The organism is Maricaulis maris (genome assembly GCF_003634045.1).
In the GTDB taxonomy this organism is placed as follows: Bacteria; Pseudomonadota; Alphaproteobacteria; order Caulobacterales; family Maricaulaceae; genus Maricaulis; species Maricaulis maris.
Genome location: NZ_RBIM01000003.1, coordinates 412,640 through 468,543, shown reverse-complemented (window position 1 = coordinate 468,543; position 55,904 = coordinate 412,640). Strand labels below are relative to the sequence as shown.

General features: G+C 64.3%; 55 protein-coding genes (1 of these 55 cut by a window edge). 28 read left to right on the top strand and 27 right to left on the bottom strand.

Annotated features, from left to right (window positions below; all coding sequences use genetic code 11):
* Together gcvPB and C7435_RS08160 are read left to right on the top strand one after the other, a co-directional pair.
* On the top strand, nt 1-653 hold the final stretch of the coding sequence (gcvPB, locus tag C7435_RS08165) for an aminomethyl-transferring glycine dehydrogenase subunit GcvPB (protein WP_121210758.1). 913 nt of this gene lie to the left of the window's left edge; 653 of the gene's 1,566 nt are visible here — the last part of the coding sequence; its start codon lies beyond the left edge, outside the window; the stop codon is at nt 651-653.
* Nucleotides 654-957: 304 nt separating this feature from the next.
* Nucleotides 958-1,275, top strand: a complete 318-nt coding sequence (locus tag C7435_RS08160) for a hypothetical protein (RefSeq protein ID WP_075189060.1) — start codon at nt 958-960, stop codon at nt 1,273-1,275.
* A gap of 11 nt (nt 1,276-1,286) precedes the next feature.
* Here the strand turns inward: C7435_RS08160 and C7435_RS08155 are convergent, their stop codons facing one another.
* The 11 genes from C7435_RS08155 to C7435_RS08105 all read right to left on the bottom strand — a co-directional run bounded on the left by C7435_RS08155 (nt 1,287) and on the right by C7435_RS08105 (nt 11,583).
* Complete coding sequence (locus C7435_RS08155; RefSeq protein ID WP_121210756.1) at nt 1,287-2,591, bottom strand: type II toxin-antitoxin system HipA family toxin; 1,305 nt, start codon at nt 2,589-2,591, stop codon at nt 1,287-1,289.
* The gene (locus C7435_RS08150) at nt 2,588-2,947 is read right to left on the bottom strand and encodes a helix-turn-helix domain-containing protein (protein WP_121210754.1); all 360 of its coding nucleotides are present in this window, start codon (nt 2,945-2,947) and stop codon (nt 2,588-2,590) included. The genes C7435_RS08155 and C7435_RS08150 overlap by 4 nt, the downstream gene beginning before the upstream one ends.
* Before the next feature lie 198 nt (nt 2,948-3,145).
* Nucleotides 3,146-3,697, bottom strand: coding sequence for a F0F1 ATP synthase subunit B family protein (locus tag C7435_RS08145; protein WP_083634967.1), 552 nt, complete (start codon nt 3,695-3,697; stop codon nt 3,146-3,148).
* A 3-nt stretch (nt 3,698-3,700) separates the two neighbouring features.
* Entirely contained in the window at nt 3,701-4,270 is a 570-nt protein-coding gene (locus C7435_RS08140) for a F0F1 ATP synthase subunit B family protein (protein ID WP_075189058.1), read from the bottom strand.
* 74 nt (nt 4,271-4,344) lie between these two features.
* A complete protein-coding gene (locus C7435_RS08135; protein ID WP_075189057.1) occupies nt 4,345-4,569 on the bottom strand; it encodes a F0F1 ATP synthase subunit C in 225 nt (74 codons plus the stop codon).
* Nucleotides 4,570-4,625: 56 nt separating this feature from the next.
* The gene (locus C7435_RS08130) at nt 4,626-5,420 is read right to left on the bottom strand and encodes a F0F1 ATP synthase subunit A (RefSeq protein ID WP_075189056.1); all 795 of its coding nucleotides are present in this window, start codon (nt 5,418-5,420) and stop codon (nt 4,626-4,628) included.
* 54 nt (nt 5,421-5,474) lie between these two features.
* Entirely contained in the window at nt 5,475-5,801 is a 327-nt protein-coding gene (locus C7435_RS08125; protein ID WP_075189055.1) for an AtpZ/AtpI family protein, read from the bottom strand.
* Nucleotides 5,802-5,924: 123 nt separating this feature from the next.
* Complete coding sequence (smc, locus tag C7435_RS08120; protein WP_121210747.1) at nt 5,925-9,371, bottom strand: chromosome segregation protein SMC; 3,447 nt, start codon at nt 9,369-9,371, stop codon at nt 5,925-5,927.
* Between the two features lie 96 nt (nt 9,372-9,467).
* Nucleotides 9,468-10,229 carry a thioredoxin domain-containing protein gene (locus C7435_RS08115; RefSeq protein ID WP_075189053.1) on the bottom strand — a complete coding sequence of 254 codons (762 nt, stop codon included), beginning with the start codon at nt 10,227-10,229 and terminating at the stop codon, nt 9,468-9,470.
* 6 nt (nt 10,230-10,235) lie between these two features.
* Entirely contained in the window at nt 10,236-11,021 is a 786-nt protein-coding gene (locus C7435_RS08110; protein ID WP_121210745.1) for a thioredoxin domain-containing protein, read from the bottom strand.
* Nucleotides 11,022-11,043: 22 nt separating this feature from the next.
* Entirely contained in the window at nt 11,044-11,583 is a 540-nt protein-coding gene (locus C7435_RS08105) for a DciA family protein (protein ID WP_170150397.1), read from the bottom strand.
* Nucleotides 11,584-11,630: 47 nt separating this feature from the next.
* Between C7435_RS08105 and mutY the strand changes: the two genes are divergently transcribed.
* Complete coding sequence (gene mutY / locus C7435_RS08100; protein ID WP_075189050.1) at nt 11,631-12,698, top strand: A/G-specific adenine glycosylase; 1,068 nt, start codon at nt 11,631-11,633, stop codon at nt 12,696-12,698.
* On the opposite strand, the gene C7435_RS08095 is transcribed toward mutY, so the two are convergent.
* From C7435_RS08095 to rnhB, 3 genes are all read right to left on the bottom strand, one after another.
* On the bottom strand, nt 12,695-13,165 hold the full coding sequence (locus C7435_RS08095) for a response regulator (RefSeq protein ID WP_075189049.1): 471 nt from the start codon (nt 13,163-13,165) through the stop codon (nt 12,695-12,697). The genes mutY and C7435_RS08095 overlap by 4 nt on opposite strands.
* A 10-nt stretch (nt 13,166-13,175) precedes the next feature.
* Entirely contained in the window at nt 13,176-14,255 is a 1,080-nt protein-coding gene (locus C7435_RS08090; protein ID WP_075189048.1) for a site-specific DNA-methyltransferase, read from the bottom strand.
* A gap of 77 nt (nt 14,256-14,332) precedes the next feature.
* Entirely contained in the window at nt 14,333-14,989 is a 657-nt protein-coding gene (gene rnhB, locus C7435_RS08085) for a ribonuclease HII (protein ID WP_121210743.1), read from the bottom strand.
* 22 nt (nt 14,990-15,011) lie between these two features.
* On the opposite strand from rnhB, the gene C7435_RS08080 reads away from it, so the two are divergent.
* On the top strand, nt 15,012-17,444 hold the full coding sequence (locus tag C7435_RS08080; protein WP_170150396.1) for a bifunctional diguanylate cyclase/phosphodiesterase: 2,433 nt from the start codon (nt 15,012-15,014) through the stop codon (nt 17,442-17,444).
* Nucleotides 17,445-17,447: 3 nt separating this feature from the next.
* Here the strand turns inward: C7435_RS08080 and C7435_RS08075 are convergent, their stop codons facing one another.
* Nucleotides 17,448-18,578 carry a PA0069 family radical SAM protein gene (locus tag C7435_RS08075; protein ID WP_075189046.1) on the bottom strand — a complete coding sequence of 377 codons (1,131 nt, stop codon included), beginning with the start codon at nt 18,576-18,578 and terminating at the stop codon, nt 17,448-17,450.
* 128 nt (nt 18,579-18,706) lie between these two features.
* A complete protein-coding gene (locus C7435_RS08070; RefSeq protein WP_121210740.1) occupies nt 18,707-19,573 on the bottom strand; it encodes a uracil-DNA glycosylase in 867 nt (288 codons plus the stop codon).
* Between the two features lie 148 nt (nt 19,574-19,721).
* Here C7435_RS08070 and C7435_RS08065 point away from each other — a divergent pair, with 148 nt between their 5' ends.
* From C7435_RS08065 to C7435_RS08050, 4 genes are read left to right on the top strand one after another with little or no spacing between them, the layout of a single operon-like run.
* Entirely contained in the window at nt 19,722-21,395 is a 1,674-nt protein-coding gene (locus C7435_RS08065; protein ID WP_121210738.1) for an electron transfer flavoprotein-ubiquinone oxidoreductase, read from the top strand.
* A 54-nt stretch (nt 21,396-21,449) separates the two neighbouring features.
* Nucleotides 21,450-23,177: a tetratricopeptide repeat protein gene (locus C7435_RS08060; RefSeq protein WP_121210736.1), complete on the top strand. Its 1,728-nt coding sequence runs from the start codon at nt 21,450-21,452 to the stop codon at nt 23,175-23,177.
* The gene (locus tag C7435_RS08055) at nt 23,174-24,028 is read left to right on the top strand and encodes a 4-(cytidine 5'-diphospho)-2-C-methyl-D-erythritol kinase (protein ID WP_075189042.1); all 855 of its coding nucleotides are present in this window, start codon (nt 23,174-23,176) and stop codon (nt 24,026-24,028) included. Before C7435_RS08060 ends, C7435_RS08055 begins: the two co-directional genes overlap by 4 nt.
* Nucleotides 24,025-25,038, top strand: a complete 1,014-nt coding sequence (locus C7435_RS08050) for a glycosyltransferase family 4 protein (protein WP_121210734.1) — start codon at nt 24,025-24,027, stop codon at nt 25,036-25,038. The genes C7435_RS08055 and C7435_RS08050 overlap by 4 nt, the downstream gene beginning before the upstream one ends.
* A 10-nt stretch (nt 25,039-25,048) precedes the next feature.
* Here C7435_RS08050 and C7435_RS08045 read toward each other — a convergent pair whose 3' ends face one another.
* Entirely contained in the window at nt 25,049-26,071 is a 1,023-nt protein-coding gene (locus C7435_RS08045; RefSeq protein ID WP_121210912.1) for a polyprenyl synthetase family protein, read from the bottom strand.
* A gap of 153 nt (nt 26,072-26,224) precedes the next feature.
* On the opposite strand from C7435_RS08045, the gene C7435_RS08040 reads away from it, so the two are divergent.
* From C7435_RS08040 to C7435_RS08010, 8 genes are all read left to right on the top strand, one after another.
* Nucleotides 26,225-26,440 carry a putative signal transducing protein gene (locus C7435_RS08040; protein ID WP_121210733.1) on the top strand — a complete coding sequence of 72 codons (216 nt, stop codon included), beginning with the start codon at nt 26,225-26,227 and terminating at the stop codon, nt 26,438-26,440.
* Nucleotides 26,437-27,162, top strand: coding sequence for a tRNA1(Val) (adenine(37)-N6)-methyltransferase (locus tag C7435_RS08035; RefSeq protein ID WP_121210731.1), 726 nt, complete (start codon nt 26,437-26,439; stop codon nt 27,160-27,162). Before C7435_RS08040 ends, C7435_RS08035 begins: the two co-directional genes overlap by 4 nt.
* 180 nt (nt 27,163-27,342) lie before the next feature.
* On the top strand, nt 27,343-27,519 hold the full coding sequence (locus tag C7435_RS17140; protein ID WP_170150395.1) for a hypothetical protein: 177 nt from the start codon (nt 27,343-27,345) through the stop codon (nt 27,517-27,519).
* 70 nt (nt 27,520-27,589) lie between these two features.
* Nucleotides 27,590-28,480 (top strand): glycine--tRNA ligase subunit alpha, encoded by an 891-nt coding sequence (locus tag C7435_RS08030; RefSeq protein WP_075189038.1) that lies wholly within the window; start codon nt 27,590-27,592, stop codon nt 28,478-28,480.
* A 226-nt stretch (nt 28,481-28,706) separates the two neighbouring features.
* Nucleotides 28,707-29,168: a GFA family protein gene (locus C7435_RS08025; protein WP_121210729.1), complete on the top strand. Its 462-nt coding sequence runs from the start codon at nt 28,707-28,709 to the stop codon at nt 29,166-29,168.
* A 17-nt stretch (nt 29,169-29,185) separates the two neighbouring features.
* Nucleotides 29,186-31,327 carry a glycine--tRNA ligase subunit beta gene (gene glyS / locus C7435_RS08020; RefSeq protein ID WP_121210728.1) on the top strand — a complete coding sequence of 714 codons (2,142 nt, stop codon included), beginning with the start codon at nt 29,186-29,188 and terminating at the stop codon, nt 31,325-31,327.
* A 222-nt stretch (nt 31,328-31,549) separates the two neighbouring features.
* On the top strand, nt 31,550-34,222 hold the full coding sequence (gene ppdK, locus C7435_RS08015) for a pyruvate, phosphate dikinase (protein ID WP_121210726.1): 2,673 nt from the start codon (nt 31,550-31,552) through the stop codon (nt 34,220-34,222).
* A gap of 225 nt (nt 34,223-34,447) precedes the next feature.
* Nucleotides 34,448-35,215 (top strand): cell wall hydrolase, encoded by a 768-nt coding sequence (locus C7435_RS08010; RefSeq protein ID WP_233350713.1) that lies wholly within the window; start codon nt 34,448-34,450, stop codon nt 35,213-35,215.
* A gap of 12 nt (nt 35,216-35,227) precedes the next feature.
* Here the strand turns inward: C7435_RS08010 and C7435_RS08005 are convergent, their stop codons facing one another.
* The gene (locus C7435_RS08005; protein ID WP_121210722.1) at nt 35,228-35,527 is read right to left on the bottom strand and encodes a YciI family protein; all 300 of its coding nucleotides are present in this window, start codon (nt 35,525-35,527) and stop codon (nt 35,228-35,230) included.
* 13 nt (nt 35,528-35,540) lie between these two features.
* Nucleotides 35,541-36,167 (bottom strand): glutathione S-transferase family protein, encoded by a 627-nt coding sequence (locus C7435_RS08000; protein ID WP_121210720.1) that lies wholly within the window; start codon nt 36,165-36,167, stop codon nt 35,541-35,543.
* 190 nt (nt 36,168-36,357) lie between these two features.
* Here C7435_RS08000 and C7435_RS17135 point away from each other — a divergent pair, with 190 nt between their 5' ends.
* The 6 genes from C7435_RS17135 to C7435_RS07965 all read left to right on the top strand — a co-directional run bounded on the left by C7435_RS17135 (nt 36,358) and on the right by C7435_RS07965 (nt 40,531).
* On the top strand, nt 36,358-37,251 hold the full coding sequence (locus tag C7435_RS17135) for a hypothetical protein (RefSeq protein WP_170150394.1): 894 nt from the start codon (nt 36,358-36,360) through the stop codon (nt 37,249-37,251).
* 103 nt (nt 37,252-37,354) lie between these two features.
* Nucleotides 37,355-37,933, top strand: a complete 579-nt coding sequence (locus tag C7435_RS07985; protein WP_121210715.1) for a hypothetical protein — start codon at nt 37,355-37,357, stop codon at nt 37,931-37,933.
* Between the two features lie 206 nt (nt 37,934-38,139).
* Nucleotides 38,140-38,652: a curlin-associated protein gene (locus C7435_RS07980; RefSeq protein WP_075189029.1), complete on the top strand. Its 513-nt coding sequence runs from the start codon at nt 38,140-38,142 to the stop codon at nt 38,650-38,652.
* Between the two features lie 70 nt (nt 38,653-38,722).
* Nucleotides 38,723-39,112, top strand: a complete 390-nt coding sequence (gene csgH, locus C7435_RS07975) for a curli-like amyloid fiber formation chaperone CsgH (protein ID WP_121210713.1) — start codon at nt 38,723-38,725, stop codon at nt 39,110-39,112.
* A gap of 184 nt (nt 39,113-39,296) precedes the next feature.
* The gene (locus tag C7435_RS07970) at nt 39,297-39,809 is read left to right on the top strand and encodes a DUF1993 domain-containing protein (protein WP_170150393.1); all 513 of its coding nucleotides are present in this window, start codon (nt 39,297-39,299) and stop codon (nt 39,807-39,809) included.
* Between the two features lie 86 nt (nt 39,810-39,895).
* Nucleotides 39,896-40,531, top strand: a complete 636-nt coding sequence (locus C7435_RS07965) for an LON peptidase substrate-binding domain-containing protein (protein ID WP_121210711.1) — start codon at nt 39,896-39,898, stop codon at nt 40,529-40,531.
* 24 nt (nt 40,532-40,555) lie between these two features.
* Here the strand turns inward: C7435_RS07965 and C7435_RS07960 are convergent, their stop codons facing one another.
* The 5 genes from C7435_RS07960 to C7435_RS07940 all read right to left on the bottom strand — a co-directional run bounded on the left by C7435_RS07960 (nt 40,556) and on the right by C7435_RS07940 (nt 43,893).
* The gene (locus tag C7435_RS07960; protein WP_121210709.1) at nt 40,556-40,930 is read right to left on the bottom strand and encodes a hypothetical protein; all 375 of its coding nucleotides are present in this window, start codon (nt 40,928-40,930) and stop codon (nt 40,556-40,558) included.
* 27 nt (nt 40,931-40,957) lie between these two features.
* Entirely contained in the window at nt 40,958-41,359 is a 402-nt protein-coding gene (locus C7435_RS07955) for a hypothetical protein (protein ID WP_075189025.1), read from the bottom strand.
* 178 nt (nt 41,360-41,537) lie between these two features.
* Entirely contained in the window at nt 41,538-42,320 is a 783-nt protein-coding gene (locus tag C7435_RS07950) for a class I SAM-dependent methyltransferase (protein ID WP_121210707.1), read from the bottom strand.
* 57 nt (nt 42,321-42,377) lie between these two features.
* A complete protein-coding gene (locus C7435_RS07945; protein WP_121210705.1) occupies nt 42,378-42,929 on the bottom strand; it encodes a hypothetical protein in 552 nt (183 codons plus the stop codon).
* 22 nt (nt 42,930-42,951) lie between these two features.
* Nucleotides 42,952-43,893 (bottom strand): AAA family ATPase, encoded by a 942-nt coding sequence (locus C7435_RS07940; RefSeq protein ID WP_121210704.1) that lies wholly within the window; start codon nt 43,891-43,893, stop codon nt 42,952-42,954.
* A gap of 162 nt (nt 43,894-44,055) precedes the next feature.
* On the opposite strand from C7435_RS07940, the gene C7435_RS07935 reads away from it, so the two are divergent.
* The 3 genes from C7435_RS07935 to C7435_RS07920 all read left to right on the top strand — a co-directional run bounded on the left by C7435_RS07935 (nt 44,056) and on the right by C7435_RS07920 (nt 46,722).
* Nucleotides 44,056-44,238: a YqaE/Pmp3 family membrane protein gene (locus C7435_RS07935; protein ID WP_121210702.1), complete on the top strand. Its 183-nt coding sequence runs from the start codon at nt 44,056-44,058 to the stop codon at nt 44,236-44,238.
* A gap of 162 nt (nt 44,239-44,400) precedes the next feature.
* On the top strand, nt 44,401-45,360 hold the full coding sequence (locus C7435_RS17130; protein WP_170150392.1) for a hypothetical protein: 960 nt from the start codon (nt 44,401-44,403) through the stop codon (nt 45,358-45,360).
* Nucleotides 45,361-46,176: 816 nt separating this feature from the next.
* Nucleotides 46,177-46,722, top strand: a complete 546-nt coding sequence (locus C7435_RS07920) for a hypothetical protein (RefSeq protein WP_121210699.1) — start codon at nt 46,177-46,179, stop codon at nt 46,720-46,722.
* 1,462 nt (nt 46,723-48,184) lie between these two features.
* On the opposite strand, the gene C7435_RS07915 is transcribed toward C7435_RS07920, so the two are convergent.
* Complete coding sequence (locus C7435_RS07915) at nt 48,185-49,186, bottom strand: MrcB family domain-containing protein (RefSeq protein ID WP_121210698.1); 1,002 nt, start codon at nt 49,184-49,186, stop codon at nt 48,185-48,187.
* Nucleotides 49,187-49,262: 76 nt separating this feature from the next.
* A complete protein-coding gene (gene uvrB, locus C7435_RS07910; protein WP_121210696.1) occupies nt 49,263-51,428 on the bottom strand; it encodes an excinuclease ABC subunit UvrB in 2,166 nt (721 codons plus the stop codon).
* A 151-nt stretch (nt 51,429-51,579) separates the two neighbouring features.
* Here uvrB and C7435_RS07905 point away from each other — a divergent pair, with 151 nt between their 5' ends.
* Nucleotides 51,580-52,038 (top strand): response regulator, encoded by a 459-nt coding sequence (locus tag C7435_RS07905; RefSeq protein WP_170150391.1) that lies wholly within the window; start codon nt 51,580-51,582, stop codon nt 52,036-52,038.
* A 3-nt stretch (nt 52,039-52,041) separates the two neighbouring features.
* Complete coding sequence (locus tag C7435_RS07900) at nt 52,042-52,491, top strand: response regulator (protein WP_075189014.1); 450 nt, start codon at nt 52,042-52,044, stop codon at nt 52,489-52,491.
* 15 nt (nt 52,492-52,506) lie between these two features.
* Here C7435_RS07900 and C7435_RS07895 read toward each other — a convergent pair whose 3' ends face one another.
* The gene (locus C7435_RS07895; protein ID WP_121210692.1) at nt 52,507-52,899 is read right to left on the bottom strand and encodes a DUF3775 domain-containing protein; all 393 of its coding nucleotides are present in this window, start codon (nt 52,897-52,899) and stop codon (nt 52,507-52,509) included.
* A 200-nt stretch (nt 52,900-53,099) separates the two neighbouring features.
* Here C7435_RS07895 and C7435_RS07890 point away from each other — a divergent pair.
* On the top strand, nt 53,100-55,904 hold a 2,805-nt coding region (locus C7435_RS07890), incomplete at its 3' end, for an ankyrin repeat domain-containing protein (protein ID WP_170150390.1).

The window sequence follows — 55,904 nt, the reverse complement described above, 5'->3', positions numbered from 1 at the left end:
GCGGTGGTCCCGGTTCCGGCCCGACCGTGCTGTCCGATGCGCTGGCCCCGTTCGCACCCGTCCCCTACGTCGTCGAGACCGAGAAGGGCGGCTGGGACCTGGTCGAGCACATGGATGACGCCGAAGGCGCGCCTTTCGGTCGCATGGCCGCCTTCCACGGCCAGATGGGCATGTTCACGCGCGCGCTCACCTACATGATGAGCCATGGCTCGGATGGTCTCAAACAGGTGGCCGAGGATGCTGTCCTCAATGCCAATTACATCCAGGCCCGCCTCAGCCATGTCATGACCGTGGCCTTCGAGGGCACCTGCATGCACGAGGCCTTGTTTGATGATCGTTTCCTCAAGGATACCGGCGTCACCACACTCGATTTCGCCAAGGCGATGATCGATGAGGGCTATCATCCGATGACCATGTATTTCCCGCTGGTCGTCCATGGCGCCATGCTGATCGAGCCGACCGAAACCGAGTCGATGAGCGGTCTCGACCGTTTCATCGAAGTCCTCGAAGCGCTCGCCACAGCCGCCAAGGCCGGTGACACCGCCCGCTTCCTGGCGGCCCCGGTCCACGCCCCGACCAAACGCCTCGACGAAACCCGCGCCGCCCGCCAGCCGGTGCTGCGCTGGACGCCGTTGGAACAAGCGGCCGAGTAACGATTCCGGCATCCGGGACTGCGACCTGTGCGGTCCCGGATGACAGGGCGCTGCGAAACCGATTAATTTATGCGCATCGTCTGAGCCGCAGTGGGTTCCGGCGATCAGGGTGGGGTGGACAGTCCTGTCCTGTAAAGCCGGTTCACGAAACCGGTGCGCAGATGCAACATCTTGCCGCCGACTGATGAGCGCGCCTGAATTTCGGCGCTTTTGTCTCGCATTGGGGTGATGTTTACGCGTTTATGGTTGTCTGTTCGTCCGCGCGCCCCATATCGGTGGTGCGCCCCGACGAACGGGGTTGGAGATGGTCGCAGCGATGAATGAGAGCCTCAATGGCTGGGCCAGGAGCCACCCGATCGGTGCGTTTGTCGTGCTGATCATCCGTGGCATCTGCATCGCGATCGGCCTCTTGCTGATGGTGATCTCGGTTCCCGTCGCGATCCTGACACCCTTCCCGCTGGTGCCGATCGGCGCGTTTGTCGGCTTGCTGGGCCTTGTCCTGGTGGCAGGCGCGTCCAAGACGCTGCACACCAAGATCACTGAACTCCTGCGCCGGGTTCCCTGGCTGTGGAAGCGCGTGCGCTGGGCCTTTGGTGAAAAGGAAGCCGATCCGGCCGAATAGCCGGTTCGCACTCAGTTCCAGTCCATCCGGAAGAATGAATGTGCGGTGCGGGCCAATCGCTCCGGCACCTCTGCTGCGGCGACATGGCGCGGCCAGTTTCGCGCGGCCGCCAGGATGTCATCGAGCATGGCTTTCAGGCGCGCCGGCTTGATGTCGCCGAAGCGGCCAAAGCGCAGCAGATCGTCCAGCTCAAATCCGTCCGTCTTGCCCGACAGGGACATCTGGTGCTGTGAGGTCCAGTCGCCGGACGGGTTATAGGCGTAGACCACGTCATAAGCCGGGGCGAGGGACCATTGCCCGGCCCGGTCCATCAGGAAGGCAATGTTTTTCACATGGTCGTCCTGGTTGCGGATGACGATGTTGAGCAAGGCGCGGCGAACCATTTCCTCGCGCGTCTGATGGCCAAGCCCGAGCATGCGAATCGTTTCGATCGCCTGTTCATAGCTGTAGGCGCGCGGCTGGTTGAAATCGAAATGGCGCATCGCGGCGAGTGTCTGCATGTGCAGTTTTCCGCCCGTCTTTGTGCGGTCGAAGCGGCGGGTCATGAAATGGGCGCGGCCACCTTCCTCATGCAAGCGGCAGTCCGACATCGTGATGCCGGCCTCGCGCGCCAGGAGATGGCAGGCATATTCCAGCCGGCCATAGCCGAGTGGATCGGCGATCTCCTTGTCGGCATTTTCGCTGACCCCGTCGAATTTCAGAAGCCAGGGCTCAAAGCCCGCCTGCGCGTCGAGTTGGCCGGAGCGGAACTCCCCGGTGGCCGGCTTCCAAGCGAGCACGGCCTTGGCGCGGGCGCCGCCTGCGGACGTGCCGACGCGCAGGATGTCCTCAAGGACGAGCTGGTCGTCATCGCCGGCGAGGCGCCCCTTGAGCTCCAGCCGGTCCTTGACGATATGATCGGCGAGTTCGACCAACCCGCTTATATCGACGGTCCCGCCTTCGCTGGTCGGTCCGGCGCGCGTCGAGGGTTCGAATTCGAGCGCGCCCATGCCGCGACGCCCGGTATAGCAGAGCCGTTCCACCGGATTGAAACTGCCCGGCGCGCGGCCCTGTTCGGCGAGCCAGCGATTGATGAGAAGATGGCCGAACTTGTCCGGCAGGCTGTCGGCGAGCAATCCTGGCAGGCCCTTGAAGGCCGCACGGGGCAGGTCCGGGAACTCAAACACGCCGGGACGCAACGGCATGGCGAGCGGGGCGGGTTCGATGCCGGAGCGGGTAAACTCCGGCACGTATTCGAAGGCCCCAATATCGCGGCTGTCATCCCACAGGGCCGCGCCGATCCGGCGCCCCCACAGGATGACATCGGCACGGGTCATGCCCCGTCCTCGTCACCCCATTGCCAGGGCTGTTCCGATACGGAGACGCTGTTTCGGACGCGCTGGCGGCGCTGTTTACGGTCGCTGCGCGGATCGAGCGGGCTGACCGTCGCGTCCGGTACGAGAGCGAGCAGGCGATCGTCCATGTCCAACGCGCGGAGAACCCGCGCGACCGTGTCCAGCGTGCCGTTTCCCCCGGCCTCGAGCCGCCGCAGGGTCCGACTGGATATGCCGGCCTGTCGGGCGAGATCTTCCTGCTTGATGCGGCGAGCGATCCGATAGCGCTCGATGCGCGCGCCGACCTGTTCAAGCAGGGAATCGATCGGTATCAGATCATCTGGAATATAATCGGCCATATAAGTCCGTTTAGGCAGAAATTTTACGCTTACCGGACGTATACGTCACATATGGCACGCTGTCAAATAGGTCGTTTGCGTCCTCTTATAGGGGAATGCGGGCGTTAACCGGACGTATTTGTCCATTTATATATAGGCATGCAAGAAAAAGCCCGCGGCAATTACCGCGGGCTTTTGGCTTTCAGGGGTGAGGGGAGCCTAGTTCAGGCGTTCACCCACCGATTTGATGTCGGCATCGACGAGCTTGTTGAGATCGGTCTTCTTCAGCTTCGTCTTGAGGATTTCCTCGGCGGCCTGGACAGCGAGCTCGGCGGCAGCGGCTTTGACTTCCGCGGCAGCCTGGGCTTCGGCCTGGGCGATGCGCTGCTCAGCCATGGCGGTGCGGCGTTCCAGACGCTCCGTCATTTCCTTGCGGGCTTCCGCCTTCAGCGATTTCGCCTCGGTCTTGGCCTGGGCGATGATGGCTTCGGCCTCGGCTTCCGCCTCGCGCTGCTTGCGCTGATAGGAGGCCAGCATTTCGGCAGCGTCCTCACGCAGGCGTTTGGCTTCGTCCAGCTCCGAGGAGATGGCGTCGGCGCGGTCATCCAGCGTCTTGGCGATCGTCTTGTGCACGCCCATGCGCAGCAGCAGGCCGAAAAAGGCGATCAGGGCCAGGAAGGCGTAGAAGGATGGATCCGCAGGCTGTGCCACGATCCAGTCCATCAGGCTCTGGCTTTCGCCATGTCCGGTTTCTTCAGCACGGATCATCATGGCTTACGCCTCCTTCGCCTTGATCAGACCGTCGACGGTCTTGCCGGCATCGGCCTCGGAGACCTCGACGCCGGACAGGGCGGCCACGACGGCAGAGGTCGCGGTGGCGGCAATACCGCGGACTTCGGCAAACGCCTTGTCCTTGGCCTTGCGAATGGCGGCTTCCGAGGCTTCCTGCTTGGCAGAGAGCTCAGCTTCCACGCCAGCGGTTTCCTTGGCGATCTCGGCGTCCAGTGCCTTACGCGTATCGGCCGCGATGCCATGCGCCTTGGCGCGGGCTTCAGCGAGCGATTTTTCATACGCTTCGCCGGCAGCCTCGGCATCAGCCTTGGCTTGGGCGGCAGCGTCCAGATCGTCCGCGATGCGGTCGCGGCGGTCCTCGATCGTCGTCTTGATCTTCGGCAGGATGAAACGATCCAGCGCGACGTACAAAATCACGAAGAAGATCGCCAGCCAGAAGAGCTGCGACGCAAAATATGTCGGGTCGAAGGGCGGGAACACACCCGAGTCTGCATGATCGGCAGCAGCGTCGGCGACGTGTTGGGCCACTTCTGAATGCGGTGCGTGCGTCATGGGACGCCGGCTCCTCTAGTCAGGTGGAGCAAAGGAGTGAGGCCGCGCCGGGTGACGCGGCCACAACTCAATGATCAAGCAACGAAGAGCAGGATCAGAGCGATGAGCAGCGAGAAGATGCCCAGGGCTTCGGTCACGGCAAAGCCGAAGATCAGGTTGCCGAACTGCGACTGGGCAGCCGACGGGTTGCGCATGGCGCCCTGAAGGAAGGAACCGAAGATGTTACCAACGCCGATAGCTGCGCCGAGCATGCCGAGGCAAGCGAGGCCGGCACCGATGTATTTGCCCATTTCTTCCATATCAAAAACTCCTTTGAGGGGGCTGTATCAGTTGTTGTGGTTGTGACGCCTGCGGATCAGTGACCCGGATGCAGGGCGTCGTTGAGATAAATGCAGGTCAGGATCGCGAAGACATAGGCCTGCAGGAAAGCGACCAGGAATTCCAGCGCCGTCAGACCCAGCGTCATCGCGAAGGGGAATACGCCGGCCAGATAGCCCGGCAACTCACCCATGCCCATGGACGCCGAACCGGCGGCCAGCATGACGATGAAACCGGCGAAGACCTTCAGCAGGATGTGGCCGGCCAGCATGTTGGCGAACAGACGTACCGAGTGGCTGATCGGACGCGAGACGAAGGAGATGATTTCGATCAGCGTCACGAAGGGCAAGATGAAGATCGGCACGCCTGATGGCACGAAGATCTTGAGGAATTTCGCACCATTCTTGAACACGCCATAAACAATGACGGTCAGCCAGACCAGCATCGCCAGGGCGACGGTCACGATCAGATGGCTGGTGATGGTGAAGGAGTGGGCACCCGGCGCCGGGAAATAGGGGAACATGCCGAGCATGTTGGCGACCAGGATGAAGATGAAGAGCGTGAAGACAAACGGGAAGAAGCGCAGGCCTTCCTGACCGGCCGTCGATCGGACCATGTCGGCGACGAAGCCGTAAATGATCTCCGCCACCGACTGGGCCCGGTTCGGCACCAGGGCCCGGCTCGACATGGCGACGGCGAAGAGAACGATGGTCAGCCCCGTCGTCAGCATCATGAAGTAGCTGGAGTTCGTGAACGCCAGATTCAGACCAAAGGCCTCGAAGGGGAAGACTTCGTGGACTTCGAACTGCTTGATCGGGTTGGTGTCTGCCACGCCCGGCCTCTTTCATGTCTTGCGGCGATTGCCGCCTTGAACCCTGTGAAACCCTCAGGCCTTGTCGCCGTCGGACTCCGAACTTATCTCGCGAGCGGCGCGCACCACATTAAGAGTGCCTGCCGCAAAACCCAGCATCGTACCGATGATCAGTCCGAAAGGACTGATTCCGGCGAACACGTCGAGCACATAGCCCAGCACGCCGCCGACCAGAACACCGCCGAAGAATTCAGACCCGTAGCGCATCCCCAAGGCCCAGGCGGAGCTGGGTGGTTTTCCGGCCGGTTGCTGGTGCTTGCCGCGCGTCGCGTCAATGCGCAGCTGCAGCTCGTCCAGTTCGGCTCGGGATTGGTTGCGTGGGTTGTCGTCTTCGCCTGACATGTTGGACCGGTCTGCCTACGGAAGAACAGCCCCCCACAGGCGCGCGCACACTATCCACGGCCCCCCGGCAAGTCAAGCAAGGGTGGCCTTGATATAAGTATCTGAAAAATAAGCCGGTATAGGCTATTCTGCGGCGATTAGCTGTTCGGCGCCCACCAGGTCAACCGAGACCAGCTGGGAAACGCCGCGTTCGGCCATCGTCACACCATACAAGCGGTCCATGCGCGACATGGTCAGGGCATTATGGGTGATGACCAGGAAACGGGTCTCGGTCAGGCGGCGCATTTCATTGAGCATGCGGCAATAACGGTCGACATTGGCATCATCGAGCGGCGCATCGACCTCGTCCAGCACACAGACCGGTGCCGGATTGGACAGGAAAACCGCGAAGATCAGGGCCGAGGCGGTCAGTGCCTGCTCGCCGCCGGACATCAGGGCCATATTGTCCAGCTTCTTGCCGGGCGGGCAGGCGAAAATCTCCAGACCGGCTTCCAGCGGATCATCATGTTCGGTCAGGCGCAGTTCGGCATGGCCGCCTTCGAACAGGGTTTCGAACAGGGTCTGGAAGTGGTTGTTGACGATGTCGAAGGCTTCCAGAAGCCGCATCCGCCCCTCGCGCGACAGTTCATCGACCGCCTTGCGCAGCCGGGCGATCGCCTCAACCAGGTCATCGCGCTCGCGGGTCATCTCCTCGATCTTGGCGGCGAGTTCCTCGGCTTCATCATCGGCGCGCAGATTGACCGCACCCAAGCGTTCGCGTGACTGGCGGGCCTCGTCGAGCCGTCGCTCCAGCTCGGCGGGAGTCAGTTCGGACATTTCGTCTTCGTCGAAGCGTGTGCTCAGCGTGCCGGGCGCCTCGCCGGTGGCATCCTGCAGGCGTTCCGTGGTCTCGGCCAAGCGCGCGCGGGCGGCGTTCAGCGTTGCCTCGGCCGCGGCGCGGCCTTCGCGAGCCGCCGAGGCGGCGGCTTCTGCCTGGCGGGCGGCGCTGTCGGCCTGTTTGACCTCACCCTCATTGGCCGATGCGGCCTGGCGTGCCTCTTCAGCCTTGGCTTCGGCGGCGCGCAGCTTGCCGGCGAGTTCGAAGAGTTGGTCCTCGATCACCTCGGGGCGGGCGCGGGCGGTCTCCAGGCGTTCCTCGGCCTCGGTGCGTTGGGCGGCGATTTCTTCCAGTCGCGCTTCGGCGGATTTGCAGCGTTCGGCCCAGGCGTCGTGATCGCGTTTGAAGCCCATGCGGCGCTGTCGGCGTTGTTCGCGCTCGCGCTTGAGGCTTTCCAGTGCCGCGCGGGCATCGGCGGCGGCACTGCGGGCCAGGTCGGCGGCTTCGCGGGCGGTGTCGAGGGCATCGGTATCACCTTCCGCGGTCTCCGCTTCGACAAGGACGGCGCGGGCCTGGTCGATGGCGGCGCGATTGTCGGCCTGCTCCGCGGTCAGCCGGTCAAGACGCTCTTCCAGTGCGGTCGCGCGGGCGGCGTCCTTGGCGGCATTTTCGCGCAGGTCGGAAATGCGCGCCAGGATCTCGCGCGAGCGCCGTTCCGCCGGTCCGACCGCGGTGCGGGCTTCGGCTTCGGCGTCGCGCGTCAGCCGTGCCTGTTCCCGGGCCGCCGCTTCGGCGTCACGGGTCTGATCATGACTGGTCAGCGTTGCGTCGAGTTCGGCGCGGATCGCATCGAGACGGTTTTTCTGTTCCAGGCGGGCCACCGCAGCGGAAGGCGCATCGGCGCGGGCCACCAGCCCGTCCCAGCGCCACAGATCGCCCTCGCGGGTGACCAGGCGTTGGCCGGGCTTCAACTTGGCCGCGGCTTCCAAGGCCTTGTCGGCCTTGATGACACCGACCGCATCGAGCCGTGCCTTGAGCGCCGGCGGTGCCTGGACATGGTCGGACAGGGGGACGCAGCCCCCCGGCAAATTATCGGCATGGCAGGTCGTTTGCGCCCAGTGGCGCGCCGCGGCCGCATCCAGTGAGGCCTCGAGATCATCGCCCAGGGCCGCCGCAAGCGCGTGTTCATAGCCCGGCCGGGCCCGTACCGCTTCGATGGCGGGTGACAGGGTCTCCGCCTGGGAGCCGGCGAGCAAGCGCTCCAGGGCCTTGGCTTCGCGCTCCAGCGTTTCGCGCTGGGCAGCGGCTTCGCGCCAGGCGTCGGCGGCGGCTTCCAGTGCTTGGGCTGCGGCCTGGCGTTCGCGCTCTGCCTTGTCCAATGCCGCGCGGGCGGCGAGCAAGGCGGCTTCGGTGGCGCCGGCTTCGCCTTCGGCGGTTTCCAGTTCGGTGAGCGCAGTGGAATTGCGGACCCGGTCGAATTCGGCGCGGGCCGCGTCGATCTCGCGATCAATCTGGGCCAGACGGGATTCGTGGCGCGCCAGGTCGCGGTGGGCGCTGTCGATCGAGGCGCGTTTGTCGGCGGCTTCGGAGGCGCGGCGGTCGAGGTCTTCCTCAGCCGTCTGACGCGCTGTTTCGGCGTCGCCTGATGCGAGTTCGGCAGCGTCCAGCGCCGCTTGCTCGTCCTGCGTCTCACTGTCGAGCCGGGCGATCTGCGCTTCGGCTTCGACACGGCTGGTGCGGGCGTCCTCGAGAATATCGGTCTCGCGCCTTGCGCCGTTGGCGAGATCATCGAGCCGGCGTTCGAGCCCGTGGATTGACCGCTGGACGTCTTCTGCATCGCGTTGCAGCCGGTCGCGTTCGCGTTCCAGTAGGCGCAGGGCGGCAGCGGCTTCCGCCTCGGCCTGGCGGGCCGGTTCGCGCGACGCGGCCAAGACTTCGGCCTTGGTGCGGGCTTCGGCGGCGGCGAGGCTGGTATCTTCGGTCGCGGTGCGCTTTTCGGTCAGGGCGGCTTCGGCGGTTTCCACGGCGCTGGCCGCGTCGCGCCAGCGATTGAGCCACACGGCGGCTTCCAGCGCGCGGATCGACGATGACAGTTTGCGATAGCGCGAGGCCTGTCGCGCCTGCCGTTGCAGCGATCCGTGACGGGCGGTGATTTCGTCGACGACTTCCTGCAGGCGGTCGAGATTGGTCTCGGCCCCTTTCAGGCGCAGCTCGGCCTCGTGGCGGCGGGCGCGCAGGCCGGACACGCCGGCGGCCTCTTCCAGAACGCGGCGGCGGTTTTGCGGTTTGGACGCAATCAGTTCGGAAATCTGGCCCTGGCGGACGAGGGCCGGCGAATTGGCACCGGTGCCGGCATCCATGAAGAGGAGCTGGACGTCCTTGGCCCGGACTTCCTCGCCATTGATCTTGTAGGCCGAGCCGGCGCCGCGGGTGATGCGGCGGGTGACATCGAGCACGTCTGCATCGTTGAACCGCGCGGGGGCAAGCTTTTCGGCATTGTCGACGGTGAGCACGACTTCGGCGAAATTGCGCGACGGGCGGGCATCGGTGCCGGCGAAGATCACGTCCTCCATGCCGTCGCCGCGCAGGGATTTGGCTGATGTCGCGCCCATCACCCAGCGCAGGGCTTCAAGCAGATTCGACTTGCCGCAACCGTTGGGTCCGATCACGCCTGTAAGGCCCGGATCAATCCGTAATTCCGTCGGATCGACGAATGATTTGAATCCGGCCAGCCTCAGCTGTGTGAACTTCACCCGGTCTCCCTTGCGCCGCAAATACCCCGCCCGGCAGCCAACTGCCTGGCTCGCATCAGTTTGGCATCCAATTGCGGCGCTGGCGTGAAGGTCAGTCTAGTCAGCCGAATCGGACCCTTCGAGGAAGTGAAGAATGATTCGGCGGAAAGAGTCTTCGTCCAAACGGCCTGGCACCGTCTCACCATCGATCAGCAGCGGTTCTCCGCCATGCAGGAATACGGTCGGGCCGGCCGCCGCATGATTGTGCCCCGCTGTGCCGTCGCCCGGATGGCCGATCGCCAGCAGTGCGCCGGCGATGATGAAGCTCGGCGTTGACGTGATCCCGTCTTCCGAGGCCTGCATTGCCACGGCGTTGACATGCTCGTTGGCGACCGGGTCCTGGAAGCAGGCCAGCAGGCCCTCGGGTGAAGTCCCGGTCGCCGAGGCAATGCGGTTATAGACGGCCAGCACATCGCCACCATCGCGGGCGGTCTGGAAAATGGTCGCCTGTTCGTGGAACAGCAGGTCGACGGCATCGAAATAGCGGTCTTCCGGGACGCATTCGCTGAGGATGACACCGGCGCCGGCGATCTGTGGCGGCGAGGTCAGCATCGGCCGCACCGAATAGCGGACCAGGCCCGTATCCACGAATTCCGAGCGGACCATCGGCCAGATATCGGTCTGGAAGCTGGCGCAATGCGGGCAGGCGAAGGAGGCATATTCGATGATCACCAGATCCGCATCCGGCGCCCCGAGCACTCGGTCTGTCGGTCGCAACGCGGCCGCGCCGTCGGCCAGTTGTGCTGATGCGGCGCCGGATGGAAGCGTAATCGCGGCGGCCACAATTGACAGGGTGGTCAGGAAACGCAGGACAGACATGATGGACTACTCGTCTCCGGCTTCGGACGTTTCGGCGGGCATTTCCTCGGCCATGGCCGTCTCACCGGAGTTTTCGGCGACAAGATGGTCGAGAATGCGGCGGAAGGTTTCGGCATCCGAGAAATTCGGCACCGGCTCGCCGTCGATGATGAGTTGGCGATTGCCCAGGAAGTAGGTGTAGGCGCTCTCGCCCGGGGCGCGGCGCGAATCGAGCAATTCGCCGTTGAAGATGAAGCGCGGCGTGCCCGTAATACCTTCGGCGCCAGCGCGATCATTGGCGTCGAGAATGTCCTGGGTGATGGTTTCGTCGGACAGGCATTGGGTGAAATCGGCTTCGCTCATGCCCATGGAGCGGGCAATGGCGAGATACTGGCTGCGCGCGCTGCCTTGGGTCTGGGCGGCCTGGAAGATGGCGTTCTGCTGTTGGAACAACAAATCGACCATGTCGTAATAGCGCTCTTCCGGCACACAATGGGCCAGCGAGAAGCCGGCAATGGCGAATTGCGCCGGGCCGGTAATCATCTCGCGCAGGACGAAACGGACCTTGCCGGTCTCGATATATTCGCTTTCCAGCATCGGCCAGACTTCATTGTGGAAGGTGGCGCAATGGCCGCAGGCGACCGAGGCGTATTCGATCATGGTGACCGGCGCCGTCGCGCTGCCCAATCCGCGATCGCCGGCGCGTTCGAAGCTCGACTGGCCATCAACCGGCGCCTCGCTGTTGCCACAGGCGGACAGGGCCAGAACAGCGGTCATGGCCGCAGCGGAGAAAAGTCGTCGGGTCAGGCTCATTTGGGCTCCCCTTGCCAAGTGGTCACGATCCCTCACGGGTTTTGACCGAATTTTCGAACCGGTTGAGCGCGGACAATAGACGCGCCTCGGGTGTTTGCTCCACCCCCTCGCTCACTTGTGACGCCGAATTCATCGGCTTCACAACCGCTTGATCGCTGGCGCCCGGCGCAGAACGACGGGCCTGGCCCTGCAGGATGCGCAGCCGGGTCGGTGCCCGATCACCGGCAAAGGTACGGACCCGTTCGAGAATCCGGCGGCTTTCGGCCTGCAGGATCGCGGCGGCGGCACCGCGTGCGCGGATCACCAGCGTGCTGACACCGCCGCCGCCGCGCTGGATGGTTTCCGGCTCACTCCATTTGGCGAGGCGTTCGCCGACGATCTCGGTCCAGTGTTCGCGCAATTGCTCGACCCCGACCCCGAACTGGCGGGCGAGGGGGCGCAATACCCGTTCGGCCGCGCGCGCTGCCGAGGGCGGCGGCTTGGCGGCCGGACGGCCGCGGCGACTGCGAATGAAGTCGCTGGCAGCCTGTTCCAGCATTGACGGGGGCGGTTTGCGCATCATGCTCGCAGTGTCGCTTTGATCCGTCCTGCCTGCAACCGGCTCCTGCCTTGTCCAAGACATCTCCCATTGCCCGCCTCCGCCGCGAACTGCTCGCCTGGTACGACCGCGAAGGCCGCAGCCTGCCCTGGCGCATCCGTCCGGAGGACCGGGCCGCCGGTGCTGTGGCCGACCCGTATGCGATCTGGCTGTCGGAAATCATGCTGCAGCAAACCACCGTGCCGCACGCGACGCCCTATTGGCACCGCTTCCTGGCCCTTTGGCCGCGCGTGCAGGACCTGGCTGCCGCACCGCGTGATGATGTGCTGCGCGAGTGGGCCGGGCTGGGCTACTACGCCCGTGCCCGCAACCTGCATGCCTGCGCCATCGAGGTCGCGACCAAGCATGGCGGCAAATTCCCCGACACGATGGAGGGTTTGCGGGCTCTGCCGGGTATTGGAGACTACACGGCCAATGCGATCCTGGCGGCGGCGTTTGGCAAGCCGGCCAGCGTTGTTGACGGCAATGTCGAGCGGGTCATCACCCGCCTGTACCGGGTCGCGACCGCGATGCCGAAAGCCAAGCCGGAAATCCGCAAGCGCGCCGCCGCCATCGCCGATCCGGTGCGATCGGGCGACTATGCCCAGGCGATCATGGATCTCGGGGCGACGGTGTGCACGCCGCGGGCCCCGGATTGTGCCGCCTGTTGCTGGAATTTTGCCTGCGCCGCTGCCACCGCCGGCGATATGGAACGCTATCCGGTCAAGCCGCCGAAAAAGCGCAAACCCGTGCGTCGCGGCACCGCCTGGCTGGTCCGTCGTGGCGGGCGGATCTGGTTGCGTCGGCGGGCCGAGAGCGGGTTGCTGGGCGGGATGACGGAGATTCCCTCGACCGACTGGATCGAGAGCGCCGGACTTGAGACCCGGGTCGGTGCCGAGCCCCCGTTTGATGCCGACTGGATCGCGCGCGGCGAGGTCCGCCACGTCTTCACCCATTTCGAATTGCGGCTCGAAGTGCGTGAGGGCGAGGCAGGCATGGCGTGGGAGCCGGACAGCGGTTACTGGGCCCACGTCGATGCCCTGGATGCGGAAGCCCTGCCGAGTGTGATGCGCAAGGTCCTGATGATGCGGGGCGGTTAGCTGCCGTGCCCGGCGGCTGGATAGGGGCGGCGTTGCCGGGCCTCCAGCAGGGCTGCAAACAGGGCGTCGGGCCGGAAGGGTTTGGCAAGATGCGTGTCCATGCCGGCGTCATGGCATTCGTCGATTTCGGCGGCTGACACATTGCCGGTCATGGCGACGACCGGAATGTCACGCCAGGCGGCTGTGCTGGCACGAATGCGGCGCGTGGCGTCCAGCCCGTCCATCACCGGCATGCGGACATCCATCAGGATGGCGTCGAAGGCACCGGATTGCAGGCATTCGAGAGCCTGAAGACCGGTCTCCGCCTCGCGGATATCCAGCTGCAGCGGCTTGAGGAAGGCGCGGGCGACCTCCCGATTGATCAGATTGTCTTCAACCAGGAGCAGGCGCAGATTGTGCAGGCTGGCAAACCGGCTATCAGCGGCCAGTATGTCTGGGTCGGGAAAGGCGTCGCCTGGATGGGGCATCTGTGACGGCTCAGTTCTCGAGCGTGGCCCGGATTTCTGCCCGCATGATGTCAATCGGGGCCAGGCCCTGCTTGGTGCGGATATGCCAATAGGTCCAGCCATTGCACGATGGCGCGCTCTGGATCTGGGCCCCGACCTGGTGGATCGAGCCAGCGCGGTCGCCGGCGATCAGCGTGCCGTCGGCGCGTACCCGGGCGGTATGCCGGCCCTTGGGGCAATACAGTGTGTCGCCGGGCTTCAGCATGCCGCGCTCGACAAGGGCGCCGAAGGGAATGCGCGGCTGGGCGCGCTTGGACTGGGTGACGTCGAGCGTATCGCCGGTCGCGCGGGTGATGGCGGCAAGGCGATTGCGGGCGACCTCGAGATAGGCCGCGTCGCGTTCAATGCCGATGAAATGGCGTCCCAGACGCTTGGCCGCAGCGCCGGTTGTTCCGGTGCCGAAGAAGGGGTCGAGCACGACATCGCCGGGATTGGTGGTCGACAGCAGGACGCGGTGAAGCAGGGCCTCGGGCTTTTGCGTCGGATGCGCCTTCTTGCCGTCGGCATCCTTCAGGCGCTCGCCGCCGGTGCAGATCGGCAGCGTCCAGTCGGAGCGCATCTGCACGCCGTCATTGAGTGCTTTCATGGCGGCATAGTTGAAGGTCGGGCGCGCATCCTTGGTCTTGGCGGCCCAGATCAGGGTCTCGTGCGCATTGGTAAAGCGCGTGCCCTTGAAGTTCGGCATCGGATTGGACTTGCGCCAGATGATGTCGTTGAGCACCCAGAAGCCGGCATCCTGGAGAATACCGCCGACCCGGAAAATATTGTGATAGCTGCCGATGACCCAGATGCCGCCGTTTGGCTTCAGGACGCGGCGCGCTTCTTCCATCCATTTCCAGGTGAACAGGTCGTACTCGTCAAAGCCGCCGATCTGGTCCCAGTCATTATCGACCGCGGACACCTTGGAATTGTCGGGCCGGTGCAGGTCGCCACCGAGTTGGAGATTGTAGGGCGGGTCGGCGAAAACCAGGTCAACACTTTCGTCGGGAAGTGATTTCATCACTTCCACGCATTCACCCTCAAGGATCTGGTCGATCTTTGTGTTGGCCATCACGCGCCACTCCACTCCCGCTACAGAAGCAAGTTTTTCGGCTCTTAGGGCTAACGGGCCGTTAACCCTGAATCAAGTTATCCACAGCGATTCGCATCGGTGGAAAACCGGGATTCAAGCGCCGCGCGGACCGGTGCATAGGATCGGCGATGGATCGGCGTCGCGCCAAGCTCGTTGAGCGCCGCGCGATGGGCGGGGCTGGGATAGCCCTTGTGGCCGGCAAGTCCGTAGCCGGGAAACCGTTGTGCGGCGTTGGTCATCAACGCGTCGCGGATGGTCTTGGCGATGATTGAGGCGGCCCCGATGCTGGCGTCGGTGGCGTCGCCCTTGATGATCGCCTCGGCGGGGCAGGGAAGTCCGGGCGGGACGCGGTTGCCGTCGACACGAACAAGGGCCGGGCTGACGGCCAGGCGCTCGACGGCCCGCGCCATCGCCGCCATCGTTGCGTGGAGAATGTTGAGCCGGTCGATCTCCGCCGGTTCGGCAATGCCGACCCCAACCCATGCCCGCTCGCGGATCAGCGCGTACAAGGCCAGGCGACGCGGCTCGGACAAGGCTTTGGAATCCCCCAACCCGTTGATCGGTCGCGCCGGATCGAGGATGACGGCGGCCGCCACGACGGGACCTGCGAGCGGGCCACGGCCGGCCTCATCAACGCCGGCAATCCGCGGGCTTGAACGCCGGGCAGCGGCGTTAAGGCTATGATTGCCTTTTTGTGGGACGGTCGCGTTCAAGGCAGTTCCTCTGGGGCATTTGGTGTATCGCGTATACTACTGTTTGACGGTCGAACACGATCTGGGTCTCGTCGCCGTGGCCGCTTTGCTGTGCGCGCTTTCTGCGCTGGCTGCGGTATCGATCGTGCGCCGCGCCAAGGCCGCGGAAGCAGCGCGTCAGCCTGCTTGGCTCCTGTTTGCCGGATTTGTCACCGGGACCGGGATATGGGGCACGCATTTTGTGTCCATGCTCGCCTATGAAAGCGCGATTCCCGTGTCGTTCGGCCTGTTCGAAACAGTCACGTCCTTTTTGCTCGCTGTCATCATCTCCTCTTGCGGCTGGGCCTTCGCGGTCCGTTCGGACTATCGCTACGCGTCGGCGATTGGCGGCGGTCTGGTCGGCGGCGGTGTCGCGGCGATGCATTTCGTGGGCGTTGCCGCCATGCGTGTCGGTGCGAGCGTGGTCTGGGATGCCGGACTGGTGATCGCCGCGCTGGCCCTGGGCGTCCAGTTCGCCGCTGCGGCGGGTGCGGTTGCGACGGGCGGCACCAGCCGCCGTGGCCTGTTTGGCGGCGCTGCCCTGCTGGTCGGCGGCGTGGTCAGCCTGCACTTCCTGTCGATGTCGGCGATGGAATTGGTGCCTGATTTCAGCGTGTCGGCACAGGATGGCGGTCTGTCGCCGAAACTGCTTGCGATCACCATTGCCCTCGGCGCGGTGTTTGTCGTCAGCATCGGCCTCGCCGCGGCTGCGATCGACCAGCATCTCGGCCTGCGCCGGGCTGCGGAAGGTCACCGCATCCGGGCCCTTGCGGAAGCCACGTTTGAGGGTATCGCCGTCGTTCGCGACGGTTTGATGCATGACATGAACGGGCGTTTCTGCGAGATGCTCAAGCTCGAGCGCGGAGACCTTGTCGGCATGCCGGTGGCCAAGCTGGCCCTGGATGCCGAAGCCATCGAAGTCTTGCAGAATGTCCGCGAGACCGACCCGATGACATGCCGCCTGCGCTGCCGGGACGGTGCCCCGATCACGGTACAGGTGCGGGCACGCGAGATGGATTTTGACGGGCTGACCGCCCGCATTTTCGCCTTCCGGGATGTGTCCTCGGAAGAGCGGGCGCGGGCGCGCATGGTCCATCTGGCCCACCATGATACGCTGACCGGCTTGCCGAACCGGTTGAAATTCCGCGAGGCTTTTGAAGCCGAACTTCGCAATGCCTGGGACGATGATACCCAGGTCGCCCTGATGTTCTTCGATCTCGACCGCTTCAAGGAAGTCAATGATGTGCACGGTCACGCCGTCGGTGACCGCTTGCTTGTAGCGGTCTCGGAACGCCTGCTTGACGCCCTGCCACGCAATGCAGTTGCGGCCCGGTTGAGCGGCGATGAATTCGCTGTCGTCCTGCCGGATGTCGAAAATCGCGAGGACGTGCTGCTGACCGCCCAGCGCGTGGTCAACAATGTCGGCTCACCGCTGACCATCGGACAATTGCATCTCAAGGTCTCGGCGTCGGGGGGTGTGACGATGTTCCCGATGGACGGCGAGGACCCCGACAGGCTCATGAACCAGGCCGACCTGGCTCTCTATCGCGCCAAGGGGCAGGGCCGGAACCAGGTGTGTGACTTTGATCCCAAGCTCGGCCTGATGATGCAGGAACGGCGCATGCTGGAGGCGGACCTCGCCCTGGCCATTGATGACGACCTGCTGACCCTCAATTTCCAGCCCCAGGTCCGGCTCGGCGATGGCCGGGTGTCCGGGTTTGAGGCGTTGGTGCGCTGGCATGACGAGCGTCGCGGCAATGTCCCGCCGTCGGAATTCGTGCAGATCGCCGAGGAAACCGGCCTGATCCTGAAAATGGGTGAATGGGTGCTGGAAACGGCCTGTCGCGAAGCGGTCAACTGGCCTGACGAGCGCCGGATCGCGGTCAATGTCAGCCCGGCCCAGTTCAAACAGGGCAATCTAGTCTATTCGGTTCAGCGCGCCCTGGCCAAGTCCGGCCTGGCCCCGCAGCGGCTCGAGATCGAGATCACTGAAGGCGTGCTGATTGACGATGAGGCCCGCGCCCTGAAAGTGCTGCGCGGACTCAAGGATCTCGGTGTCGGGCTGGCAATTGATGATTTCGGTACCGGCTATTCCTCACTGAGCTATCTGCGCGCCTTCCCCTTCGACAAGATCAAGATCGACCGCTCCTTCATGACCGGTCTGCAGAATGATCCCGAAGCCCAGATCATTGTGCGGGCCACGATCGACCTGGCGCGCGAGCTGAACATCAATGTCGTGGTCGAGGGCATCGAGGAGTTCGACGAGTTGGGCGCGCTCGGATTCCAGCCCGACCTGGTGCTGCAGGGCTATCTCCTGTCGCGACCGTTGACGCGTGGCCAGATTGCCGGTTTCGACGAGGCGTCCAAAGCGGTCCGGGCGGAGATCGCGACCCTTGTGGGGTCGGCAAAGCCGCTGCGCCAATACCGGGCCGGCTGACCGTCATTTTTCATCAAACAGTCCGGGCTGTTCAGCCGAACCGAGCGGGCGTTCGAAGCGGTTCATGTCCAGGGCAGTCCGCGGTGCGTCCAGCTTGAAACGCTTGATGGCACTGCGGAAGCGACTGGCAATCAGCTGGGCGTAGGGGCCGGTGCCGCGACCCCGTGTCGCCCACGCTGCATCATAATCCTTGCCGCCGCGCATCTGCCGGATCAGTGACATGACCCGGCCGGCGGAGTCGGGGCGTTTGTCCGCCAGCCATTCGCGGAACAGGTCGCGGATCTCCAGCGGCAGTCTGAGCAGGACATAGGCGGCATTGTCGGCGCCGGCCTCCGCCGCCGCCTGCAGCAGCGGTTCGATCTCGTGATCGGTGAGGGCAGGGATGATCGGCGCCATCATCACGGTGACCGGGATGCCAGCGGCCTTGAGGGCCGAGATGGTTTCCAGGCGCCGGTGCGGCGCCGCCGCCCGGGGCTCCATGTCGCGTGTCAGGCGACGGTCGAGCGTGGTGATGGAAATCGCCGCCTTGACCAGCCCGTCGGCCGCCATGGGTCCCAATATGTCGAGATCGCGCCGGATCAGCGCCGATTTGGTGATGACGCTGATCGGATGCTTGTAGCGGGCGCAGATTTTCAGGATGTCGCGCGTATGCTGACGCTCGCGCTCCAGCGGCTGCCAGGCATCGGTATTGGCGCCGATCATGATCGGTTTGGGTTGATAGCCGGGCTTGTTGAAATGGGCTTCGAGCAGCTTCGGCCCGTCGGGCTTGGCGAAAATCACGCTTTCGAAGTCGAGGCCGGGCGAATAGCCCCAATAGGCGTGACTGGGCCGGGCATAGCAATAGATGCAGCCATGTTCGCAGCCACGATAGGGATTGATCGACTGGTCGAAGGATATGTCCGGCGATTTATTGGTCGAGATGATGGACTTCGACGCATCCCTCAGCACTGTCATGCCGAGCTTGGGCGCTTGGCCGTCCGCTTCGGTCCAGCCATCGTCGAAGGCTTCCCGGGTCTCGCTTTCATAGCGGCCCGTAATGTTTGACCGAGCGCCCCGACCTCTCGCTCCGGGGCGGTGGAGCAGGGAGGCCTCCTGAGGGGCATTAAGGGCGTAGCCACCAGGGCGCTCGGTCATGTCCGCATCATGACTCAAAAATGGAACAAATCAAGAACAGATTTCAGACCGACATCGGTGACCCGGATTGAGGTGGCGATCATCCGGGCGGTGCCGATATTGTCCTGGGGATGACGGCCCGGCCTGGCTCAGCGGTGTCCGGCCAACCGTTCGGCGAGTGTCTGCAAGTCCTGCCAGGCCAGCCGCTTTTCGCTTGGACGGGCGATCAGATAGCTCGGCGGAAAGATTGGCAGCGCCGGTATGGTCGTTCCGGTCGGCTGACCTGCAGCATCCCGCAACGCATAGTCCACCCAGCGGCCGCGCAGCCGTGTGATGGCTGTGTCGCTACGCAGCAGGGCCTGCGCTCCGAGGCCGCCGGCAAGCAACAGGACGTCCGGCTTCTTCAACGCGATATGGCGTTCGACGAAGGGCAGGCAGAGGGCGACCTCCTCCTGGGTTGGTGCCCGGTTACCCGGCGGCCGCCAATTCAAGACATGGGTGAGATAGGCCTGGTCCGGCTCGACCCCGATGGCGGCCAGCATGCGGTCGATCAATCGCCCGGTCGGACCGAGGAAGGGTTCGCCGCGATCATCTTCCTCACGGCCGGGGGCTTCGCCGACCACCATCAGCCGGGCGTTGCGGTCACCACGCGCGAACACGGTGTTGCGGGCGGTGCGTTTCAGGGCGCATCCCTCAAACGCATCAATGGCGGATCGCAGGGCGTCCAGCGTGGTGGCGTCGCCTGCCAGCGCCTGTGCGCTTGGTCCGGTCGCCACGGCGTCGCCGAAACCGGCGGCACGGGCGGCTTGCGGCGTTGCCGCGCGGACCGGCTCGGCAGGCGGTACCCGACGGGATTCCCGGCGCGGTTCCGGGCTGGTCGACGGCGCTCCAGCAGCTGCGGGCCGCGGCGTGATGACAGGCTCGTCCATCTCGATGCCGGCATCCTCCCACCAGGCGATGAGAGCCTTCAGCGCCTTCTCGTCATGGGCGGTCAGTGTGGGGCCGGTATCGGTCATGATTGACGTGCACGTTAACGTAATAGCTTTGATCCCGACGGCGGGACGCGCTAGATGGGTGTTCGATCCTAGGGTATGACCGAAGACCTGCAAGCCGAACACCGCATTAAACAGACAGCGACCACGAAACGGGAAGGGTGCCAACGAGATGACCGACGCCGCAATCGAACGCGAATCCATGGAATATGACGTCATCATCGTTGGCGGTGGCCCGGCTGGCCTGTCTGCCGCGATCCGCCTGAAACAGATGGCTGCCGAGGCCGGTTCGGAGATTTCCATCGCGCTGTTGGAAAAAGGCGCCGAGGTCGGTGCCCATATCCTGTCCGGCGCCGTGGTCGATCCCAAAGCCCTCAACGAGCTTTTCCCGGACTGGAAAGAGCGGGGCGCGCCGCTCGAGGACGAGGTCAAGACTGACATCTTCGAAGTGCTCGGCGCCGCCGGGTCGATCAGCCTGCCGACGCTTTTCTTCCCGCCGCTGATGAGCAATCATGGCTGCTACATCGTGTCGCTGGCCAATGTCTGCCGCTGGTTGGCCGAGCAGGCCGAGGCGCTGGGGGTCGAGATCTATCCCGGTTTCCCGGCTGCCGAGCTGATCGAGGAAGATGGCGCCATCAAGGGTGTGATCACCGGTGATTTCGGTCTGGCGCGTGATGGCGGCCACAAGGACGGCTACCAGCCCGGCATGGAGCTGCGCGGCAAATACACGCTGATCGGCGAGGGCGTGCGCGGTTCGCTGGCCAAGAAGCTGATCAGCCGCTTCAACCTGTCCGAAGGCAAGGAGCCGCAGAAATTCGGTATCGGTATCAAGGAATTATGGCGCGTGAAGCCGGAGAACCACAAGCCGGGCATGGTCAAGCACACCATGGGCTGGCCGCTCGACGGCCAGACTGGTGGCGGCTCCTTCATGTACCATTTCGGCGAAAATCTGGTCTCGGTCGGTTATGTCCTCCACCTCAACTACAAGAACCCCTACCTGTCGCCATTCGAGGAATTCCAGCGCCTGAAGACCCACCCGGTAATGGCACCGGTGTTCGAGGGCGGCGAGCGTATTTCCTACGGCGCCCGCGCCATCACCGAGGGTGGCTATCAGTCCGTGCCCAAGCTGGCCTTCCCCGGCGGCGGCCTGATCGGTTGCTCGGCCGGTTTTGTGAATGTGCCACGCATCAAGGGCAGCCATAATGCCATGAAGACCGGCATGCTGGCCGCGGAAAGCGTGTTCGCTGCCATCGCTGATGGCCGTCAGCACGATGAACTGGCCGACTACCAGACCGCCTATGAAAACTCCTGGGTCGCCAAGGACCTCAAGCGGGTCCGCAACGTCAAACCGCTCTGGTCAAAGCTGGGCACTTTCTTCGGCGTTGTTTTCGGCGGGGTCGACATGTGGTGCACCACGATTTTCGGCGGTTGGTCGCCGTTTGGCACGATGGGCCATGGCAAGACCGACGCGGAGAGTCTGGAGCCGGCGTCCAAGCACAAGCCGATCAATTATCCCAAGCCGGATGGCGTTTTGACCTTTGACCGCCTGTCCTCGGTCTTCATTTCCAACACCAATCACGAGGAGGATCAGCCGATCCACCTCAAACTCTCCGATGCCGAGCTGCAAAAACTCTCTGAACTGGGTGAGTTCGCCGGTCCGTCGACCCGCTATTGCCCGGCCGGGGTTTATGAGTGGGTCGAGGACGAGACCTCTGGTGACAAGCGCTTCCAGATCAACGCCCAGAACTGCGTTCACTGCAAGACCTGCGATATCAAGGACCCGAACCAGAACATCAACTGGACGACGCCGGAAGGCGGCGGCGGTCCGATGTACGCAAACATGTAGGCCCAACCGCCTCCGGCCCTTGCGCCGGAAGGCCAGCAGAGCGAGCATGCGGGCATGAGTTTTCCTGTCCGCATCCTCCCGCTTGTCGCCGCCGCAATGGTCCTGTCGTCCTGCGCCACCTCGACCGACCCGGTCGATGAGGGGACGACAGTTTATGGCGCCTTCCTCGCGGCCCGCTATGCCGGGGTGAACCGCGATGTTGCCGGCGCGGCCGCCGGTTATGCCCGGGCCTTGGATCAGGCGCCGGGCAATGCCACCCTGGCCGACCGGGCGTTCATCACCACATTGCTGGCGGGGGACAATCAACTCGCCGCCGAACTGGCGCGCACCACTGTTGCAGCGGGCGATCCGAGCCGCTTGGCCACCCTCTATGTTGCTGCTGACCAGATCGCCGGACGCGATTATCGCGCTGCCATCACCAGCCTGGAAGCCGCACCGGACTATGGTCCGTTCAACGCCTTGATGCGTGACCTCCTGCTGCAATGGGCACTGATGGGGGATGGCCAGGCGCTGGCCGCGATGGACGCTGCCAATGCCACGGTGTCGCCGGGCTTCCTGTCCTCCCACCTGTGGCTCCACAAGGCGATGTTGGCGGATGTGGCGGGAGAGACGGCGGCGGCGGACAATGCCTATCGCACCGCAGTCTATTCGGCTGTCTTCCCGCGACTTGCCACGGAAATGTACGGCAATTTCCTCGAGCGCGAGGGCCGTGCCGAGGAGGCCGGCACCCTCTATCAGACCTATCTCGAGGCCAATCCGGCGGACCCGTTTGTCAATGCAGCGATAGGTCGGCTTGAGGCCGGCAACCGTCCGGCCCGCCGCCTGCCGGTGCCGCAAATGGCGTCGCGAGCCCTGTTCGGCCCGGCCTTTGATCTCGCCGAGCAGGCCGATATGGACCTTTCGGTCATCTATCTGCGACTGGTCCAGCGGCTCGACCCGGCCTACGCCCCGACCCGGATGAGCCTGGCGGGAGTCTTGGAGCGCATCAGCTTGCCGGACGCTGCGCTGGCTGAATACGCCGCTGTCGCCGATGGGCCTTATCGCTTTGTCGCCGATATCGAGCGGAGCTGGTTGCTGGTGCAGACCGACCGGGCGGCAGAAGCCACGGTTCTGGCCGAGCGTCTCTTGGCCGAGACAGGCGCCCGCGAGGCGCGCGCCCTGCTGGCCAATCTGTTGCGGGTGCAGGACCGCTGCCCTGAAGCTGTCGGGCTGTATGAACAGGTGATCGCGGAACTCGCCGCCGCCGATGCATCGGGGGATTGGCGCTATCATTATTTTGCCGCCGCCTGTCACTATGACGCCAACAATTGGCCGGCGGCGGAAGCGCATTACCTGGCGGCCCTCGAACTGGCGCCGCGCGAGAGCACGCTGCTCAATGATCTCGGCTATTTCTGGATTGATCGTGGTGAGCGCGTCGAGGAAGCGTTCGAAATGATCCTGCAGGCCTCGGAGCTTACCCCGGAAAACGGCAATGTGATCGACAGTCTCGGCTGGGCGCATTACCGGCTCGGGCACTACGAGGCCGCTGTTGAAGCCCTGGAGCGGGCGGCCGAGCTCGAACCGGGCAGCGCGACCGCGAACTATCATCTGGGTGATGCCTATTGGCAGGTTGGTCGTGAGCTGGAGGCCGGATTCCAGTGGCGCCGTGCCCTGGATCTCGATCCGCGCCCGGAGCAGCGAGACGGGCTGGAATACCGTCTCGAACACGGTCATCCGCCGGGTGAGGAACAGCATCTGGCGGCCGACACGACGCGCGCCGATGATGAGGGCGGCGAACCGTGAGCGACACGCCCGTCACCGAACTCGCCGCCGCCAAGGTCAATTTGACCTTGCGGGTCGGCCCGGCCCGGGCTGATGGCTATCATCCGCTCGACAGTCTCGTCGTCTTCGCCGACTGGGGTGATCGGATCGAGGTGCGCCCGGCACCGGGCCTCTTGCTGACCATGTCGGGTGAAGCGTCGCGCGCCCTGGCACCCGACGGTTCCAATCTCGTGCTAAAGGCGGCCCGGGCGCTGCAGGCTGAAAGCGGCGTCACGGACGGCGCCATGATCCGGCTCCACAAGCAGATCCCGGTCGAGGCCGGGCTGGGCGGTGGTTCCGCCGATGCCGCAGCGACGCTGCGGGCCCTGAACAGGCTCTGGGGGTTGAACTGGCCACTCGACCGGCTGGCCGAAATCGGCCTGGCACTGGGCGCTGACGTGCCGGCCTGTCTCTACTCGCGCCCGCTGCGCATGCGCGGGATCGGTGAATGGATCGATATCCTGCCAGGCTTCGATGCCTTTGACGCTGTGATCCTCAATCCTGGCGTCCGTGTCCCGACCGGGCCGATTTTCAAGGCCTTTGACGCTGCCGACCCGGCCCCGCTGGCCGATAGCTGGCCGATGGGCGATAACCGGCTCGACTGGCTGCGCGGCGAGCGCAATGATCTGGAAGCCCCTGCCATGGCACGTCACACCGCGATCGCGGCGGCGCTCGACTGGCTGCGTGGGCGCGACGGCGTGGCGCTGGCGCGCATGTCCGGCTCGGGAGCCAGTTGCTACGCGCTCTGCCAGGACCGCGCGGCGGCCGAGGCGATCGCTGCGGACTATGACGGTTTCGCCATCGCCGTGCGTCTGGAGGGCGGCGCGCGATGAGCGGCGCGCTATTGCCGCTTGTGCTTGCCTTCCTGGTCTCGCTGGCAACGGCCGGCCTTGTGCTGCGCCTTGGCATTCTCGACCACCCCAATGCCCGCTCCAATCACGTCAATCCGACGCCGCGCGGCGGCGGGCTGGGCATTGTTCTCGGTTTTCTGGTGGCGCTCTTCTTTATCCCGGTCGCGGCGCCGCACGATCTCGCGGCCCTGACCGGGCTGGCGTTGTGCACCGTGCTGGCGGCGGGGCTGGGTTTTCTTGACGATCTGCTGACCCTGTCGGAGCGGTTGAAATTCGTCTGTCTGACCCTGATCAGCCTGGCGCTGGCCGGCATGGCCGGACCGGTCACCGAGCTGGGCCTTGCTTTGCCCTGGCTGGTCGGCTGGCTGGGCTCGGCCCTCTTCGTCTTCACCCTCGCCAATACCGTCAATTTCATGGACGGGTCAGACGGGTTGATGACAGCCGCGCTGATCCCGGCCGCGCTGACGCTGGCCTGGCTGGCCCCGGGCGCGACCGGGCTGGCGGCGCTTGCCCTGGCGGCCGCACTGGCCGGCTTTGCGGTGTGGAATGCGCCGCTGATGGCCGCGCGCGGCAAGCTGTTCAGCGGCGATGTCGGCTCGCTTGGCGCCGCGGTGATCCTGGCCGGGCTGGCCCTGATGTGGGCCTCCAATGGCCCCGCGACATCCGTCTGGTTGGTGCCGCTACTTGTCCTGCCTCTGCTCGGTGATGTCCTGTTGACGATGGCGGCGCGGGTCAAGGCTGGCGCCTCGCCCTTCGTCGCGCACCGCTCACATGCCTATCAGTTGCTGATTGCCATGGGGGCGAGCCATCGCAAGGTGGCCGTGATCTGGGGGGCGATGAGCCTGGTCTGCGGCGCCCTGGCGCTGCTGGCTGCCGGCCTGCCGCCGATCGCTGCACCTTTTGTGCTGCTTGTCGCCGTGCTGGTCTTTGCCGTCCTGCATCAGCGCTGGCGGCGCCTGGCGCGCGCAGCCGGGGTTGAAACCCGTCAGTGATGCCGGTTGATCAATAGGCCCGTTCGACCACGAAATCGGCGAGGTCTTCCAAGGCGTTGCGCCATTTATTGGCGGGGAAGGCCGCCAGCGCCTCGCGGGCCCGCCGGGCGTGGGCGCGGGCCTGGTTGACGGTGGCGTCCAAGGCGCCATGTGCCTTGATCAGCCGCACCGCCTGGTCGAAATCCCCTTCGACCTGCTCGCCGCCGGCAATGACCCGGGTCCAGAAATCCGTTTCTTTTCCGGATGATGCCGCGATGGAAAGGGCGACCGGCAGGGTCACCTTGCCCTCGCGGAAATCATCGCCGGTCGATTTGCCGAGCTTGGCCGAAGCACCGCCATAATCCAGCGCATCATCAACCAGCTGGAAGGCCAGGCCGAGCTCGCGGCCATAGGTCTCCAATGCCGCTTCCTCGTCTGCCGAGCGACCGGCAACAATGCCCGAAACCTGCGCCGCGGCGGCAAACAGGGCGGCGGTCTTGGCGTCGATGATCTGCATGTAAGTGTCCACCGACACGCCGATATCCTTGACCGAGGACAGTTGTCGGACCTCTCCCTCGGCAATCGTCGAGGCGGCGGCTGAGAGCACGCCCAGCGCCCGCATCGATCCCGCCTCGACCATCAGCGAGAAGGAGCGCGCGAACAGGAAATCGCCGACCAGGACCGAGGAGGCATTGCCCCAGACCAGATTGGCCGCGACCTTGCCGCGCCGCATCCCGCTCTCATCGACGACGTCGTCGTGCAACAGGGTCGCGGTGTGGATGAATTCGACAGCGGCCGCGAGTTTCAGCGGCGCAATGTCAGAATGGCCGATCATGTTGGCGGCAGCGACGGTGATCATCGGGCGGACACGCTTGCCGCCGGCCTCGATCAGGTAACGGGCGAGTTCGGGAATCAGGTCGACATGGCTGTCGAGGCGTTCCAGGATCAAGGCATCGACCCGGCGCATGTCATCATAGGCCAGCGCTGCCAGCGCTTCGGCGGCATTGGGGATGTCGGCCTGCTTGGCCGTCGCTGCCGCTTTGACATTCACCATGCTGTCCACGCCAGCTGTCCTCTTGATGCAGGCTCGATTGCTCTGGACAATAGAAATCGCGGGACCGCCCGGCAAGCACAAGGGGCGGTGACGAAACAGCACAGGTCAGTGAGGGCGGCTCGCCCTGGCCCAACAGCCCGGAGGCGGCATCACGTGAAAGAAGTTCTGCGGACCAATGATCCGGTCAAACTCTCCTACGCCCAGTCACTGCTGCGCGATGCCGATATCGAACCCATCGTGCTCGATCAGGGCATGTCGTCGATGTATGGCGGCGGGCTTCCGGTCATCAGGACACGTATCATGGTGATCGATGAGGACGCGGCCGAGGCCGCCAGCATCCTGGCGGAGCTGCAGGAGGACAAGGCGTGACCACGACGCTGGACCGCTTGCTCGATGGTCATGTTGTCTTGCGCCAGGGCAAGGACGGCTATCGTGCCGGCATGGATGCCGGCCTGCTCGCCGCCGCGCTCGATGCGGGCGAGGGCGAGGCCCTGGCCGAGTTCGGTTGCGGAGCCGGGGCTGCCCTGATGTGCGCGGCCTGGCGCCTGAAGGGGGCCAGTTTCGTCGGCGTTGAACGCGACCCCGAAGCGGCCAGGCTGGCGGCGGAGAATGCGGCGAGCAATGGCATGGGCGCCCGGGTGCGCACCCAGAATGCCGACATCATGCAGCTGGGCACCTCGCTGAAGGTCGACCAGGTTTTCTTCAATCCGCCTTTCTTCGACGACCCCAACGCCTTGCGGGCGCCCAAGGATGAAAAGCGCGCCGCCTGGCTGACCGGTGATGTACCCTTTGCCGACTGGGTGCGCTGTGCCGCCCGGGCGCTGAAGGCCAAGGGCAAGCTGACCCTGATCCACCGCGCCGACCGGCTCGCCGACATCCTGACCGCGCTCGACCGGTCCTTCGGGTCGGTGGTGATCAAGCCGATCCATCCGCGCAGCGGTGAGCCGGCCAAGCGGGTCATCGTGCAGGCGACGATAGGCGGCAAGGCGCCGCTGGTCCTGCTGGCGCCGTTGATCCTGCACGAAGGTGAGGGGCATTCGCCTGAAGCGGAGGCGATCCTGCGCGGGCAGGCGGTGCTGGCGATGGGGTGATCCGAACGCCTGTCGTTTAGCCAATGTCATCCCGACGAAAGCCGGGATCCAGTACGGGCTGTCGCGCCTGGATAGGGGATTTCGGGCTAAAACCTGTCAGGCGGTGCCAGGCTGGGTCCTGACTTTCGTCAGGATGACGGTATGAAGGGGGCGCCGGATTGATTTTGTGAGACCGCCGCCATGACCATAACGATCATCCTTGTCGTTCTCGCCTTCGTCCTGCTTGTGGTGCTCGGTGCACGCGGGCGCAAGCAGCGTGACAATGCGGCCGAGGCCGCGCGGCGGGCTGTCGAGGCGCGTTTCGAAACGCCGGACGGGGATGCTGCGTCGCACAAAGACGAGGACTCGCGCGCTTGATTACACGAGCCGGCTTGCCTAGTGTCCGCGCGATTTCTTGATCTCGATTTATCCAGCGGGAATTAAAGCCATGGCGGCCGAAAACGCGCCCTCCTTCCAGGAGCTGATCCTCCGTTTGCAGAGCTATTGGGCGAGCAAGGGCTGCGCCATCCTGCAGCCCTATGATGTCGAGGTCGGGGCGGGCACGCTGCATCCCGCGACGACACTGCGCTCGCTCGGCCCGCGTCCCTGGCGGGCGGCCTATGTCCAGCCCTCGCGTCGCCCCGGCGATGGCCGCTATGGCGAGAACCCGAACCGCCTGCAGCATTACTACCAGTTCCAGGTCCTCCTGAAGCCGTGCCCGGCTGATCTGCAGGACCTCTATCTCGGCTCGCTGGATGCCATCGGCATTGATCGTGACCTGCATGATGTCCGCTTTGTGGAAGACGACTGGGAGAACCCCACCGTCGGCGCCTGGGGGCTGGGCTGGGAAGTCTGGTGTGACGGCATGGAAGTCAGCCAGTTCACCTATTTCCAGCAGGTCGGCGGACAGGATGTCGAGCTTGTCTCGGGCGAGCTGACCTATGGCCTGGAACGCCTGGCGATGTATGTCCAGGGCGTCGAGAATGTCTATGATCTCGACTTCAACGGCGCCGGCCTTTCCTATGGCGACGTCTTCCTGGAAGCGGAAAAACAGTATTCCGAATTCAATTTCGAGCATGCCGATGTCGACATGCTGATCGAATGGTTCAAGGGCGCGGAAAACCAGTGCATGGCGCTGCTCAATCTCGACAAGCCGCTGCCCCTGCCGGCCTATGATTTCTGCCTGAAAGCCTCCCATCTCTTCAACCTGGTCGACGCCCGCGGCGCCATCTCGGTCGCCGAACGCGCCAGCTGGATCGCCCGCGTCCGCGAACTCGCCAAGGGCTGTGCGGATGCCTGGGTGAAGAGCGAGCGCGCGCTGGCGGAGGCGGCCGAGTGATGAACGCGCTCACCTCATCACTTGTCATCCCGGCCGGATGCCACGCGAAAGCGGGGCGCAGAGCCGGGACCCATAGGCGTCAGTCTGAAAAGCGCCCAGCTCTGCCGTCCGTGACAGCGCGCCGCACACCGGGGATCTGGGTCCCGGATCTTCGCCCGGCTCAGGGCCGGGCCTGCGTCCGGGATGACAATGTGCGTTTACCGGCCAGCGGCATGAGGACTTCCCGATGAAACTCCCCCTACGCGGTGGCTGTCAGTGTGGCGCGGTGCGGTATGAGATCAGCGAGAATCCGCTGACGCTGTATTGTTGTCATTGTACGACCTGCCAGCAGCAATCCTCCTCGGCCTTCGGCCTGTCCATGCTGGTGCCGCGTGACGGGTTCAAATATCTCAAGGGCGCGGTTGCGGCCTTTGAAATCCCGACCGAGAGCAAGTCGAAAAAGCTCGGCTATTTCTGCGGCGACTGCGGCACGCGCATCGCCAACGACACGGCGGGGCGTCCGGCCCTGTCGCTGAAAGCCGGGACGCTGGATGACCGCGCCAAGCTGAAACCGGTCGGTCATATCTGGGTCAAATCGGCCCAGGACTGGATGATCTTCCATGAAGACGCGCTGATCTATGAAGGTCCGCCCGATGACGGTTATTTCGCGCTGATGCAGCGTTATGCCGACCAAGAATACGCCTCCTGAGCGGAAAGCCTGACACGATGTCCGAACTCCTGTTTGAAATCTTCTGCGAGGAAATCCCGGCCCGCATGCAACCGCGCGCCGAGACCGATCTGGAAAAACTGCTGGGCGACAGGCTCAAGGCGGCGGGTCTGGACTGGACATCGTTGAAGACCTTTGCCGGTGCGCGTCGACTCGGTCTGGTGATTGAGGGCCTGCCGGTGAAGACCGCCGATGTCAGCGAAGAACGCAAGGGGCCGCGCGTCGGCGCGCCGGACAAGGCGGTTGAAGGCTTTTTGCGCGGGGCCGGCGTGGCCTCGCTCGACCAGTGCGAAAAGCGCGAGGACAAGAAGGGCGAATTCTGGGTCGCGCGGATCGAAAAGCCGGGCCGTGCCACGACCGAGGTCATCGCCGAGGCGATCCCCGAAGTGATGAAGGCCTTTCCCTGGCCCAAATCAATGAAATTCGGCGAGGGCGAGAAAGCCCAGCGCTGGGTGCGTCCGATCCAGCGTCTGCTGTGCGTGTTTGACGGCGAAGTCGTGCCGGTCGAGGTGTTCGGCATCACGGCCTCCAACATCACCGAAGGCCATCGCCGCATGGGCCGCGGGCCGTTCACGGTGTCGAATTTCCTGGAATATGCGTCGGTCCTGGAAGGCGAGGGGCATGTCCTGCTGGACCGCGCCGCCCGTGAATCGCTGATCCTGAATGGTGCGCGCAAAGTGTGTGTCGATGCCGGGTTTGAACTGGTCGAGGATGCGGGCCTTTTGACCGAGGTCGCCGGTCTGGTGGAATGGCCGGTGCCGGTGCTGGGCGAGATGGATCCGGACTTCCTGGACCTGCCGCCGGAAGTCATCACCCTGACCATGAAGACGCACCAGAAATATTTCGCGGTGCGCGATCCCAAGACCGGCACGCTGGTCTCCAAATTCGTCACCATCGCCAACCAGGTCGCGCCCGATGGCGGTGCCGCGATCGCCGCCGGCAATGCCCGCGTCCTCTCGGCCCGCCTGTCGGATGCCCGCCATTTCTGGGACAATGACCGCAAGACGCCGCTGTGGGATGAGACGGGCGAACGCCCCGACATGTACAGCCAGCTAGCGAAGGTGACGTTCCACGAGAAGCTCGGCACGGTGGCCGACAAGGTCGAACGCGTCGCCGCCCTGGCCCGCGAACTGGCCCCGGTCGTCGGCGCCGATCCGGACCTGGCCGAGAAGGCCGCCCGCCTCGCCAAGGCCGATCTCGTCTCCGAAATGGTCTATGAATTCCCCGAATTGCAAGGCGCGATGGGGCGCTACTACGCCCTCGACCAGGGCGAGGATGCTGCGGTCGCGGATGCGATCAAGGATCACTACAAGCCGCAGGGGCCGTCGGATGAGGTGCCCACCGCGCCAGTCTCGGCCGCCGTCGCGCTGGCTGACAAGCTGGACACGCTGGTCGGCTTCTGGGCGATCGACGAGAAGCCGACGGGGTCCAAGGATCCGTTTGCGCTGCGGCGTGCGGCGTTGGGGGTTATTCGGGTGCTGTTGGTTGGAGTCGTGAGGTTGCGGCTTCAAGGCCAGATGTTTGGCTATCTTGGTAGTCACTTCATCACTGAGGACCGAGAGGGCAATTGGTCGCTCGGAGGCGCGTCCGGGCAAGGCGTTGAGATTGCGGAAAAATGCACTCAAGATCTCCTCGCCTTCTTCGCAGACCGCCTCAAAGTCCACCTGCGCGACGAGGGCATCCGCCACGATATCATCGACGCGGTCTTCGCACTCGGCGATGACGATCTCGTCCGGGTGACGGCCAAGGCTCGCGCGCTGCAGGCCTTCCTCGATACCGAGGATGGCGCGGCGCTGCTGGCGGGCAACAAGCGGGCGTCGAACATTCTCGCCAAGTCGGAGGATGACCTGGCCGGTGAGCCGGACGCGGACTATCTCGCAAACGCGCCCGAATCGGCCGAGCGCGATCTGATCGCGGCCCTCGCTGCGGCCGGTCCGGCAGCGGAAAAGGCGCTGGCAGAGGAAGACTTCGCGGCCGCGATGACAGCCTTGGCGCAATTGCGGGCACCGATTGATGCATTTTTCGAGCATGTGACCGTCAACACGGAATTGGTCAGCTTGCGCCGCAATCGTCTTCTCTTATTGTCCGCCATTCGCACGGCCATTCGCGCCGTCGCCGATTTCGACAAGATTTCAGGCTAGGCTGGATGTATCCGATGGCAGGCATGATCGTCCCGACACACCCTCCCTCTCCCCGGGGAGAGGGATCGAGAGAGAGGGGGGAGACACCGCCATTGCCAGGATGGTTTGCCACCGGGATTTTCCCCTCATCCGCCTTTCAGGCACCTTCTCCCAAGGGAGAAGGAGGGCTTGCATGTATAGACGCCGCACCAGGCCAGACTTTGACTTCCGGAGTTCGATAGCATGAGCGCAGATACAAAATGGGTTTACGCCTTTGGCGGCGGCGACAGCGAAGGCGAAGCCGGGATGCGTGAGCTGCTGGGTGGCAAGGGGGCCAATCTGGCCGAGATGGCCAAGCTGGGCCTGCCGGTCCCGCCCGGTTTCACCCTGACGACCCAGGTCTGCACGGCGTATTACGAAAACAATCAAGCCTATCCCGACACGCTGAACGCGCAGGTCGAGGCCGCCCTGACCAAGCTGGAAAAGGCGGTCGGCAAGGCGTTTGGCGATCCGGCCAATCCGCTTCTGGTGTCGGTCCGTTCGGGCGCCCGCGCCTCGATGCCGGGCATGATGGATACGGTCTTGAACCTCGGTCTCAATGACGAGACGGCGGAAGGGCTGGCCGAACTTTCCGGTGATCGCCGCTTTGCCTATGACAGCTATCGCCGCTTCATCCAGATGTATTCCGACGTTGTGCTGGGTGTTGATCACAGCGTGTTCGAGGACATTCTGGACGGCTTCAAGGATGATAATGACTATTCGCTCGACACCGAGTTGAGCGCCGATGACTGGGTCAATATCGTCGCCGAGTACAAGGCCGCCGCGGCGCGCGAGCTGGGCCGTGAGTTCCCCGCCGATCCGCGCGAACAGCTGTGGGGCGCCATCGGTGCCGTGTTCGGCTCGTGGATGACCGACCGCGCCAAGACCTATCGCCGCCTGCACGATATTCCGGCCAGCTGGGGCACCGCAGTCAATGTCCAAGCCATGGTGTTCGGCAATATGGGCGAGACCTCGGCCACCGGTGTGGCGTTTACGCGCGACCCCTCGACCGGCGAGAGCGGTTATTACGGCGAATACCTGGTCAACGCCCAGGGCGAGGACGTCGTGGCCGGCATCCGCACGCCGCAATGCCTGACCGAGGCGATGCGCGAGAAGATGGGTGACGATAATCCGTCCATGGAAACGGCCATGCCGGAGAGCTATGCCGAGCTGGCCGCTGTCTTCGACAAGCTGGAACGCCATTATACCGACATGCAGGACATCGAGTTCACGGTTGAACGCGGCCGGCTGTGGATGTTGCAGACCCGCAATGGCAAGCGCACCGCCAAGGCGGCGCTGAAGATCGCCGTCGACATGGCGACCGAAGGCCTGATCTCGACCGATGAGGCGGTGATGCGGGTCGATCCGGCCCAGCTCGACCAGCTCCTCCACCCGACCCTCGACCCCGATGCCGAGCGTGACGTCCTCACTTCCGGCCTGCCGGCCTCGCCGGGCGCCGCCTCGGGCACGGTAGTGTTCGACAGTGACGAGGCGGAGGAATTGTCCAAGGCCGGCCATAAGGTCATTCTCGTGCGCATCGAGACGTCACCGGAAGATATTCACGGCATGCACGCCGCGGAAGGCATCATCACCGCGCGCGGTGGCATGACCTCGCACGCCGCCGTGGTGGCGCGGGGCATGGGGCGGCCTTGCGTCTCCGGGGCTGGTCAGATCAAGATCGACTATGCCGCCAAGCAGTTCGCGGTCGGTCGCCGCATCGTCAAGCATGGCGAGATGGTGACGATTGACGGCGCGTCGGGCCAGGTCCTGATGGGCGAAGCCAAGATGATCAAGCCGGAGCTGACCGGCGATTTCGGCAAGCTGATGGTGTGGGCCGACAAGGCCCGCCGGATGAAGATCCGCACCAATGCCGAAACCCCCGCCGATTGCGAGACCGCGGTCGAATTCGGCGCTGAAGGCATCGGCCTTTGCCGCACCGAGCACATGTTCTTTGATGCCGACCGGATCGCCGCCGTGCGTGAGATGATCCTGTCGAACGACCAGGATGGCCGTGTGACCGCGCTCGACAAGATCCTGCCGATGCAGCGCGATGACTTCGCCCAGATCTTCCGCATCATGGGCGAGCGTCCCTGCACGATCCGCCTACTCGACCCGCCGCTGCACGAATTCCTGCCGCACACCGAGGAAGACGTGATCGATGTTGCCAAGGCGACCGGCCTGCCGGCCGACCAGTTGATGGCGCGGGCGCGGGACCTGGCCGAGAGCAATCCGATGCTCGGTCATCGCGGTTGCCGTCTGGGCATCACCTATCCGGAAATCTACGAGATGCAGGCGCGGGCGATTTTCGAAGCCCAGGTGGCGGTCGAGAAGGAGACCGGCTTCCAGCCGCTCGCCGAAGTCATGATTCCGCTGGTCGCAGCGCCGGCCGAGTTGCGCATTCTCAAGGCGCGCGTCGCCGGGGTCGCCAAGGCGGTGGCCGAGGAGACCGGCGGCAAGCCGAAATACCTGATCGGCACCATGATCGAACTGCCGCGCGCCGCCCTGATGGCGGGTCAGATCGCCGAGGATGCCGAATTCTTCTCCTTTGGCACCAATGACCTGACCCAGACCACGTTCGGCCTGTCACGCGATGATGCCGGCAAATTCCTCAGCGAGTACATCGAGGCCGGCATTTTCGAGAAAGACCCCTTCGTCACCCTCGACCGTGATGGCGTCGGGGATCTGGTGCGAATCGCCGCTGAACGCGGCCGTGCGACACGTGATTCGCTCAAGCTGGGCATTTGCGGCGAGCATGGCGGCGACCCGCTTTCGATCGATTTCTGTGAAGAAACCGGGCTCGATTATGTGTCCTGTTCGCCATACCGGGTGCCGATTGCACGCCTGGCAGCGGCCCAGGCTCGCCTGCGTCGCCAGTAACACGTCGTTGAAATCGTGAATAAAATACCCGCCCTTCTGGTCGAGGGGCGGGTATTTTCTTATTTGTAACGAGGTGCCCGGCTTGACCGTTATGGTCGGCTCCCATAGAGAGGCGCGCTCGTTTCACGAAGGATTCAGGTCCGACGCGTCATGGTAATCTTGTCGTTACACGGCACGATTCGTGAAAGGTCGAATTTGACGCTGGACAGGAAATACGGAGACCGAATGGACCTCGACGCGGCTCGCAGCCAGCAAAAGCAGGTGGCGACAGCATTGCATATGCTGGCGACGCTGCTGCTGTGCGCGTTCACCGTCCTGCTCCTCAACCTGGCCTCCGCCCGTGCCCGCGAACAGGACGAGACCCTGGTCTGGCAGGCAATGGCCTTCCGCTATCTTCAGGCTGGTGATGTCGATGTCGCCTGGCAGGCGCCCGAGCAATTGCGCATCGCCTCGCTGATGCTGGAAGCTGATCGCGACGCTGGCGCCGTGTTGACCGCCCGTCCGCTCGACGATCTGCGCACCTTTGACAGCTCGCATTTCGAGAATGCCGCCGGGATATCGGCCCAGGTCGATTGTCTCGCCCAGGCCATCTATTACGAAGCGCGCAGCGAGGGCTTTGTCGGACAGCTGGCCGTGGCCCAGGTCATCATGAACCGGGTCGACAGCCGACATTATCCCGACTCGATCTGTGGCGTGGTCTATGAAGGCTCCGAGCGCACGACCGGTTGCCAGTTCACCTTCACCTGCGACGGTTCGATGGTCCGCGAAGCCCGCGGCCGCGCCTGGCGCCGGTCCCAGCTGGTCGCCCAGCACGCCTATATGGGTTTCGGCCGGGATGTGACCCGACGCGCGACGCACTACCACACTGTGGCGGTTGATCCGTACTGGAACGACAATCTCGTGCGCACGCGCCGGATTGGCACGCACATCTTTTATCGCTTCCCGACCCGCCGCGAACGCGCGGCCGGCATTGTCCGCGAACGCGACGCGTAAGCGGCTTGCGCCTCAGGCCGACGCCAGGAAGGCGAGCCTGTCGTCGAACCGGGACGGTTCAAACTCGACGATCTGTGAAGTAACAACGCCTGACGTGACAAATGGATCCGTGGCGATGCGCGCTTCGATCGCCGCCCGACCGGCATTGTGGGCCAGGACCGCGCCGCCGCCGCCCTGTCCCTGAGCTGGCGTAAGGCTGCCCGAAGCCAGGAAGACACCGTCATCAAAACCGCGTTGCAGCCAGGCCTTGTGCCCGTCCATGTGGGCGGGCGCGGCTGCCTTGTCGGCGAATTTGAGCAGGATGAGATACATCGCCCTGCCTCCCTCAGACCGCTTCCAACTCGACCGGCAGCGTGTCGGCGAAGGCTTTCATTTCGCACAGGCGGGCATACCAGGCCTTGATCCGGCCACCGGACGGGCGCCAGCCGGCCAGGCCGAGCTGGGTGATGTTCGAGCCCAGGACCAGATCAGCGATGGTCGGCTCGGGCGTGCCGGCGATCCAGTTGGCTTCGCCCAGGGCCGTTTCCATCAGCGGGACCAGCTCGCCGAGCACTGTCTTGCCATGCGCGATGGCGGTCAGGCTGCGTTCGGCCTCGGCGGCGAAGACCGAGTTGTAGACAATGTCGCGCACCGCCGGTGCCATGCGGGACTGCCCCCAATCGGTCCACTGATCGACAATGGCCCGCCGTGCCAGCCCGGTCGGGTACCAGTCGTCGAGCCGGTGGCGATTGCACAGATAGCGCAGGATTGCGGTCGATTCGTGCAGCACCAGATCGCCATCGATCAGGGTCGGGACCTGATGGTTGGGATTGATCGCCAGATAGGCGTCGGACATGTGTTCGCCGGTCTCGAGCGATACCAGGCGTGGCTCATAGGGCAGGCGGCAAGCATCGAGCAGGGTCACGACGCGGCGGGAATGCTGGGAGTAGGGATGGAAATAGAGCGTATACATCGCGGGGCTCCGGAAGGCCGGGCCGCCCTCCGCGACCCGTTCGCCCAATGTTCTACGCCAGGCCTGCTGACAGCCTTGTGGCAGGAGTGTCGCGCCTGATGACGCTTGGCGCGGCCAAATTCATTGTTAATGTGTTGTTTCTAGTGTGCGTGTTCTGACCGAGTGCTTTTCAGGTTCCCGTGGAGACCGCATGGCGATCGCCCAATCCGACACCATTCCTGACCGACTCTGGCTGTGCATGGCCGACAGCAACCGCACGCGGGTGCTGTCGCGGGCACTCGCCAAGGGATTGGGCATGACGGTCTATATGGGGCCGACCATGGACGATGAAGGGCCCGTCGCGATCATTGTCGCCGATGATGCCCACGCCGCCCGCATCGCCGAAGCCCGCCGCAATGCGGCGCCGAAGCAGCGTTCCTTGCTGGTCACCGCCAATGCCCGCCGTGCCGGAGCCGACATATTTCTCGATCATGATGCCGATGCCGGCACGGTCACCAACGCCATTGACGGGCTGCGGGCCTATCGTGCCCATGAGATGACAATTCCCGACGATGCGGAAATCGGGCTGGGGGCGACCCAGTCGCTCGAGGTCGGCGAGTTCTCGATCCAGACCCGAGAGCAGGCGCGCGATGTCGCGATCATGCTGGGGCGCGCCACACCGCGCCCCTGCGCCACCGCAGTCGGCCTCTACGTCCTTCTTGCCAATGCCATTGAGCACGGCAATCTCGGTTTTGATGCCACCGAGAAAGCCAAAGGGCTCGCCGAGGGCAATTGGCAGCGCAAGCTCGCCAAGCGCATGACCGAGAGCCTTTATGAGGATCGCCGGGTCCGGCTGCGCTTTCAGCGCGGTGGCCGTATCCTGTCCTTTCTCATCCAGGATGATGGCGAGGGGATTGATGCGGAAACTGCGGAAATGGCTGACCCGTCGCGGGCCGGTTATCGCGGCAAGGGCATCAAGCTCGCGAAATCGATGGGTTTCGGCCAGATCAACTATCTCGGCATCGGCAATACGGTTGAGGCGTCGGTCCTCCTGCCGCAGCCGGTTGATACCGCCAGCGCCCAGCCTGCCGCCGTTGCCCGCTGAGCTGCGAGCCTGATGAATGGCGGTTGAACCGACCGCTCAGGATTGCCTCATTTCCGAACCTTTAGACATGAGTTCTCGCTTACGAGTTTCAGGAGAACCTGCCATGTCTATTCGCGCCACCACGCTCAAACTGGCCGCCGCTCTGGCAGGCCTGCTTACCCTGTCGCAACCCGCTCACGCAGTTGTCGGATTGAACGGCGTCGCCCTGCCAGCCGGTCAGGACTGCGCGATGCAATACTATCAGCACAACATGAATGGCCCGATGTTAGTGAAGGCTGCTGGCGCGCTTGCCGGTCGCTATGAGTTGCGGGTCGCGCGCCACAATGCTGCCAACCAGGTGCTCGCAGACCTCAGCGGCACATTTTCCGGTGGTCATTGGCAGGACACGGTGCTGACACGTGCCAGCTTCCTGTCGACGGATTTTGTGCGTGGCCGCATTGGCGGCGTCGATGAATACCTGATTGATGCGGAGCTTCGGGTGTATGACACGCGCGGGCGATTGGTCTGCCGCTCGACCGAGGTCGAAATCCGGCCATTGTCCCAGATTGCCGGCAGCGTCTCGCCGACACGGCTTGAACTGGTTCCCGAGCACGAGGCTGAAGTCGAGCCTGATCGTCGTGCGCCGCAGCTCTTGCCGCAATACCGCAATCGCCAGCCCCTGAGCTGGGGCCGCCGCCACTGAGATCTGTATATTCCCTGCGTTGTGAAACTCGGCCCGGTGCACCCGCACCGGGCCTTTTTCATGGCTCTCCGGCCTCTGACAGAATTCGTTCATCTACCTGTTTTGACTATGAATACAGCACTCAGCATTCGCTCATCGCCGGGTCTTTAAAACAGGTGACAGGCTTCGATGCATCGGGCGTCGGCCAGCAAAATTGGAGTAGTCAAATGAAGACCCGCTTTCTCATTGCCAGCGCCCTCGCGGCAGTTTCCATCCTCGGCACGGTCGGTGCAGCTGACGCGCAATCGCGTAACCGCGTTTCGGTCGCCCAGCAGGGCTACCAGAACGACATTGCCGGTCGCCAGACGGGCCACCGCCAGAGCATGGTGATCAATCAGCGCGGTGAGCGCCAGTATGTCACCGTCATCCAGGACGGCGCCCGCAACGGCACCACGGTTGGTCAGAACGGTCGCTACAACGAGGCCCATGTCGACCAGTTTGGCCGCAGCAATGACGCCGTTGTCGGCCAGCAGGGCTACAACAATTACACGCGCAACATCCAGACCGGCAATCGCAACATCGTTGGCGTGTCCCAAATGGGCCGCAACAACACCGCGGTCACGGACCAATACGGCAGCAACAATGCGGCCGGCGTGATCCAGGTCGGCAATGGCAATTCCGCCAATCTCCGCCAGACCGGTTCTGGCAATGTGACCCTGATCATCCAGGGCGACCACTAGGACGACCCCGCCGGGCGCAGCGGCTTGACGCCGCTGCGCCGACCGGGCCGCCCCAGCCAAGGAGGCTGATATGGGTATCAAACTGATTTCACTGAGTTCGCTGGCAGCCATGGCCAGTATCTGGTTTGCCGTTGAGGTGGACGAAGCGCCGCTCGAAGCCCGCCTGTCAGACATGGGCAATGGGTCGGCCTGCGGTATCGACCTGACCGAAACAGTCGACGGCCTGGTCGTCACCGCCTGGAGCGCCCCGGATGCCGGCGCGAGCTGGGACATGATCGTAACCCAGCGAACCGGCGGCGGTTCCTTCGATATCTACCAGGGCGGTGATATCGAACCCCGCGGTGAAGGCGCTGTCATCCTGTCTGACATCACCTTGGACATGGAGACCGATTTCAACGCACGGCTCTCCACCTGGAGTGCGCAGGGCGAGTTGCTTTGTCGCTGGGGCAGCAACGCCTGACCACTAGGCACCTGCGGCACGCGGCCGGAGGTTCCGGCCAGACTGATGAGCACGACCGGGATACCGCACGCGGGTCCCGGTCGGCTTGTGTTTGCGGCCAGCTGTCATGCCGGCGCGCCCTGTCTTGCCGTACAGCGCCGCACACCCCATTTCACCATCACTGATCAATGGGGAGAACAAGATCATGACGCTTACCCTGTCATCCGTGGCACGTACCCAACTCGACCAGGTTTACCGCGCGCTCGACGGCATTCTTGCCAAGGGCGAAGCCTTTGCACGCGACAAGGATGTCGAGGACAGTGTGTGGCTGAACTGGCGCCTGTCGCCGGACATGTTTCCCTTTGCCCGTCAGGTGCAGCTGGTCTCCGACTTCAGTGTGCGCGGCATGTCGCGCCTGGCCGGCGTCACCCCGGCCTCAATGCCGGATGATGAAACCAGTTTCGCCGAGCTGCGGACCCGCATCGAAAAGGCCCGTGAAGCGGTCTGGGCCTTGGACACCGCGGCGATCGACGCCGATCCGGAAGCCAACATCACATTTCCCGCGGGTCGTGATCGCGAATTGACCTTGCCGCGTCAGGCCTATCTGCAGAATTTCGTGATCGCCAATGCGCTCTTTCACGCCTCGACCGCCTACAATATCCTTCGGCAATTGGGCGTGCCGATCGGCAAGGCCGACATGATGGGGATGAGCCGTTAGCGGGATGTCGCAGACTTGCCGTCATCTGCTGTCTTGAGATCGGGTCGGACCTTGGCAGCCTGCCACTCCGGCCCTATCTCAAGTGCATGAGCCAGAATCTGCCCCTGCCTGACCAATTGCCGCTCTTCCCGCTCGGCGGCGCAATCTTATTGCCTGGCGAAATCCTGCCCTTGAACGTCTTCGAGCCGCGTTATCTGAACATGCTTGACGATGTTCGCCGTGGTGGCGGGCATATCGGCATCATCCAGACCCGACCCGGCAGTGATCCGGGGCACCCGGAACTGGCCGTGATCGGCGGTGTCGGTCGCCTCAAACAGTGTCAGGAGACTGAAGACGGTCGCTACTTGATCACGCTGGTCGGGGTTAGTCGCTTCCGGCTTGAGCGCGAAATTGCGACCAAGACGCCGTACCGGGTGGCTGAGCCGGACTACACCCCGTTCCGCGATGATCTCTTGCCGCGCCGCGAACCGGATGCGGATCGGGAGCGGTTGCTGCAATTGCTGCAGGCCTGGTTCCAGGCCGAGCAATTGACCGCGGACTGGCGCAGCCTGCGCGATGCGCCTATCGCCGTTCTGGTTGACCAGTTGTCGATGAACGCACCGTTTCCGGCCAGGGATCGTCAGGCCTTGCTTGAAGCGCCGGACAGCGCGGCGAGACTGGATCTCATGCAAGCGCTTCTTGCGGCGCGGATTGCCGACAGCGCCGACGGGCCGATCCAATAGCCGGTCGCCGGCCCGAGGGCGGGTTCAGTTTTTCAGCCAGTCGAGGGCGCGTGTTTTTGATGTGAAGACGTCGGCCTTGTCGCCATTGCGAGCATGGGCGCGGCAGGCCCCGCGAGCGATGTCGCGCTGTTCCTTGCGCACGACATAGGCGATCCGGTAGCCCTTGAAGAGCCGCGCAACGAATCTGAAACGCTCCTCCCAATCCAACTCACCGAGTTGGTAGTCGGCGCTACGGATATCGTAGAGGATCAGGTGGCTGTCGATTTTTGCGGCGATGCTGGTGAAGGCGCTGGCCGGAGCACGCTCGGCGCCTGCCACCCGTTCGCCCTCGGCTCGCAACTCGATCACATTGTTGACCAGTTTGAGTTCGAAGCCGCGCATGGAGTAATTGTTGTTCATGCGGCGTCGGCCCCGCCGCCCGTCGGCTCACTCTTTCCGAGCTGGGTCGGTCCTGTGTCCATCCAGCCATACTCGCGCAGATTGCCGTGAGCGGCAATGCAAGGCAGAGCCGCCCCGCGCTTCGAGCAATTCCATGACCCGACCGATCTGCCCGTCCTGATCCGGGCGGCCAACGAAGGCGGTCGGATAGGGCGTGCAGATACGGGCGATGACGCGGGCGCGTTCTTCCCAGGCATCCGGCGTGAAGTCGTAGTGCGCGCCGCGTACATCAAACAGGACGCCGGAGACGTCGGAATGGGCCAGAAAGCTCTCGAACGAACGTCCGCTGTCGCGCCCCATGCCAACCGTGCGTGTGCCTTCCGTCCGCATCTCCAGCACACTGCCGTCGATGCGAATCTCGAAGCCTTCCATGGAATAGGCCTGGACCACGCGCTCTCCCTTTCACGATGAAGGGGCGGTTATGGCGGTAATCATGCCAAGAATGTGGCGGTTTGGCCAATTTTGCGCGAATGGAGGGGGAGGCGGCCATGCGTATGCGGGTAGCTGGCGCATTTTCAGCGAAAGTGGAAACCGGTTTCGCGGTTCGAAAAAGCGTCAAAACAAAGCTCTAACCGGATTTGCGGGCCAGGGTGGCAAAGCTGGTCGGCATGTACGGGTCGAGCCGGGTCGCGTCCGCTGACCAACGGTCCTCGTAAAATCCCTCAATCGTGAAACCGGCCGCAATCTGACCGCCGATCTGGTCTTCCAGGCTGTGGGAATATTCCAGTGCCTCGCGTCGGCGGACACGTTCCTCGCGCTGTCCGACCGGCAGGTCGCGGGCGGCGGAGAAGGGCAGGTGAAAGCGTGCAGTCAGCGGTCCGCCGGCGTCCACCTCGTCATGATCGAACAGGAAAAAGTCCGGATTCATGAAGCCGGCGAGCAGGCGGCCACCGGGTTTGAGGATGGCGGCGCATTCGCGCCAGACCGGCAGGATGCGGCCGGCGAACAGGTTGGATGTGGCATTGAAGACCAGATCATAACCGCTCCCGACCTTGTCGGAAAATGCCGTCATGTCAGCCTCGATGGTTTCAAGGGCCAGACCTTCGCGGGCCGCCACCTCGGCATCCTTGGCCAATTGTGCCGGTGACAGGTCGACACTTGTGACGGTCGCACCGGCAGCGGCGAGCATTGGCGCCTGTTGCCCGCCGCCGCTGGCGAGACACAGGATGCGGGCGCCCTTGATGTCGCCGAACCAGTCGCGCGGTACCGGCTTGTTCGGTGTCAGGATGACCGACCAGTCGCCAGTTCGAGCGGCGGCGATGGTGGCGGCATCGACCGGTTGGCACCACTCACTGTCGCCGCTTTCGCTCTCGGCGTTCCAAGCGTCCCGATTATGTGCGTGGATGTCCATCTCTCACCCCATGACCCGCTGCCTGCCTAGCCTGCGGTGCGACGGCAGACAAGCCGATCAGCCCGGCTTGCGGGTTTTCAGGCAGGCGCAGTTTTTCATCTCGGTTTCGCACAACCGGTCCAGCCATTCATCCAGCGCGATCGCCAGGATGCGTTGCTGTGACCAGCTCATCTGCACCGAGACCGTGCCCAGGCGCCGCTTCTGTTCGGCAGTCAGGCGGACGGCGGTGCGGTGTTCCAACGGGGCATCGGGACCGGGCAGCGGACGCGGCTTATTGGGGGGTGCCGCGCCGCTGCAACACCCGCCCGGCGGCGAGGCGGAAGCGGGTGTTTCCGACGCCTGTTGGCCAGGCGTTCCGGAGCCGGTATCGGGGGCATGACGCGGCGGCGGGGCGGCGTCAGCCGGCATGGGTGGGCGTTTGCGGGCAAACAGCGGCGTGTTGTGGCGCTGTTGCTCCCGCGGCTGGTTTTCCGGGCGCGGCGGATCAATGTCGCGGCGCTGCGGCTGGTCGGTATAGGAGGCCGGGCCGAGCGGCGAGGGGATGGCAGGCGAGGCCTCGCCCTTGCGGGCAAGCAGTCCGGCGTGAAGGCTGGCGTATTTGGCGCTCATGAACGGGTCCTTCCTGGCGGGCTCAGGCCGTGAAACGGCGCCCGAAGGGTTGATGGCTGGCGCGGCGACGATCCGGCTTGCCCGGCGGCGGACCGCTGTCGGCCTTGCGACGGTCAATCCCGTCCCAGTTGGAATTGGCCGAGGCGGCCGGACCCGGCGGTGGTGGCGGGGCGCCGGCGGCGGCGAGGGCATAGCCGGGCTGGTTTTCCAGCGCGTCTTCGTCCTCTTCGACCTCCTGGCCTGACATGCCGGCGGTGGCGGGCGACAAGATGTCGGCTTCGAAGGTGGAGCGCGGTGGACGGTCCAGGAGATCGCGCGGATCGCTGGCCCGCATCCGCATCAGCCGGTCGTCGAGATAGGCCCAGAGATTGGCGACCTCGACCGCGGAGCGACTGCTGTCGGAGACCTCACCGACGGTGCGGCCATCAATCATTGAGGCGGCAAAGTCGACGCGGTGGTGCAGGGTGACCGGGGCGACGGTGCCGTGCTGTGACAGGGCGACCGCCGTCTCGCCGGTGATCCGGGCCCGGGCGGTGGCGGAATTGATGACGAAGACCAGCGGCTTGCCCTGCATCTGCACGATGTCGACCGTCGGTCCCACGGCGCGCAGATCGTGCGGGCTGGGACGGGTCGGCAGCACCACGAGATCGGCATGGGTGATCACTTCGGCGATGGTCGAGGTCACGGCCGGCGGCGTGTCGATGATGATCAGGCGATAGCCGGCATCGGCGAGCAGCTTGATGTCACGACCCAGATCCGGCACCGAGATGCGGGCAAAGGCCGGGACGCTGCTGGCCCGCGCATTCCACCATTTTGCCATCGAACCTTGCGGATCGGTATCGACCAGGGCGACCGGCCCGGCCCCCGACAGCTCGGCCTGGACGGCCATGTGGGCTGACACGGTGGTCTTGCCGGACCCGCCCTTCTGCGACGCGAAAACCACGACTTGAGCCTTGCCTGTCATGACGGCACCTCTCCCGTGCGACCGCGCAATGGCGGCCTCCTCACGGCACATCAAAACAGGCATGTCTTGCACGAGGTCTAAGCCGGGCCGACGGATTTGAGTCGAAATTTCGCCGTATTGTCTGCGTCTGTTCGGGTCTCAAGCGAGCCAGGAGACCAAGCCATGCCAGAACAGACCGTCACCGGGGGCGACATCATCCGGGTCATCGCGGCGATTTTCCTGCCGCCGCTCGGCGTCTTCCTGCAGGTCGGGATCGGCGCGCAATTCTGGATCAATATCGTCTTGACCCTGTTCGGTTACATCCCCGGCATCGTGCACGCGGTGTGGATCATCGCCCGCCGCTAGGCGCAAAAAACGCCCGCCGCTAGGCGCAAAAATCGCCCGCCGCCAGGCGCGGGTGTCCGCCGCAAAGCCTGGTGATGCGGGCAGGGGACAGGCGGCCAGCCAGTCCCGTCCGATGCAAACCCGTCCTCATGTTAGGCTGATGCCGGAATGAGGAGTGAATGCATGACTGAAGCCGCCCTGAACCGCTATATCGCCCTGCATGAGGCGCTGGGCCGTGGCCGCTCAAAACCCGATTCGACGGCGTTGCCCTTCACCGCCTCGGCCCTGTTGCGCACCGCTGACGAGACGGCCGAGCCGCGCCAGCTGGTGAGCCGGACCCGTGAGATCCACGACGCAATCAAGGACCGCCTTGGCGGCCATCGCGCCCCGACCGGCTCCCTGCGTTGGGTCTATGCGGCGATGATGACGGCCCGGGGGATTGATCCGGAGCGCTTCTTCGCCCTGCGCGAGGCGGTGCGCGCGGCCCGCAAGGCCAGCGGTACCGGATCGGTCCATGGCGGCGGTGCGCGCGCGGCCCTGGTCCTGGCCCTGTCGGACGAGCCGACCGAGACGCTGGTCGCCCGCTTCTACGCCATCAAACAGGCCATCCGCCCGCCCTGGTGGCGCTCCGATGTCTCGATCACTGACACGTTCGCCGCCGCCCATGCCGCCGAGGGCGCCTCTCCCGGCGATGTCACCGCCCGTCGCGAGCAGGCCGCGCAGGTCTTCGCCGCAGACCATCATTTCAAGCATTACAAACGCGAGGCAACCCGTCTTGCCGTGCTGCTGCACGCCAGCCCGCACCAGGCCGTCGCGGCCTTCGACAGCCTGCGCGAGGCCGCCCGTTCACAAAAGCGCCTGCGCGGCGAGCATGACAAATCGATGCTGGTCGCCTGGGCCGTCGAGGGGCTGACCGTCGCCGATGTCCACGCGATGGCCGATATCAGTGAACGCCTGCCCAAGAAGTGCCGTGGCGCCGGCGCCCCGCGCACGCGGTTGGCGCACCAGATCCTCACCGCTGACCGTCCCGGTGTGCCCGCGACCGACGTCTCCGCCATGGCCGCCGTCATTGCCGCCCAGACCGCGGTCATGGTGGCCATCATGAGCAGCACCGTGGTCGCGACAACCGCAACGGCGAGTTAGCGGGCAATACGTCCCGGACGGCTGGCAGGCCAATCGCTCCGCACGCGCAAGGCGCCGGAGGGATGGGAGGGAGCGGGATGTCGGCCGGAGCCGATAAAGCGCTGATTTCATAACGGTAGGCTTCGACAAGCATCCCGCTCACGGAGTTTTCCCGGACGCTCTCGCCCCCGATTCCAATGCGCCAGGTACTGAGGGTCGGTCGTTTAGTGCCCCTGGACCTGATCGCACGCCCTGCCGGAGTTTCGGGATGTCACCCCCGAGACGCGGACAGGCTCCGCAAGTCTCCGGGCACAAGTGACTGAGCTCGTGCCTCCCGTCCCGAAAACCGAGGGCATTATCGCCCGCGGCGAAGGGGGGAGGATAAGTTTGTCTCTATCCCCGCCTCACACACCGTCATCCCGATGACAATCGGGACCCAGTCTGCGACGCGAAGTCGTTGCCAGGGCGTGCGAAATCGCGTCTGCGAGGCTGGGTCCTGACCTGCGTCAGGATGACGGATTTGGGTGGGTTGTGCGGGGACAAGTTGGGTAAATAACGGCGCAATCGCGCTCGCCAACCCCTACATCCCTTGCCGAGACCTCGCCGCATCCGGTTTTCCAGGTCAAGGGCGCGAAGCGCCGCTGCGCGGTTTCACCCTTGAGCTGGAAAATCGGATGCGGCCTGCTGGCCGACAAGGAATGTCTGGCTCAAACCGCGCGGTGCGCCTGTTTTGTCGGGAAGTGGCGGATTCCTTTCTGCCCCCGCCGGTCACCCATTTGGCTCATTGTCCAGTCATCTTCGCCTCGCTAGCTTGAGCCGACAAACAGGGGACAGATCATGACACCGACCAATCGCACGCTTCTCGCCAGCCTCGCCGCCCTGGCCGTTTTCGCCAGCCCGGCCCTGGCCCAGAAAGGCCCGGCCCCCGCCGCCACGGACGATTGCGACCATGTCGCCATGGCCTATTGGGGCGGCGATCCCGACAGCGGACTCGTCGCCGAGACGGTCACGATCTGCGGCGAGGATGGCCGCGTCCGCGCCACGCTCTCCCTGGTCGACAGCGCTGGCGAGATCCACTTCCAGCGCCAATATCCCACCGACGAGGTCATGCTGCTCGCCTCGCCCACCGACGGCGACATGCCGACCCGCCTCGACTACTGGCTCTCCGCCTTCTCCGACCTCGACAACACCACCCACATCCCCGGCCCCGAAGCCGAATTCCCCTTCTACGCCGCCGAAGGCCTCACCGACGCCGACATCAACACCCTGCGCGCCGAAGCCCGCGACATGGCCTGCTATGTCCAGGGTATGGAAAGCGCGAACTGCCTGGTGCGCGACGGCAATGGCGTGCGTGAAATCGGCCTGATGCTGTTTCCGGGCTAGGGTTTCCGCCTCTCCCCGACCGGGGAGAGGTCCCGGAGCGCGACAGCGCGCCGGGGGTGAGGGGCGCGCCGCCCTGCGGCGCATGGGAAGGCTTTTAATGGGCGCTGACGCGCCGCCCCTCATCGGCCCTGCGGGCCACTTCTCCCCAGTCGGGGAGAAGCAGGGAGGGCTGCCTTTCTTCCCCACAAGGTGGGGAAGTGGGCCGAGGCGGGAGCCTCGGGTCGATGGGGCCGAGCGCAGCGAGGAGCTGCCCTTGCCGCCTGCGGCGCTACCCCACCGTCTCGCCCTGCGGGGCGATCCACCTCCCCACGCTGTGGCGAGGAAAGGCGGAAGTCGCAGCTTGGCCGGACAAGACCCCACCCCATCTCCCACCGTCATCCCCCGGTCGCGGCAAAGCCGCGATCCGGGGGACCCCAGCCACCCGGCCGGTCGTTCTGCCTCCGCCCGCGCGCCCTGATGAACAACCCGGCGAGCCGAGGTCCCCCGGATGCCCGCTGCGCGGTCCCCGTGGGATGACGGAGATTGAGGGTGTGAAGCGAGGAGAGGGATTGCCGCCACCAGGTCCTTCCCCTTGATGGGGAAGGTGCCCCGAAGGGGTGGAAGGGGTGAAACGCGCAGCGTTCCGTCACCCTCCGCCGATCACCCACTCCGTCTGGCCGCTGGCGCGTCCAGCCACCTCGCCCATCAAGGGCGAGGACCCACCACCCCATCTCCCACCGTCATCCCCCGGTCGCGGCAAAGCCGCGATCCGGGGGACCCCATCCACCCTGCCGGTCGTCATGCCTCCGCCAGCACGCCCGGATGATCAACCGACGAGCCGAGGTCCCCCGGATGCCCGCTGCGCGGTCCCCGTGGGATGACGGAGATTGAGGGTGTGAAGCGAGGAGCGGGAATGCCGCCACCAGGTCCTTCCCCTTGATGGGGAAGGTGCCCCGAAGGGGCGGAAGGGGTGAAACGCGCAGCGTTCCGGCACCCACCGCCCATCACCCACTCCGTCTGGCCGCTAACGCGTCCAGCCACCTCGCCCATCAAGGGCGAGGACCCACCACACCATCTCCCACCGTCATCCCCCGGTCGCGGCATCGCCGCGATCCGGGGGACCCCAGCCACCCGGCCGGTCGTCTTGCCTCCGCCAGTGCGCCCAGGTGACCACGCGGCGAGCCGAGGTCCCCCGGATGCCCGCTGCGCGGTCCCCGCGGGATGACGAAGATTGAGGGTGTGATGCGATGAGCGGGAATGCCGCCACCCGGTCCTTCCCCTTGATGGGGAAGGTGCCCCGAAGGGGCGGAAGGGGTGAAACGCGCAGCGTTCCGTCGCTGGCCGCCCATTACGCGCTCCTTCTCGCTCTGCCGGGCGATCCGCCTCGCCCATCAAGGGCGAGGACCTTGGCTCAATCCCAAATCTGAGTTGGAAGCGGGGATGGCAATGTGAAACGCACTCTCGATTGTGAAAGTCGTGTGTGTCACCTATTTCTGCCGGCAGATGTTTTGACCAGGGCTTGCAGTTCATGGAGGCGCTCTGCTCCGAGCCGATGGATGGCGCGATGACAGCTTGGGCAGAGGACCGCAAAGTCTTGGATGCGATAGAGTGCGTCAGTTCCTTCGGCGAGCGTATGCAGTGGAATTAGGTGGTGCGCGTCCAACATATTAGTTCCCAACGCTTCACCATATTTGATGCGCAGGTCGATGCCGCAACCCATGCAGACATCGGGATAGTGCTTTTTAATTTTCTTCGCGGCACCGCGGTTTCGCTCGATGGTTCGATGTAACGCATAGCGCCTTCGCTCAACTATAGTTAGGCTTTCGAGGCCATCAGCCTCGGCCAGCGCGTTGATTTCCTCTGCCGATTGCCAGCCACCCAATGACATAAGTTTCTTGTAGGCGGCCATAACGAGCTTGAAGTCGCGTGAGAGGCTAGTTTCATCCGGAAGGTTGGCGCATTCATACTCAAAACCTACCACGTGCCCGGCTTCGTAAAACGGGCCTAGCCTATGGCTTCGTAGGGTTTTGAGTTGAATAGCAGAAACCGCACGGGCGCTATCGATAGCGCCGACACGACTCCGCATGGTGGAGGCTCGTTTAGCGAGCTCCTCGAGGGTGTGAGTGGTGTCTTTGTATTCGTCGCGGAGGGCCGAACAGCCTTGGTTGAGAGAAAGATAAAGCTTGTTGCCATCTTTGCTGAGCAGATAAACTACGTAGTAGCCAAGCTGTGTTGATGGGGCGACGCCTGGGTCGCGTACCACGACCCAAGAGACTTCGGCCCAATTCGCGGATCCGCTGCTTCCTTTGACCTCAAACCGAGCAGGCTCGATTAGGAGTTCGCGCAGTGCAGCGGGAACACCGGTGACCACCGCTGAGTGGCTATTCGTGCTGACTTTTCGCGGCTTATTGGTGTCAGGGGCCTGTTCCCAGGTCAGCCGATCTCGCGTGTAGTGCTCAACCCAGCTTAGAATTTCATTTCTCATGCGTAGGAATCTGCCCGCATTCGGGTCAGTTGGCCATAGCTAACTGATTGAGGGAAAATAGATTGCCCCCCCCCCCTCACTCCCCCCGCAACGCCAAAACCTCATCCCTTAACCGCGCCGCTTCCTCAAACTCCAGATCCGCCGCCGCCTCGCGCATCCGCTTCTCCAGATCCGCGATCACCGCGACCACATTATCCCCCGCCACAAACGCCGCCTGATCGGCCTCGCGCAGGCCTTTCGGCTTGCCATCGCCCTTCTTGCGACCCTTGGCCGCCACGCCGCGGCCCTTGGCTTGCGACTCCATGACTTCTTCCAGGATGTCGCTGATGCCCCTTGTGATCGTTGTCGGGGTGATGCCGTGTTCTTCGTTGTGGGCGATCTGTTTGGTGCGGCGGCGGTTGGTTTCGTCCATGGCGCGTTGCATCGAGCCGGTGATGCGGTCGGCATAGAGGATGACTTTCGAGTCGGCGTTCCGGGCGGCGCGGCCGATGGTCTGGACCAGGCTGGTCTCTGACCTCAGGAAGCCTTCCTTGTCGGCGTCGAGAATGGCGACGAGGCCGCATTCGGGAATGTCCAAGCCTTCGCGCAAGAGGTTGATGCCGATCAGCACGTCATAGACGCCGAGGCGGAGGTCGCGGATCAGTTCGATGCGTTCGACCGTGTCGACGTCGGAATGCATGTAGCGGACCTTCAGGCCCTGCTCGTGCATGTATTCGGTCAGGTCCTCGGCCATGCGCTTGGTCAGCGTGGTGACCAGGGTGCGGAAGCCCTTTTCGGCGGTGGCGCGGGCCTCGTCGATGACATCGTCGACCTGGGAGGCGCCGTCTGTGGAGACCGGGCGGATCTCGACGGGCGGGTCGATCAGGCCGGTCGGGCGGATGACCTGTTCGGTGAACACGCCGCCGGTCTGGTTCAGCTCCCACTGGCCCGGCGTTGCCGAGACCGAGATGGTCTGCGGCCGCATGGCGTCCCACTCCTCGAATTTGAGCGGGCGATTGTCGAGACAGCTCGGCAGGCGGAAACCGTGATCGGTCAGCGTCTTCTTGCGGCTGTAATCGCCCTTATACATGGCGCCGAGCTGCGGGATCGAGACATGGCTCTCATCAGCGAAGACGAGGGCGTCCTCCGGAATATATTCAAAGAGCGTGGGCGGCGGCTCGCCCGGCTTGCGACCGGTGAGATAGCGGGAATAATTCTCGATGCCGGCGCAGGAGCCGGTGGCGCCGAGCATTTCCAGGTCGAACTCGGTGCGCTGTTGCAGGCGCTGGGCTTCCAGCAGCTGGCCATTGGCCTCCATCCAGGCGAGGCGTTCCTTGAGCTCGGCCTTGATCTTGACCACGGCCTGGTTGAGCGTCGGGCGCGGCGTCACATAGTGTGAATTGGCGTAGAATTTCACCGATTTGAGCTCGGTCATCGTCTTGCCGGTCAGCGGGTCGAATTCGGTGATCTGCTCGACCTCGTCGCCGAAAAAGCCGATGCGCCAGGCGCGGTCGTCATAATGGGCGGGGAAAACTTCCAGATTATCGCCGCGAATGCGGAAGGTGCCGCGGATGAAGGCGGCGTCATTGCGGGTGTATTGCAGATCGACCAGCTGGCGGGTGATGGCGCGCGGATCGGCGATGTCGCCGGGCTTCAGCTCGAAAGTCATCGCCGTATAGGTCTCGACCGAGCCGATGCCGTAAATGCAGGAGACCGAGGCGACGATGATCACGTCATCGCGTTCGAGGATGGAGCGCGTCGCGGCGTGGCGCATCCTATCAATCGCCTCATTGATCGAAGATTCTTTCTCAATGTATGTGTCGGTGCGCGGCACATAGGCCTCGGGCATGTAGTAGTCGTAGTAAGAGACGAAATACTCGACGGCATTGTTGGGGAAGAAGCTCTTGAACTCGCCATAGAGCTGGGCGGCGAGGGTCTTGTTCGGCGCCAGGATCAGGGCCGGGCGCTGCACCGCCTCGATGATCTTGGCCATGGTGAAGGTCTTGCCGGTGCCGGTCGCGCCCAGGAGGACCTGGTCGCGCTCTTCATCCTTCAGCCCGGCGACCAATTCCTCGATCGCCTGCGGCTGGTCGCCCTTGGGGGAGTATTCCGAGACGCACTGGAAACGCTGCCCGCCCTCGGACTTTTCCGGCCGGTCGGGACGGTGCGGCGTCCATTCGCCCGCCGTCGACACGCTGGTCAGCGTATCGAGCACGAAGTCTTCCGGGGCGGTGAGGGTGTCGTCGAGGGTCAGCTTGGCCATGCGTGTGAATATGTGACGCCGCGCGCGCAAGGGCCAGTGCCGGACTGCGACCGCCCTGCCACCGTTCTGTCAGGAGGGGTCATAGCGCATGAGCGGGCGTTAGGCTGGCGTTCAGGCGCGTGTGGTTAACTGGGCGACTGAGGAGATGACAATGTCTGCCCTTTCAGTGCCCATCCCGGATCGTCTCACCGTGCTGCTGGTCGATGACAGCCGCCCGGTCCGCGCCGTCATCCGCACATTGCTGACGGGGATCGGTTTTGCGCGCGTGTTCGAGGCCGCCGATGGCGATGAAGCCCTCGTCCTCACCCGCACCTGCCGCCCGGATCTCGCGCTGATTGATTATGATCTCGGCCTGTCCTCCGGGCTCGACCTGGCGCAACGCCTGCGCGATCCGCGCCAGTGCGACCGGCCCGACCTGCCGCTCTTCCTGCTCGCCGCCGACGGTTTCGCGCATCTGGTCCGCGGCGCTGCGGCTGCCGGCGTTTCTGCCGTCCTGCCCAAGCCGGTGAATCCGCAGACCCTCCTGACTGCGCTGGCGACCAAGCTGGCAGCGCAGTCGCCATTGCCGGGCGGGGCGGATATGTTAGCGTCTACAGCTGGAGGACATTGATGCATGTCGAAGACGCCGCTCGCCGGAATGCGCATTCTCGTGGTCGAGGATGTGACATCGATCCGCAGCCTTATCGTCAAACTGCTCGGGCGCCTGGGCTGTGAGGATGTGATCGAAGCGGCTGATGGTGAGACCGCGTGGCAGCATCTCAAACGCGTCGAACTTGATGCCATGTTGCTCGACTACGAGCTGGAATCCGATGACGGCGTGTCGATCGCCTGGCGTGTACGCAGCGCCAAGGATCTGTCCAACAAGGATGTGCCGATCATCCTCTTGACCGCTCATGACGAGATCCGGATCGTTGAAGCAGCCGCCAAGGCCGGGATCGACGCCTATCTGGTCAAGCCGGTCATGCCCGACCGCCTCGGTCAGCGCATCCGCGATGCCATCAAGCACCGCCGCAACCAGCTGGGCCTGCCACCGGTCAGCACGGAAGTGTCCTGGGACGATTGATCTGACCGGCCGCTCTCACGCGTCGTCGAACACGTCCGCTTCAATGACGGCGTCCAGACCCAGTTCCAGATAATCACCCAGCATGGGGGCGCCGAGCAGGTAGTCCTCGGTCGGGCCGCTGCGGCGGCTGCGCGCTTCGCGCACGGCGTCGGGGAAGTCGCGGCCTTCATAATCGCCGCGACCGATCCAGTAGAGGGCCACCAGTTCGGCCTGGGCCTCCTCGTCGAGCGAACCCAGCCAGTCCTCGATCTCTGTGCGGATCGGATCAATATTGCCGGTGAGCAGGCTCTCCACGGCATCACTCTCGCCGCTGTCGGGATCCGTCTCGTAATCGTCGATCTGTTCCTTGCTGTCATAGGCGCGGGCCCGATCAATCAGGCTGCGCACCATTTTCTCTGCGATGTTCATGACCGTGCCCTTTTCAAGCTGGGGAAATCACCGCGACACAACGATGTGAGCCTAGCACAGAAAGGGCGGCGTGTGACCGGGGTGGCCGGGCGTTTTGCGGAATTCACCTCCCGCCGCGCGCGACTCCGGCCTTGCACCGCGCGCGCATCGCCGTAAGACTCAAGCCTGTCAATCGCTTGGTCTGCAATCGGGGGGTGCGGATGACGCTCTCGCTGGGACAACTCAGCAATCAGGTCTTCAATGCCTGCGCCGATTTTGGGACCGGCGAGATGCCGACGCTCGGCCTGTTCGCGGCGGCCGCTGTCGTCGATGGCGGGACGAGCCTGGGCGGCTATCTGGCCGTCAAGGCGGGGCAGAGCCTGCTGTCGCACGCCGAGCGCCAGCGCGGGCTGACCCTGGGCAGCAATCACACGCTGTTGAGCCTGGTTTACACCGCAAAATGGTCTGCAGTGCGCGAGATTGCCCGCGAGCTGGACGCCGACGGCACGGCGAAATTCTCGCAGAATCGGACCCTCAAGGAGATATACGACACGGCCGCTTACGCGCTCAAACATCCGCCCGGCACGGTAGCAAACTCGCGCGATGCCGCGCTGATCGCGAAGGTCGGCTTCTGGTCGCGCCTCGGTCATCGCCTGACCGGCCAGACGGTTGCCACCCGCTTTGACGACAGCGACCTGGAGGGCTTCCACGAAAGTGATCGCACCCTTCTTCGCCAGGCCTCGACCGTCCTATCACGCGAGGCCGGCAATCGTCCCGACGCGGCGGCGATAGAGGGGTTTCGGGATGCGGCGGGCGCCGCCGCGGCAGAGGTTGTGCTGGAGGCGCTGCAAGCGCGGATTTTCCCGGCCTCGCTGGACGATGGCGGCGCGAAGGGCGGCCAGGACTTCCTGGACCGTTTCCATGATCCCAAACGCGGCTGGGCGGCGACATTTCGTGTCCTGCTGAAGGGGGCGCTGGAAGATCCCAAGCAAGACGCTACGACGAAGCGCTTTCTGTTGAGTTTTACGGCCAAGATACTGGATCTGACGGCATCGACCCATGCGCTGGTGCAGGACCTCACCGAACGCTTGCGATCGTTGCAGGCGCAGATTCAGGCACAGGGCGTGGTGCTCGATCAAGTTGATGACGGCGTTCAGCGGCTCATCCGTCTGGCCGAACCGGACCTGTTTCTTACCCGCGATGGACGCGAAACAAATTTTTCAGCCAATGACGCCCATGTTGCCTATTTCCTCGACTTCGTCTTTACCGCCAGGAAATCAGAATTTACCGGTCGCGACGCAGAATTCAGGGCCTTGCTCGAATTCCTTGGTCCGGATGAGGAAGCGTGCCGCTGGTGGCAGATCGCCGGGGATGCCGGGCAAGGCAAGAGCCGGTTGGCGCTGGAGCTGATCGATCTCGCCCTGATCAACAATTGGCATGCCGGTTTTCTGTCCTGGGGCGAGCTGTCGAGCCGGGCGGTGGATTGGGAAAGTATCCGGATTGACCGGCCGACCCTGATCGTCGTTGATTATGTCGCCGCGCCGGACAAGGGCGCCGCCTGCGCGAGACTGTTGGCCCAATTGATCCAGCGCGGCCGGGCCGGCGGACTGGACTGGCCGGTTCGTGTGCTCTTCGTCGAGCGTGCGCCTTTTCGGGGTGGTCACACGGCTGAAGGTGGCGGCAATGAAGCGCTCTGGTTTGCCCCATTCCGAAAAAATATCGGCGTTCTCGACACGGAGGCCGTCTGTTGCAATACAGACACAGCGCTCTGGCTCGGGCCGCTCCATGATGACGCCTTGCTGTCGATCGGTCAGTCCTGGCTGGCTTCACACGAGCTGGAGGCGCTGAACGAGGCGGAAATCGAACGCTTCAAGCGGCTGATTGCCGCCAAGGAGGGCGGGGTTCTTGACCGCGCTGACCGGGCCCGGCGACCACTTCTGGCCATGGTTTTTGCCGACCTGATCCGGCGCGAGGAAGGCGCAGCGGAAATATCCCTGGCCGGTGCGTTGAAGCTCTCCCTGCAAGCCGAGCGCACCCGCTTTTGGGAAGAAAGTCAGAGCGTCGCGTTCAAACCAAGCTCTGCTGCGGTGCGCCTGGCTTGCCTTGTCAACATCGTCGGAACACTCGATCCGGCTCGACATGGCGATGTGTTGGGCCGTCGCGACGAGGATTATTACGGCACGGCAGGCGAAGGCTGGGAAAAAACCTTCGAACAGGCCTGGGTCCTTCTTGGCCGCAATGTCACCGAGGGATTGGACGGCGAGTGGCCCGCCTTCACCGCGCGCGAACCCGACCTCTTCGCTGAATATTTCCTGGACTGGAGCGCCAGCTTTTTCCCACCGGTTGAGCGATCCAATCCGGCCAGCCACCTCGGTCCCATCCTCGAAGACGCCTGGTGCATCAATCCGCGGGCCACGCTGGAATTCCTCGTCCGCCTGTCCGAAGACGCTGACGATCTCGGCATGCGGGACGTATTCAACGCCTTGGCCGCTGTGCCGCTGCCGGAAGGGGCGGATTTTCCCAGCCTCGCAGAACTCCTGCCGGGGCATGGGGATGGGCCGGCTGAGCGGATGCTGTTCGCTTCATATGTCGGTCTGGCATCATTGTGCGACGCGGTCCTTGCCCAGGCCGGGCCCTCGCAATTGGACGCCTGTGTCAATCCGGCTGGATCTACAGTGTTTCCCTTGCTGTTTGCTGCGCAGAACGGGCATGGCGCGATTGTCGCGGCCTTGCTGGCGGCGGGCGCCGAGGCGAACCGGGTCGACGAACAAGACGGAGGTTTCCCGCTGCTGATGGCATCGGAGCACGGGCATGGCGCGATTGTCGAGGCCTTGGTGAAGGCGGGCGCCGAGGTGAACCGGGTCAATGAGCAGGACGGGACTTTCCCGTTGCTGCAGGCATCGCAGGAGGGGCATGGCGCGATTGTCGAGGCCTTGCTGGCGGCGGGCGCCGAGGTGAACCGGGTCAATGAGCAGACCGGGACCTTCCCGCTGCTGATGGCGTCGCAGGAGGGGCATGGCGCGATT

Excerpts from the sequence above, each read along its gene's own strand:
- C7435_RS08045 (WP_121210912.1), bottom strand. The coding sequence starts at position 26,071 with ATGGTGAATGTCAAAGCGGCAGCGACGGCCAAGCAGGCCGACATCCCC.
- C7435_RS08090 (WP_075189048.1), bottom strand. The coding sequence starts at position 14,255 with ATGGCCAACACAAAGATCGACCAGATCCTTGAGGGTGAATGCGTGGAA.
- C7435_RS08065 (WP_121210738.1), top strand. The coding sequence starts at position 19,722 with ATGACCGACGCCGCAATCGAACGCGAATCCATGGAATATGACGTCATC.
- C7435_RS08125 (WP_075189055.1), bottom strand. The coding sequence starts at position 5,801 with ATGTCAGGCGAAGACGACAACCCACGCAACCAATCCCGAGCCGAACTG.
- ppdK (WP_121210726.1), top strand. The coding sequence starts at position 31,550 with ATGAGCGCAGATACAAAATGGGTTTACGCCTTTGGCGGCGGCGACAGC.
- C7435_RS08105 (WP_170150397.1), bottom strand. The coding sequence starts at position 11,583 with ATGATGCGCAAACCGCCCCCGTCAATGCTGGAACAGGCTGCCAGCGAC.
- C7435_RS07980 (WP_075189029.1), top strand. The coding sequence starts at position 38,140 with ATGAAGACCCGCTTTCTCATTGCCAGCGCCCTCGCGGCAGTTTCCATC.
- C7435_RS08160 (WP_075189060.1), top strand. The coding sequence starts at position 958 with ATGGTCGCAGCGATGAATGAGAGCCTCAATGGCTGGGCCAGGAGCCAC.
- C7435_RS08050 (WP_121210734.1), top strand. The coding sequence starts at position 24,025 with ATGAGCGGCGCGCTATTGCCGCTTGTGCTTGCCTTCCTGGTCTCGCTG.
- C7435_RS07945 (WP_121210705.1), bottom strand. The coding sequence starts at position 42,929 with ATGAGCGCCAAATACGCCAGCCTTCACGCCGGACTGCTTGCCCGCAAG.
- C7435_RS08135 (WP_075189057.1), bottom strand. The coding sequence starts at position 4,569 with ATGGAAGAAATGGGCAAATACATCGGTGCCGGCCTCGCTTGCCTCGGC.
- C7435_RS08010 (WP_233350713.1), top strand. The coding sequence starts at position 34,448 with ATGGACCTCGACGCGGCTCGCAGCCAGCAAAAGCAGGTGGCGACAGCA.
- C7435_RS08000 (WP_121210720.1), bottom strand. The coding sequence starts at position 36,167 with ATGTATACGCTCTATTTCCATCCCTACTCCCAGCATTCCCGCCGCGTC.
- C7435_RS08070 (WP_121210740.1), bottom strand. The coding sequence starts at position 19,573 with ATGACCGATACCGGCCCCACACTGACCGCCCATGACGAGAAGGCGCTG.
- C7435_RS08025 (WP_121210729.1), top strand. The coding sequence starts at position 28,707 with ATGAAACTCCCCCTACGCGGTGGCTGTCAGTGTGGCGCGGTGCGGTAT.
- C7435_RS07900 (WP_075189014.1), top strand. The coding sequence starts at position 52,042 with ATGTCGAAGACGCCGCTCGCCGGAATGCGCATTCTCGTGGTCGAGGAT.
- C7435_RS08115 (WP_075189053.1), bottom strand. The coding sequence starts at position 10,229 with ATGTCTGTCCTGCGTTTCCTGACCACCCTGTCAATTGTGGCCGCCGCG.
- uvrB (WP_121210696.1), bottom strand. The coding sequence starts at position 51,428 with ATGGCCAAGCTGACCCTCGACGACACCCTCACCGCCCCGGAAGACTTC.
- C7435_RS07920 (WP_121210699.1), top strand. The coding sequence starts at position 46,177 with ATGACACCGACCAATCGCACGCTTCTCGCCAGCCTCGCCGCCCTGGCC.
- C7435_RS08075 (WP_075189046.1), bottom strand. The coding sequence starts at position 18,578 with ATGACCGAGCGCCCTGGTGGCTACGCCCTTAATGCCCCTCAGGAGGCC.
- C7435_RS08150 (WP_121210754.1), bottom strand. The coding sequence starts at position 2,947 with ATGGCCGATTATATTCCAGATGATCTGATACCGATCGATTCCCTGCTT.
- C7435_RS08095 (WP_075189049.1), bottom strand. The coding sequence starts at position 13,165 with ATGCCCCATCCAGGCGACGCCTTTCCCGACCCAGACATACTGGCCGCT.
- glyS (WP_121210728.1), top strand. The coding sequence starts at position 29,186 with ATGTCCGAACTCCTGTTTGAAATCTTCTGCGAGGAAATCCCGGCCCGC.
- C7435_RS08140 (WP_075189058.1), bottom strand. The coding sequence starts at position 4,270 with ATGACGCACGCACCGCATTCAGAAGTGGCCCAACACGTCGCCGACGCT.
- C7435_RS07960 (WP_121210709.1), bottom strand. The coding sequence starts at position 40,930 with ATGAACAACAATTACTCCATGCGCGGCTTCGAACTCAAACTGGTCAAC.
- C7435_RS07905 (WP_170150391.1), top strand. The coding sequence starts at position 51,580 with ATGTCTGCCCTTTCAGTGCCCATCCCGGATCGTCTCACCGTGCTGCTG.
- C7435_RS08005 (WP_121210722.1), bottom strand. The coding sequence starts at position 35,527 with ATGTATCTCATCCTGCTCAAATTCGCCGACAAGGCAGCCGCGCCCGCC.
- C7435_RS07985 (WP_121210715.1), top strand. The coding sequence starts at position 37,355 with ATGTCTATTCGCGCCACCACGCTCAAACTGGCCGCCGCTCTGGCAGGC.
- C7435_RS07940 (WP_121210704.1), bottom strand. The coding sequence starts at position 43,893 with ATGACAGGCAAGGCTCAAGTCGTGGTTTTCGCGTCGCAGAAGGGCGGG.
- C7435_RS07895 (WP_121210692.1), bottom strand. The coding sequence starts at position 52,899 with ATGAACATCGCAGAGAAAATGGTGCGCAGCCTGATTGATCGGGCCCGC.
- C7435_RS17130 (WP_170150392.1), top strand. The coding sequence starts at position 44,401 with ATGACTGAAGCCGCCCTGAACCGCTATATCGCCCTGCATGAGGCGCTG.
- C7435_RS08145 (WP_083634967.1), bottom strand. The coding sequence starts at position 3,697 with ATGATGATCCGTGCTGAAGAAACCGGACATGGCGAAAGCCAGAGCCTG.
- C7435_RS17140 (WP_170150395.1), top strand. The coding sequence starts at position 27,343 with ATGACCATAACGATCATCCTTGTCGTTCTCGCCTTCGTCCTGCTTGTG.
- C7435_RS08060 (WP_121210736.1), top strand. The coding sequence starts at position 21,450 with ATGAGTTTTCCTGTCCGCATCCTCCCGCTTGTCGCCGCCGCAATGGTC.
- C7435_RS07950 (WP_121210707.1), bottom strand. The coding sequence starts at position 42,320 with ATGGACATCCACGCACATAATCGGGACGCTTGGAACGCCGAGAGCGAA.
- C7435_RS17135 (WP_170150394.1), top strand. The coding sequence starts at position 36,358 with ATGGCGATCGCCCAATCCGACACCATTCCTGACCGACTCTGGCTGTGC.
- C7435_RS08110 (WP_121210745.1), bottom strand. The coding sequence starts at position 11,021 with ATGAGCCTGACCCGACGACTTTTCTCCGCTGCGGCCATGACCGCTGTT.
- C7435_RS07915 (WP_121210698.1), bottom strand. The coding sequence starts at position 49,186 with ATGAGAAATGAAATTCTAAGCTGGGTTGAGCACTACACGCGAGATCGG.
- C7435_RS08030 (WP_075189038.1), top strand. The coding sequence starts at position 27,590 with ATGGCGGCCGAAAACGCGCCCTCCTTCCAGGAGCTGATCCTCCGTTTG.
- C7435_RS07935 (WP_121210702.1), top strand. The coding sequence starts at position 44,056 with ATGCCAGAACAGACCGTCACCGGGGGCGACATCATCCGGGTCATCGCG.
- csgH (WP_121210713.1), top strand. The coding sequence starts at position 38,723 with ATGGGTATCAAACTGATTTCACTGAGTTCGCTGGCAGCCATGGCCAGT.
- C7435_RS07970 (WP_170150393.1), top strand. The coding sequence starts at position 39,297 with ATGACGCTTACCCTGTCATCCGTGGCACGTACCCAACTCGACCAGGTT.
- C7435_RS07965 (WP_121210711.1), top strand. The coding sequence starts at position 39,896 with ATGAGCCAGAATCTGCCCCTGCCTGACCAATTGCCGCTCTTCCCGCTC.
- C7435_RS08155 (WP_121210756.1), bottom strand. The coding sequence starts at position 2,591 with ATGACCCGTGCCGATGTCATCCTGTGGGGGCGCCGGATCGGCGCGGCC.